The 57,671-nt window shown below is 39.4% G+C and carries 38 protein-coding genes (1 of these 38 only partly in view); 18 read left to right on the top strand and 20 right to left on the bottom strand.

Annotation, left to right across the window (positions count from 1 at the left end; all coding sequences use genetic code 11):
• The 3 genes in view from LV716_RS14055 to fucP (LV716_RS14045) are tightly spaced (at most 11 nt apart) and all read left to right on the top strand, a layout consistent with a single transcriptional unit that may run on beyond the window.
• A protein-coding gene (locus LV716_RS14055; protein WP_163418420.1) for an amidohydrolase crosses the window boundary here: on the top strand, positions 1 to 36 show its 3' portion. Its footprint begins 834 nt before the window's first position; the window shows 36 of its 870 coding nt (coding positions 835-870); the start codon falls outside the window, past its left edge; its stop codon occupies positions 34 to 36.
• On the top strand, positions 14 to 808 hold the full coding sequence (locus LV716_RS14050; RefSeq protein ID WP_163418419.1) for an SDR family oxidoreductase: 795 nt from the start codon (positions 14 to 16) through the stop codon (positions 806 to 808). The genes LV716_RS14055 and LV716_RS14050 overlap by 23 nt, the downstream gene beginning before the upstream one ends.
• An 11-nt stretch (positions 809 to 819) precedes the next feature.
• Positions 820 to 2,151, top strand: a complete 1,332-nt coding sequence (gene fucP / locus LV716_RS14045; RefSeq protein ID WP_163418418.1) for an L-fucose:H+ symporter permease — start codon at positions 820 to 822, stop codon at positions 2,149 to 2,151.
• Positions 2,152 to 2,156: 5 nt separating this feature from the next.
• Here the strand turns inward: fucP (LV716_RS14045) and LV716_RS14040 are convergent, their stop codons facing one another.
• The gene (locus tag LV716_RS14040) at positions 2,157 to 3,008 is read right to left on the bottom strand and encodes an AraC family transcriptional regulator (RefSeq protein WP_163418417.1); all 852 of its coding nucleotides are present in this window, start codon (positions 3,006 to 3,008) and stop codon (positions 2,157 to 2,159) included.
• A gap of 149 nt (positions 3,009 to 3,157) precedes the next feature.
• Between LV716_RS14040 and LV716_RS14035 the strand changes: the two genes are divergently transcribed.
• Genes LV716_RS14035 through LV716_RS14005 form a run of 7 tightly spaced genes read left to right on the top strand, consistent with a single transcriptional unit; the run spans position 3,158 to position 10,483 of the window.
• A complete protein-coding gene (locus tag LV716_RS14035) occupies positions 3,158 to 4,240 on the top strand; it encodes a mandelate racemase/muconate lactonizing enzyme family protein (RefSeq protein WP_205600130.1) in 1,083 nt (360 codons plus the stop codon).
• A gap of 7 nt (positions 4,241 to 4,247) precedes the next feature.
• Positions 4,248 to 5,009, top strand: coding sequence for an SDR family NAD(P)-dependent oxidoreductase (locus LV716_RS14030; protein WP_163418416.1), 762 nt, complete (start codon positions 4,248 to 4,250; stop codon positions 5,007 to 5,009).
• A 3-nt stretch (positions 5,010 to 5,012) separates the two neighbouring features.
• On the top strand, positions 5,013 to 5,948 hold the full coding sequence (locus tag LV716_RS14025; RefSeq protein ID WP_163418415.1) for an aldo/keto reductase: 936 nt from the start codon (positions 5,013 to 5,015) through the stop codon (positions 5,946 to 5,948).
• A gap of 4 nt (positions 5,949 to 5,952) precedes the next feature.
• Positions 5,953 to 6,972 carry a zinc-binding alcohol dehydrogenase family protein gene (locus tag LV716_RS14020; protein ID WP_163418414.1) on the top strand — a complete coding sequence of 340 codons (1,020 nt, stop codon included), beginning with the start codon at positions 5,953 to 5,955 and terminating at the stop codon, positions 6,970 to 6,972.
• Positions 6,973 to 6,993: 21 nt separating this feature from the next.
• Positions 6,994 to 8,250 carry an L-fucose:H+ symporter permease gene (fucP, locus tag LV716_RS14015; RefSeq protein ID WP_163418413.1) on the top strand — a complete coding sequence of 419 codons (1,257 nt, stop codon included), beginning with the start codon at positions 6,994 to 6,996 and terminating at the stop codon, positions 8,248 to 8,250.
• A 5-nt stretch (positions 8,251 to 8,255) separates the two neighbouring features.
• Positions 8,256 to 8,954, top strand: coding sequence for an L-rhamnose mutarotase (locus LV716_RS14010; RefSeq protein WP_163418412.1), 699 nt, complete (start codon positions 8,256 to 8,258; stop codon positions 8,952 to 8,954).
• 17 nt (positions 8,955 to 8,971) lie between these two features.
• Positions 8,972 to 10,483 (top strand): alpha-L-fucosidase, encoded by a 1,512-nt coding sequence (locus LV716_RS14005; protein WP_163418411.1) that lies wholly within the window; start codon positions 8,972 to 8,974, stop codon positions 10,481 to 10,483.
• Between the two features lie 47 nt (positions 10,484 to 10,530).
• On the opposite strand, the gene LV716_RS14000 is transcribed toward LV716_RS14005, so the two are convergent.
• The 14 genes from LV716_RS14000 to LV716_RS13935 all read right to left on the bottom strand — a co-directional run bounded on the left by LV716_RS14000 (position 10,531) and on the right by LV716_RS13935 (position 38,201).
• Positions 10,531 to 12,189, bottom strand: a complete 1,659-nt coding sequence (locus tag LV716_RS14000; protein WP_163418410.1) for a glycoside hydrolase family 43 protein — start codon at positions 12,187 to 12,189, stop codon at positions 10,531 to 10,533.
• On the bottom strand, positions 12,161 to 12,928 hold the full coding sequence (locus tag LV716_RS13995; RefSeq protein ID WP_163418409.1) for a family 16 glycosylhydrolase: 768 nt from the start codon (positions 12,926 to 12,928) through the stop codon (positions 12,161 to 12,163). Before LV716_RS13995 ends, LV716_RS14000 begins: the two co-directional genes overlap by 29 nt.
• Positions 12,925 to 14,049: a glycoside hydrolase family protein gene (locus tag LV716_RS13990; RefSeq protein ID WP_163418408.1), complete on the bottom strand. Its 1,125-nt coding sequence runs from the start codon at positions 14,047 to 14,049 to the stop codon at positions 12,925 to 12,927. Before LV716_RS13990 ends, LV716_RS13995 begins: the two co-directional genes overlap by 4 nt.
• Positions 14,050 to 14,065: 16 nt before the next feature.
• Entirely contained in the window at positions 14,066 to 15,169 is a 1,104-nt protein-coding gene (locus LV716_RS13985) for a glycoside hydrolase family protein (protein WP_163418407.1), read from the bottom strand.
• 16 nt (positions 15,170 to 15,185) lie between these two features.
• Positions 15,186 to 18,371 (bottom strand): glycoside hydrolase family 2 TIM barrel-domain containing protein, encoded by a 3,186-nt coding sequence (locus tag LV716_RS13980; RefSeq protein WP_163418406.1) that lies wholly within the window; start codon positions 18,369 to 18,371, stop codon positions 15,186 to 15,188.
• 56 nt (positions 18,372 to 18,427) lie between these two features.
• Positions 18,428 to 19,534: a glycoside hydrolase family protein gene (locus LV716_RS13975; protein ID WP_163418405.1), complete on the bottom strand. Its 1,107-nt coding sequence runs from the start codon at positions 19,532 to 19,534 to the stop codon at positions 18,428 to 18,430.
• Between the two features lie 8 nt (positions 19,535 to 19,542).
• The gene (locus tag LV716_RS13970; protein WP_163418404.1) at positions 19,543 to 21,924 is read right to left on the bottom strand and encodes an alpha-xylosidase; all 2,382 of its coding nucleotides are present in this window, start codon (positions 21,922 to 21,924) and stop codon (positions 19,543 to 19,545) included.
• Between the two features lie 105 nt (positions 21,925 to 22,029).
• Positions 22,030 to 23,211 (bottom strand): glycoside hydrolase family protein, encoded by a 1,182-nt coding sequence (locus LV716_RS13965; RefSeq protein WP_163418403.1) that lies wholly within the window; start codon positions 23,209 to 23,211, stop codon positions 22,030 to 22,032.
• A gap of 10 nt (positions 23,212 to 23,221) precedes the next feature.
• The gene (locus LV716_RS13960; protein ID WP_233759142.1) at positions 23,222 to 25,390 is read right to left on the bottom strand and encodes an FAD-dependent oxidoreductase; all 2,169 of its coding nucleotides are present in this window, start codon (positions 25,388 to 25,390) and stop codon (positions 23,222 to 23,224) included.
• A gap of 191 nt (positions 25,391 to 25,581) precedes the next feature.
• Entirely contained in the window at positions 25,582 to 27,249 is a 1,668-nt protein-coding gene (locus LV716_RS13955; RefSeq protein ID WP_163418401.1) for a sodium:solute symporter family protein, read from the bottom strand.
• Positions 27,250 to 27,335: 86 nt separating this feature from the next.
• On the bottom strand, positions 27,336 to 29,666 hold the full coding sequence (locus LV716_RS13950; RefSeq protein WP_163418400.1) for a discoidin domain-containing protein: 2,331 nt from the start codon (positions 29,664 to 29,666) through the stop codon (positions 27,336 to 27,338).
• Positions 29,667 to 29,775: 109 nt separating this feature from the next.
• Entirely contained in the window at positions 29,776 to 33,210 is a 3,435-nt protein-coding gene (locus tag LV716_RS13945) for a VCBS repeat-containing protein (protein WP_233759141.1), read from the bottom strand.
• Between the two features lie 71 nt (positions 33,211 to 33,281).
• Positions 33,282 to 35,108 carry a RagB/SusD family nutrient uptake outer membrane protein gene (locus LV716_RS13940; protein ID WP_163418398.1) on the bottom strand — a complete coding sequence of 609 codons (1,827 nt, stop codon included), beginning with the start codon at positions 35,106 to 35,108 and terminating at the stop codon, positions 33,282 to 33,284.
• Between the two features lie 18 nt (positions 35,109 to 35,126).
• Positions 35,127 to 38,201: a TonB-dependent receptor gene (locus LV716_RS13935; RefSeq protein WP_163418397.1), complete on the bottom strand. Its 3,075-nt coding sequence runs from the start codon at positions 38,199 to 38,201 to the stop codon at positions 35,127 to 35,129.
• A 404-nt stretch (positions 38,202 to 38,605) separates the two neighbouring features.
• Here LV716_RS13935 and LV716_RS13930 point away from each other — a divergent pair, with 404 nt between their 5' ends.
• The gene (locus tag LV716_RS13930; RefSeq protein ID WP_163418396.1) at positions 38,606 to 39,634 is read left to right on the top strand and encodes a LacI family DNA-binding transcriptional regulator; all 1,029 of its coding nucleotides are present in this window, start codon (positions 38,606 to 38,608) and stop codon (positions 39,632 to 39,634) included.
• Between the two features lie 108 nt (positions 39,635 to 39,742).
• Here LV716_RS13930 and LV716_RS13925 read toward each other — a convergent pair whose 3' ends face one another.
• From LV716_RS13925 to LV716_RS13915, 3 genes are all read right to left on the bottom strand, one after another.
• Entirely contained in the window at positions 39,743 to 41,005 is a 1,263-nt protein-coding gene (locus tag LV716_RS13925; RefSeq protein WP_163418395.1) for a multiheme c-type cytochrome, read from the bottom strand.
• Positions 41,006 to 41,310: 305 nt separating this feature from the next.
• On the bottom strand, positions 41,311 to 42,360 hold the full coding sequence (locus tag LV716_RS13920) for a UDP-glucose--hexose-1-phosphate uridylyltransferase (protein WP_163418394.1): 1,050 nt from the start codon (positions 42,358 to 42,360) through the stop codon (positions 41,311 to 41,313).
• Positions 42,357 to 42,974: a galactokinase family protein gene (locus tag LV716_RS13915; RefSeq protein WP_163418393.1), complete on the bottom strand. Its 618-nt coding sequence runs from the start codon at positions 42,972 to 42,974 to the stop codon at positions 42,357 to 42,359. The genes LV716_RS13920 and LV716_RS13915 overlap by 4 nt, the downstream gene beginning before the upstream one ends.
• Positions 42,975 to 43,785: 811 nt before the next feature.
• Between LV716_RS13915 and LV716_RS13910 the strand changes: the two genes are divergently transcribed.
• The 5 genes from LV716_RS13910 (at position 43,786) to LV716_RS13890 (ending at position 53,608) form a co-directional block, all read left to right on the top strand.
• A complete protein-coding gene (locus LV716_RS13910; protein WP_163418392.1) occupies positions 43,786 to 44,409 on the top strand; it encodes a Crp/Fnr family transcriptional regulator in 624 nt (207 codons plus the stop codon).
• 578 nt (positions 44,410 to 44,987) lie between these two features.
• Positions 44,988 to 50,060 carry a DUF4347 domain-containing protein gene (locus tag LV716_RS13905; RefSeq protein WP_163418391.1) on the top strand — a complete coding sequence of 1,691 codons (5,073 nt, stop codon included), beginning with the start codon at positions 44,988 to 44,990 and terminating at the stop codon, positions 50,058 to 50,060.
• A 23-nt stretch (positions 50,061 to 50,083) separates the two neighbouring features.
• Positions 50,084 to 50,971, top strand: a complete 888-nt coding sequence (locus LV716_RS13900) for a type IX secretion system membrane protein PorP/SprF (protein ID WP_163418390.1) — start codon at positions 50,084 to 50,086, stop codon at positions 50,969 to 50,971.
• Positions 50,972 to 51,278: 307 nt separating this feature from the next.
• Entirely contained in the window at positions 51,279 to 52,688 is a 1,410-nt protein-coding gene (locus tag LV716_RS13895; RefSeq protein ID WP_163418389.1) for a GyrI-like domain-containing protein, read from the top strand.
• Positions 52,689 to 52,789: 101 nt separating this feature from the next.
• Positions 52,790 to 53,608 (top strand): S9 family peptidase, encoded by an 819-nt coding sequence (locus tag LV716_RS13890; RefSeq protein ID WP_163418388.1) that lies wholly within the window; start codon positions 52,790 to 52,792, stop codon positions 53,606 to 53,608.
• A 1-nt stretch (position 53,609) separates the two neighbouring features.
• On the opposite strand, the gene LV716_RS13885 is transcribed toward LV716_RS13890, so the two are convergent.
• Both LV716_RS13885 and LV716_RS18570 read right to left on the bottom strand, forming a co-directional pair.
• Positions 53,610 to 53,834, bottom strand: a complete 225-nt coding sequence (locus LV716_RS13885) for a hypothetical protein (protein WP_163418387.1) — start codon at positions 53,832 to 53,834, stop codon at positions 53,610 to 53,612.
• Positions 53,835 to 54,513: 679 nt separating this feature from the next.
• A complete protein-coding gene (locus LV716_RS18570; protein WP_163418386.1) occupies positions 54,514 to 54,708 on the bottom strand; it encodes a tyrosine-type recombinase/integrase in 195 nt (64 codons plus the stop codon).
• A gap of 90 nt (positions 54,709 to 54,798) precedes the next feature.
• On the opposite strand from LV716_RS18570, the gene LV716_RS13875 reads away from it, so the two are divergent.
• Positions 54,799 to 56,043, top strand: a complete 1,245-nt coding sequence (locus LV716_RS13875) for a terpene synthase family protein (RefSeq protein WP_163418385.1) — start codon at positions 54,799 to 54,801, stop codon at positions 56,041 to 56,043.
• Between the two features lie 3 nt (positions 56,044 to 56,046).
• A complete protein-coding gene (locus LV716_RS13870; RefSeq protein WP_163418384.1) occupies positions 56,047 to 57,408 on the top strand; it encodes a cytochrome P450 in 1,362 nt (453 codons plus the stop codon).
• The last annotated feature ends 263 nt before the right edge of the window (positions 57,409 to 57,671 follow it).

The following is a 57,671-nucleotide window of genomic DNA, read 5'->3' as shown; positions in this document are numbered from 1 at the left end:
CAGAAAAAAACAAATGAATCTAGGATTGAAAAATAAGGTAGTGGTGATAACCGGCGCAGCTGGAATCGAAGGAAGCATCGGTAAAACCATTTTTGATCAATTAGTGGAAGAAAAGGCAATCCCGGTTAGTATTGATCGTAATGATAGAGGATATAGTTATGCAAAAGAAGCCAATAAAAAAGGAATTGACTCGATTTTTTGCAAAACCGATGTAACAAAGCCCGAAGAAATTAAAAATGCCATAGATACCATTGCCGCAAAGTATGGTAGAATTGATGTGGTCATTAACAATGTTGGGATAAATGATAGCGCAGGACTTGATGCTAGTTATGAAGATTTCATGTATTCGCTCAAGTTAAATATGGTGAGCTATTTTTTAGTAGTGAAACATACATTACCTTATTTAAAAGCTTCGGGAGGGAATATTTTGAATATCGGCTCCAAAGTGGCCTTAACAGGTCAAGGAGGCACTTCTGGATACGCCGCTTCTAAAGGTGGTGTACTTGGCCTTACCCGAGAATGGGCAGTTGACCTTGTGGAATATGGTATACGATCTAATGCCGTTATCATAGCGGAATGTTGGACACCCTCGTACAAAACATGGATCGATAGTATTGAAAATGGAGCGGAAAAACTCCAATCGATAACTCGAAATATACCTTTTGAAAATAGGATGACGACCACGGATGAGATTGCCAGCACTTGTTTGTTCATTATTTCAGAAAAATCATCGCATACCACCGGCCAATTCATATTTGTAGATGGAGGGTATGTGCATTTGGATAGAGCCTTATTGACAGAATTCTGAAACAAAAAAATATGAGTTCAGCAAAGAAAATACCCGTAGTATCCAAAGAGTTATTGGTTCCATTTATAGCAGCTACGTCAATTTTTGCTCTATGGGGGTTTGCCAACGATTTGACCAACCCTATGGTTGCCGCATTCAAAAAAGTAATGGTGCTTTCCAATAAAGAGGCCTATAATGTACAATTTGCCTTCTATTTTGGGTACGGGGTCATGGCCATACCTGCAGCCTTGTTTATTCGAAAGTTCAACTACAAATCAGGTTTATTGATAGGCTTGGCACTTTATGCCATTGGCGCCATACTTTTTTATCCTGCTGCAGAAAATGGTTCATACACCTATTTTTTAATTTCATTATTTGTTATTACCTGTGGTCTGGGTTTTTTAGAAACAACCTCTAACCCATTGATTCTTTCCATGGGAGACCCAAAAACAGCAACACGCAGGCTCAATCTTGCACAATCGTTCAATCCTATTGGATCTTTGACTGGTATGCTCGTAGCCAAATTTGTGGTATTGGACAGGCTATTTTCCACGGATTATGAAAATAGTGAGGTCCTTTTGGCATTGGGGGCAGAAAAAGCTACCGAAATAAAAAATCACGACCTTGATGTCATCAGCCTTCCCTATATCGCAGTAGGTCTATTTGTTGCCTTTATCTTTTTGATTATTCTTAAAACCAAGATTCCTTCAAAAGACATGGGAGCTCCATTGTCCATCAGCGAATCGGTACAGAAGATATTTAAGAGCAAGACCTACCTTTTTGGAGTCATTGCTCAAACATTTTATGTGGGTGCTCAAATCATGTGCTGGACAGCCATATTTCAGCTGGTCGAATACTTGAATACATCCAGTAATTTGGGAATTGAAGCCACATGGTGGAATATAGCCGCTATGATTTCTTTTGTAACCACTAGATTTATAGGAACTGCACTCATGAAAAATGTAAATCCGGCAAAAATGCTGGCCTTGTTTGGAACTATGGGGGCTTTAATGTGTCTAGGCGTTATGCTTTCCTCTGGATTGTCAAGTGTAATTTTCTTGGTCATGATATCCGTATTTATGTCCATTATGTTTCCGACCATATACGGCCTGGCCCTCAAGGATATGGGCGAAGAGGCAAAGTTAGCCTCATCTGGTTTGATCATGGCCATTGTGGGAGGCGCATTTTTACCTAAACTTCAGGCTTGGATCATGGATTTTGGAGATACTGTCAATGGTCAGGAAGTATTTGGTGATGTGGTTGCGCTTGGGATATCGGAAATTCATTTTTCTTTTATTCTCCCATTCCTATGTTTAATCGTAGTTGCCGTATATGGGCTATATGCCTCTAGAGTGAAAGTATAGTGGTATTATATATTCTGAAAGTTCTGGCGATATCGCTTTGGCGACATCTGCTTATGCATAGTAAATCGCCTATGAAAAAAGGAGAGGTTATTGTAACCGGATTCGTAGCCTATTTCAGATACGGACAAATCAGTCTCTATCAGTAGTTTACTCGCTAAGGTTATTTTATATTCATTGACATAGTTCGAAAAAGTCTTATCAAAGGTTCTTTTAAAAAATCTACAGAAGGCTTCCTTACTCATAGAAAGCTGTTTTGATAGTTCTGAAAGTAAATTTTGGCTATGAATGTTATCCTTGATGTAGTTATGGATAACATTGACTCGATGGCTCTCCTTGGAGGACAAGGCCTTACCAAAACCAGGTCCGGCCAATACCTGCGTCTTGGATGTTGTGGACAGGGTATTTAAAATATTCAATAAGGTAATCAATCTGTCGAAAGGTTGTTGTCGGATTAAGGAAACAAATGGCTTTTCAAGGGATATGGCCGTATCATAGTCAAATACAATCCCTCTAGAAGATTTTTGCAGCAATGTTTTTATCGAGGTAAACTCCGGTTTTTCCAACCAATCTTGAAGCAGACTCTCATTCCATTGCAGCACCACACATTTTACGCGTTCATTTTTGGCATTAATGGTTTTCCATGCATGGGGAAGGTTGGCACCTACCAATACCAAATCCCCTCGTTTAAAGGAGTCCATGGAATCCCCAACATAGCGTATGCCCGTACTCCTGACCATATAGGTAAGTTCGTACTGGGGATGATAGTGCCATTCTGCCTTAAACTCCTTCTCATCAAAAACCTTTACCTTAAAAGAACTATCGGGTGATGTACTAACTTCTCTAAGAAATGCTTTCATGCTGCTTTCAAATATGACAAATATTAATACAATTTCCCTCTAAGCTAAGGCAAAAAAATCAATATAGTACATAAAATATATTATATGCTGTACGGATTACTCAATAAAATCAAGAATATTTGTAATATCCTAAAAAAATGAGGTGAACTATGATGGATTTAGCCATTAGAGACATAAAATTATACAAAGCTTCTACTGAACTTAAGCGACCTATCTCGGATGCTACACATACCTTGACCGAGATTTCATTTGTTGTAATGCGTCTTCAGTTGGAAAATGGAATAGTGGGAGAATCGTATTTATTATCGTTCCAATATTCCCCAAATGCCATTATTGGGGCTTTAAAAGATGTTATTCCCGCAGTAAAGGGACATCAATGTTTTGAAACTGGAGCTGTCTATGCCAAATTAAATGGGCTATTTGAATATTTTGGGAATCAGGGCTTGCTCAGATGGTCTCAAGCCACTGTGAACATTGCCATGTGGGATGCTTGGGCAAAATCCCAAAACTCTCCCGTTCATAAGTTATTGGGGGTGACCAAGGAAAAAATAAACATCTATGGCAGTGGCGGATGGATTTCCTACACCATTGATGAACTCATCGCGGAAGTTACAGATTATGCGAGCCGTGGATTTAAGGCTGTGAAAATAAAAGTCGGTTCCCCTAAAATGAGTACGGATTTGGAACGCCTGAGAAAAGTGCGCGAGGCGGTGGGAGATGATGTGGATATCATGATGGATGCCAACCAAGGTATGGAGCTACCTGCGGCACTTAAATTATCCAATGGGGCAAAAGACTTAAATATCAATTGGTTTGAAGAGCCCGTGAACCATCAAAATTACCAAGCGTACGAAGCGCTGAAAAACCAAACGGGCATATCTTTGGCCATGGGCGAGCGAGAATTTGATACGGTCCCCCTCCGTGAATTGGCCTCAAGAAATGCATTGGATATTTGGCAGCCAGACATTTTAAGAATAGGTGGCGTAGAGGCCTGGCGAGAAAGTGCAGCTTTAGCCCATAGTTTCCATTTGCCCGTATTGCCACACTACTACAAAGATTATGATGTTCCTTTGTTATGTACCATTCCTAATGGTGCGGGAGCAGAATCCTTCGATTGGGTCGATCCATTGATCGATAACCCTATGGCAGTTAAAAACGGTTATGCCGAACCTCACGATTTACCTGGTTGGGGGTTCAATTTTTTGGACAATAAACTAACTGAAATCAAATAATATGAACATGGATTTATCCGCATTTTCCTTAGAAAGAAAACTGGCTTTGGTTACCGGTGGAGGTGTGGGGATAGGACTGGGTATTTCCAAAGCTTTTGTCAAAGCTGGAGCCTGTGTAGTAATTACCGGAAGGAGAGAGAAAGTGTTACAGGAAGCCGTCGCTGAGTTAGGAGAAAACGCAAGCTACCGCGTCAATGATATCACTAATAAAGCTGAAATACCCGCTTTGATATCTGATATAGAAACAACCGTTGGTCCCATAGAAATTTTGGTGAACAATGCAGGTATTCACCACAAGGCTATGGCCCAAGAAACTTCGGATGAAGATTTTGAACGCATCTTACAAACCAATGTGATGGGTGTTTTTGCCATGACGCGCGAATGTGCCCATTACATGCTGAAACGAAAAAAAGGATCCATTCTCATGATAGGATCTATGGCTGGATTGTTCGGTATAGACAAAGTAGTGGCCTATGGGACCTCCAAAACGGCATTGACTGGATTGGTCAACGCCTTAGTCACCGAATATTCCACTAGCAATGTTCGTGTGAATGCCATTGCACCCGGCTGGATAGAATCAAACATGTTCTTGAACGCCATTAACAAAGATGAACATCGAAAACAACAAATTGTCAATCGTATTGCCATGGATGGCTTTGGCCAAACCAATGATATTGGCAACGCTGCTGTCTTTTTATGTTCTAAGGCCGCACGTTATATCACAGGTGTAGTGTTGCCCGTAGATGGTGGCGCCACCATAAATTTTTGATTCATGAATAGACCTTCGTATATCGACAATCATGAAATTAGTAGCGCTTTTGGAGGAGAAAGCCGATTGGTGTATGGTACGTCAGGATTAGGCGGTGTTTGGGGAGAAGTACAGGCCCAAGAATCCGTGGATGCTTTGCTATATGCGTTTGAAAATGGAGTTCAGGTATTGGATACCGCACCTTCCTACGCCAATGCGGAAAAATATGTAGGTCAAGCATTGCTGCAATGGACGAGAAAAAAGCCCTTTGTCAGTACCAAAATAGGAAGACTGGAAGGAAACGATGCTTTTGAGGTAAAATTGGATTATTCCAAGGAAGGTATGCAACGAAGCATTGAAAATAGCCTTAAGACCTTAGGAGTGAACACTATAGATTTACTGTTCCTTCATGAACCACAACTGGTTCCCACAAATCAAATTGAAGAGGCCATTGCTACTCTACTTGAATTTAAGTCCCAGGGATTGGTAAAACAACTAGGTGTTGGGGGAAATCCAAACAAAACTTTTATGCCCTATGTGAAAAAGGAATATTTTGATGTAGTTTCCGGCTTTTTACGGATGGATGCCTGTAACCTTTCGGTTTTTGAAGGAGAAATCCAAAAGTACAAAGGTCAGGAAATCGCATACTATGCAGCCTCTGCACTGCATTTTTCTTTGCTGGGGAATCGTTATGAAAAATATCAGCAAAACGGGGCCGATGGCCAATGGATAACTAAATTCGACTTGACGAATGCCAAGAAAGTAAAAGCCATTGCTGACCGTAAAAAAATGCCTTTGGCCACTTTGGCCCAGCGTTATCTTTTTTCGATAAAAGAAGCAGACCGTGTAGTTATGGGAGCTAGAAATTTAGTCCAGATCAAATCAACCATCGAAGATTGGAAACTGGGAAAATTAGATCCGGAAACCTTTGAAGAAATCACTTCTGCAATACTAGACTAAACAAATGACAAAAGTAATTCGACTAAAAGAACCCGGTGTTTGGGAAACCTATTCTCAAGAAACTTCAGCTACTGATTTGCAAGTTGATGAAGCTTTGGTCAAGGTGAGTAAAATGGGAGTGTGTGGCACGGACCTACACGCGTTTAAAGGAAACCAGCCCTTTTTTCAATACCCAAGAATATTGGGGCATGAGTTGGCCGTAGAGGTATTGAAAACAGGTATCGAGGTCACTAATGTCAAAGTTGGAGATCGCTGCTCGGTAGAACCTTACTATAATGAAAAGGTGGGACAGGCTGCAAGAAGGGGAAAAACCAATTGTGGCGACTATTTAAGAGTGTATGGAGTGCATGTGGATGGTGGAATGCAACAACTCATGAAGCTTCCTTCCCGACTATTACATCCGTCAAAAACATTATCCAACGATCAACTTGCTCTCATTGAACCTTTGGCCATTGGTTGTCATGCTGTTGATAGAGCCGAAATTAAAGAAGATGATATTGTATTGGTCATTGGTGCCGGACCCATAGGGTTAGGAGCCGTGCTATTTGCTCAATTAACGGGTGCAAGGGTGCTGGTGATGGATATTGATGCACAAAAACTGAGCAAGGCCACGGAAATTACCAAGGTGAACGACACGGTATTGGTTTCCGATCATGTTGAGGAAAATCTCGAAAAACTATTGGATGGTGACTTGCCTACAATCATACTAGATGCAACGGGCAACCCAATATCCATGCACAATACATTCAAATACGTTGCTGCTGGAGGTACCATCGTTTTTATCGGATTGTTCCAAGGAGATGTTTGTTTTAACGACCCCTATTTCCATAAGAAAGAGTTGACCTTAAAAGCAAGCAGAGCAGCATTACATAACGATTTCAAAAGAATAATCGAATTAATGGAAGCTGGCAAAATTGATCCAACATCTTTTATTACCCACCGTATCCATTTTAATGATGTTCCCATGGAATTTGAAAAACTGTTTGCCCATAAAGATTTGGTTAAGGCCCTTATAGAATTTTAAAACCCTAAAATTGAGATTTTAATGGTAAAAAAAGGAAGTAATACCAATTTTTTAGTACCTCTGATTATCGTAATGGCATTGATGTTTTTTTGGAATTTGAGCAGAAACATCAATGATGTCTTGATTCCACATCTCAAGAGGGCATGCCAGCTTACGGACTTTCAATCATCATTGGTGCAATCCGCTTTTTTTGGAGCTTACTTTATTGTAGCGTTGCCCGCAGGTTGGTATATTCAAAAAAAAGGATACCGCCAAGGTATGATAACCGGATTGGCCATTGCCGCATTTGGCGCTTTTCTATTCTACCCTGCGGCGGAAACGCGTGTATATCCTTTTTTTCTTTTAGCATTGTTTGTGATGGCTGCAGGGTTTGCGGTTTTAGAAGTTACCGCTTCACCTTACATTACCAAATTGGGAGATTCCAAAGGAGCTTCGAGTCGTTTGAGTATGGCCGCGGCCATTGGGTCAGTGGGAGCTACCATTGCCCCTTCTTTGGCCGCCTTGTTGCTATTACATGAAGTGGATGTACCACAATCAACCATAGACGCTTTTTCCCCCACAGAGCTGGAAACATTTTTATCTGCTGAGGCCGATTTAGTGAAACCTCCTTACATAGTACTGGGGGTGATTCTAATCATTATCACCCTGATAGTGATGTTGACAAAATTACCGACCATAAAAGAGGAGCAGGGAGGGGATAAAAAACCTTTATTGGATATCTTAAAATTCAAACATACCCTTTACGGCGTTGGAGCGGAATTTTTTTATGTAGGAGCAGAAGTGGGTATCGTCAGTTTCATTATCAGATATGCCAAATGGTTCAATATTCCTGAACTCACCGAGCAAAAAGCAGCACAATATATTACAGCCTTTATGGGATTGGTGCTTATTGGTCGATTATTGGGAGTCTATATCTTAAAAAAGTTTAAACCTCAAAATGTGTTGGCACTCTGTAGTGTAGGTGCATTTGCTATGGTGGGCGTAGCCATTTTGACCGAAGGTTATTTCTCGTTGACCTGTTTGTCTATCGTGGGGTTTTTCACCTCTATTATCTACCCGATTATCTTCAGTCTGAGCACAAAAGATTTGAAAGAATATACCAAGACCGGTTCCTCAGTGTTTTTGTTGGGAATTGTGGGTGGGGCATTAGTACCGCCTTTAATGGGATATATCTCCGATACTATTGGAATTAAGTACGCATTTATTATCCCAATGATTTGTTATGTATATCTACTGTTTTTTGCAGTAAAAGGATATGTAATCAAAATAAAGGCCTAAAAAAGATGAGTACCAATCAATTTCGTCGTTTTACGTATTGCATTACAGCAAAAAAACAAGGCGTTTCTGAAATACTGGCACAAATAAAATTGGAAGCTATTCAAAAACAGCTGGTAACAGGGGGAATAACGGCTTTTGAGGGATATCAAAAAGAGGATATCTATTTTTTATTGATTGACGGGGCACTGGACATGAATAGTAGAGCTTTGGCCGATACTTTATCAAGCATGGTCCTCTTCTCTGATATTCAACGTGTTCTACAAGAAGATAATACTCCCTTTTCTTTTGAATCGTCAGTATTGGAACGTATCTATAAATTGGATCAAAAAGTTATTTTTCGTCCAGAAGATGGGCAGTTAAAAACCAGGGTAGGTGTTAAAAAGCGTTTTGTTTTGACACTTCTTTTACAAGATGATCCGGAATTGATTGCCGAATACAAAAAGGTACATGGCATTGGACAAGCATGGCCGGAAATTACTGCAAACATGAAATCGGTTGGAGTGATGGATATGGAGATTTACCTGCATAATAGCCAAGCCTTTTTAATTATGGACACTATTCCTAATTTTGATATGGACGTCATTGGACCGCAATGGCAGCAGCTTCCAAGGGAAACAGAATGGCAGGAATATGTAGCTAAGTTCCAACGAATTCATCCCCAAGATTCCATTCAGGAGAAATGGGGAAACATGCTACCTATCTAACACAGAAATTAGTTATTATGAAAAAAAATGTATTGGTACTCCTCATTATAGTTTTATATAGTGCCTGCAAAACCAAAACCAATACTAAAACCAAATTCAAGTTTGAAGAGAACTGGGAAAGCTTAAAACAATACGAGCTACCGCAGTGGATGAAAGAGGCCAAATTTGGTATTTTTATTCATTGGGGACCTAACTCAGTCGCTGAATTGTATACAGATTGGTATCCCAGATGGATGTATATGGATAAGGGCAGTATAAATCATACTACCGGAAAAAAAGTAGATGATAAACCCCATAAAGCATACTTACATCACAAGGAAAAATTTGGTGATCCAAGCGAGTTTGGCTACAAGGATATGATTCCACTATGGACCATGGAAAACTTTGACGCAAAAGCATGGGTGGATTTGTTCAAAAAGGCCGGGGCCCAGTACGTAGTGCCCGTGGCCGAACACCATGACGGTTATGCCCTCTACGAATCGAGCATCACGCCATACAATTCCGTAGCCATGGGTCCCAAAAGGGATGTTTATAAGGAACTTACGGACGAAATAAAAAAACAAGGACTCATAAGTGGTGCAAGTTCGCACTTAGCGTTTAATTGGAATTACTACAACCAACAAGACTATTTTGATACGGGGGATCCAAAATACGCTGCCTTATATGCCCCGCAGCATGAGGCTTTTGCCCCGGCAAGCGAGGAATGGCTGGCCAATACATGGTGGCCCAGAACCAAAGAGATTATCGATAAATATCAACCTGACATCCTTTGGTTCGATTTTTATCTTGACCGCCCCGAGTTTGCACCTTATCATAAAAAATTGGCCGCATACTATTACAATTCAGGTCTTGAACGGTCAAAGTCTGTAGTGCTACAGACCAAAAATTTAAACTATGAGTCGTACCCCAAGGGAACCCATATGTTGGACTTAGAACGTAATAAAATGGATTCCATTTATGGGGAGTACTGGCAAACGGATACGTCAATAGGAAAAAATTCTTGGTATTATAACAAAAACTGGATTCCGAAAACGGGAAGCGAGCTCATTGCGGATTTGGTGGATATTGTCAGTAAAAATGGATGCCTTCTGCTCAATATTGGACCAAGGAAAGATGGTATTATTCCTGAAAATCAACAAAAAACCTTATTGGATATCGGCAAATGGCTACAGATAAATGGCGAAGCAATCTATGGTGCCAAACCTTATACGGTTTTTGGTGAAGGACCTACGAAAACACATAGGGGTCATTTGGCCGAAAGTAAGGATAAAGGCTTTACATCTGAAGATATTCGGTTTACAGTAAATAATGGGTTTTTATATGCCCATGCATTGGTTCCAAAAAAAGGGAGTATTGACATCAACTATCTTAAAAAAGATACTATTTCTATTGATACCTTGAAGCTTTTAGGCTACGATGGAGATATTTCATTTGAACAGACCCAAGACAAACTGACCATTAAATTACCAGAAGAAATAGCTTTAGAGCATACTTTGATCTTTAAAATAACGGCCAGGGCAGATTTATAGGAGGCTAAAAACTTAATTGAAGCATCTTAAAATTGGAGGATTCAATTCTAGTCATTCCCACTTATACAAAACCAGTCGTAAATCGCCTCCGTTTTGCTTTCCTGTCCTGAGGAGGTGGCATACATGCCCACATATACGCCATTAAACTTTTTGGCCACATTATCGGTAACTATGGTATAATCTTGAATAGGACCCAAGGGTACCAAATCGTCTTTATGTGTTCCATATAAAAATTGAACCTTTAGGCCTTCAACTTTTGCACTTAAAACAACCTCCTTCTTTTTAAAAGGAACTTTTGTAATAATTTCTGGCAGTACTTCTCCTTTATTATCTTTTTGAAACACCTTTATCAGGATAATTTCGTTATCACGTTTTACCAATTGATAATTATTACCATGACGTCGATAGATTGCCAATCCCGCTTGTTCATTCTTTTTTCTGGTTGAAAATTTCAATTTCGTAGTCACTTGATAATTGAAATGACGTGTACGAACACCCATGAATGATGGATTTACAAGCTCAGTTAACATTTCAGGACACAGACGGACATGCATTTGTCCGTTTTTTTGGTCATGCCATTTATACCGTGGCGTACGTAAGAAATTCCATTCCAAATCAAGGTCTTCACTTTCAAAATCAAAACATTCTTTCTTTTCAGGAACAGGGGTCCAATCTAATTTTGGTCTTTCTTGTTCTTTCTGTAAAAGCCCTACACCAGGATTATAGATTGGGGTTATCCCGGATTGCTGCTTCGCTATTTCAACTTTTGCCAAAAAAGTTTCCCGTGCCAAGGTCACATAACCATCTATATATCGCTTTGCCAAAAGTACACTCCACCATTCCCCATTCTGGGTTTGTACCAGATCTGCATGTCCTGTCTGACCAATGGGATGTGATTTTCCCAAATGCCGATGTGTCATTACGGGGTTGGCATGGTTGGGAACATAAGGCCCCCAAAGATTTTTACTATTAAAAACGGTAACAGCATGGTACTCACCTGTCCCCCCTTCGCCTATAAGTAACAAGTATTCATCATTAATTTTGAACAAGTGTGGTCCTTCGGCCCATCTCGCATTTGAAGCGTGACCATAAGTAAGTTGCTTTTTTTCTCCAATGAGAACACCTTTATCCGGATCTATTTCCTGCATCCAAATGCCATTTTTTCCCTGCCATTCACCTTGGGTACCATCAACTACAGCGGCACCAGTATAATAGCATTTTCCATCGTCATCCCAAAAAAGCGAGGGATCTATACCGGGAGCATCTGCTATCCATTTGGGGTCGCTCCATGGCCCTTTAGGATCTTTTGCACTGATAATAAAGTTGCCTTTTTGACCCACCATAGTTGTAATTATGTAGAAAGTGCCCTTATGGTGACGAATTGTAGGAGCAAATATCCCTGCGGAATTATCCAAACCGTCTATATACACAATTTGATCGGCACGATGCAGTCCATGTCCAATTTTTTCCCAATTCACAAGGTCTTTACTCTTATGGACGGGAAGTCCAGGAAACCATTCAAAACTTGAATTTACTAGGTAATAGGTGTCCCCAACACGACAAATTGAAGGATCGGGATAAAAACCAGGTAGTATGGGATTATTGAAATTCTCTGGCGCTGTCTGAGCTATAGATGTACCATAGCACAGCATCATAAACACAATGACTATAATCGGTTTATTTGACTTTCTTATAATATCGTACATAATCTACTTTCATACTAGTGCCATCAACCGCATCTGTTAGTGTGCCATACCACTCTACTAATGCCAGACTTAGGAATATTGGGGTTTTACCGAAGCAAAAATCATTTTTCAATCGCCTGATTTCTTTTCCATCTAGATAATACACCATTCCATTTTCATCCCACGTTAAGCCAAAAACGTGGAAGTCTTTGGAAAAATCGATGTCTTCGTACGTAAAGGCTTCAGGGTTTCTAATACTTATTTTCTTCCCACTCTTTGTTATAACATGGTCTGTATGGTTATGAACATTCGTATTTACCTCATTGGGATAATGACCTTCATTGATATCAATCTCAAAACGTTTCCCTTTTTTAGGATCTTTACCTTTGGTCATCAACCAAAAGGAGTTATTGGTGGTTTCTGCAGCGGCATATTTGTAACGACATTCAAAATATCCATATTTAAACTTCTTTTTTGTCCAAATACTTCCCGATGTCCATTCTTGACCGCCTCTATTTTCCTTTTTATTTTTCAGATACAGTAAGCCATCCTTCACCTCAACATTCTCGCGCCATCTACTACACAAAATATGACCGCTGGGACCGTTTTGCGATTCCCACCTCTTATCTAGTTTTTTATCTTCATAGTTGAAATCGTCATCCCAAACCAGCTTATAATCTTGTTTAATTTCCTCAGGCAATTGTCCATAGGAAATACCACATAGAAGGCATAGCAATAGTGCTCTTATTCTTGTTTTCATTTTATAGGGATTTGAACGTTCCATGAATGGATAATACCTTTTGCGTCAATAGTGTCTGCAGCGCAGACCAAAGCCATAGGCGCTCCATTTTCAAGATACAATTGCGGCCGTTCCAAATGCTTCAATTTAAGAATGCCCTCTCCTTCCCTATCAATCTGTAATTTTGAAAGCAAAGGGTTTGAAGATAGTTTCCAATCAAATCCATCATTCGATTCGAATAGCACCAAAGCTTGTCCTGCATCCGTAAAGGCACCATGCATGTCTTTTACAATAGCACGGTATTTACCCTTTTCGTACCAGATAAAGGGATCTTCAGCAGGAAAATCATGGCCCTCGGCCGTAAAGACCGGAAAATCATATTTCTTAAAAGGGCCCGTAGGGCTATCAGAAGTTGCAACACAGTGTACCACAGGTCCACCAGCAATACCTTCCTTCTTTTTACCCACTGCTTTATATACCATGAGATAACCCCCATCTGGACGTTTGACAATAGAAGGATTATTGGTTACAAGGGCATCCAGTGCGTTATCATTAGGGCTCACATCAACTAAAGGAGTATCAAAGCGTTCCCAAGGTCCATTGGGATTATCGGCTATAGCCACCCCAATGCGTTGATTATTTCTATGGCTCCAATTGAATTTGAGCTTTCCAGGCTCACATACATTTACTCCATCTCCTGTATTGCCCATGTAATACAGATAATATTTGCCATCAAATTTATGTATGGTAGGGTTATGGGTGCACAATCCATCCCAAAATTTGGCTCCTCGAAGGGGTAACGTAACATCTTTATGTTCCCATGGACCAAAAGGAGAGTCTGAAGTGGCATGGGCTATTTCTGAATGGGTTACCCAGGCCCAGCCCAAATCTTTTTTCCATCGCGAATAAAACATATGATATACACCATCATCAGCTTTTGTTACGGAGCCACCCCAAATACTTAAGGAATCGCCCCCACTAAACATGGATTGTGGAGCTACCTTTCCTAATTCCAGTTTATATTCCGAAGTAATTTGTTTCAAACTGTCCGAAACGGTTTCTTTTGAAGACTCAGGTGTGTTTTTTTTTGAATTGCAGGACACCAAAGCTGCAAACATTACCAAGAAAATCAAGTTTTTCATTCGTATCAATTTAAGTTTATTCGTCACCATAAGTTTTAAATGGCATTACCACGGAAAATGAGTCTTCACTATCCTTGGGCAATACTGCAATAATCAATGCCTTTGGGATTCCGCCTTCAAAATACAGTTTGGGCATATCTGCCGTGCGTTCACAAAGGGTTTCGCTGTTATCCGTCCAAAACAATTTTCCTGCCTTCAATACCAAGGGTTGTTCCGCCAATGACCAATCTAAGCCTTCTTCGTCTGAAGTATACAAAACCATTGTTCCTTTGCTGTATGAGGTAAGCGAACCATCATGATCTTTCCCGATACAGTAATAGTGACCATCTTGAAACCACTCTACATGATCATCCAGTGCAAATTTTGAAGTTTTGGCTTCAATAAATGGTTTGCCAGTATCTTTAAATGGTCCCAGTGGAGCATTGGATAAGGCCGTAACATGTACCACCTTGCCACCATACATACCTTCTTTTTCCTTTACATACTTATAAACCATCAAAAATTTACCATCTGGCCGTATGGAGACTACAGGCGTCGAAACCAATCTACGTGTGGCATCAATATCGATTAAAGGCTTGTCAAAACGTTCCCATTCGTCATTTAAATCATCTGTCACGGCAACTCCTATTCGCTGATGATTACGATTCACCCACCATTGATCGTCTTTCATGGAAGGCATCCCAGGTGTGGTACCCCAATACCCACTTCCATGGTTCCCCATGTAATAGAGATAATAACGACCTTCATACACTACAACATGGGGGTTATGCGTGCAATCACCGTCCCAGTATTCTTTACCTCTTGGGGGCAATACTAAATTCTGAAACTTGTAAGGCCCTGTTAAACTATCAGAAATAGCGTGTGCAATCTCAGAATGGGTTGCCCAACCATGATGGCCACGTGATTTTGGCCAACGTGAGTAAATAGCATGATATTTCCCGTCTTTTCCCTTAAGGATATTGGTTCCCCAAACATTATAGCCCTCTTCGGAAATAATGTTGGCCTTATCCAGCTTTTCTGGAAGCAACTCTGTAAAGTCCAAATTACTTTGGGATATACAGCTGTGATACCCAATCAGTATTGATAGAATAAAAATAGATGTGTATTTTCCTTTCGGCATTACTCTTTTCTAAAATTTACAGCACTGTTTTTTTCTGTTCCGCCTTCTCTATTTCGGACCAATTGCTTTCACCATTTGCAGTTTCACGTTTGATTCGGAAGAAAACAGGCGCCTCTCCTTCTAAGTCTATAGATAGCATTCCACGTACATTGGAGACAAACGTCTTGTTCAAATTAGCTTTGGATGTACCATATTCAACCGTATAATTGCCATCATCAAAATCACTGGTATACCCAATGACCAACTTATTATCGGTAATAAAGGAATCCCAAATGGTTGGAGGCAACTCTTTGCTACTCGTGATTACCTCTTTTGTTGTGGATGGATTGCTTACCCCTTTATCGTTGACCGCATAGAGTTTAAAACTGTAGCTTTTGTCCTCGCTTAGGCCATCAATATCTATAAAATGATTGATGGTTGAATTGGAATTTGTTACTACGTTGTCACCATTGGAATAGGCAACATAATATTCCGTAGCGTTGGGCACGTTATCAAATAATACCCTGACTGCATACTTCCCCGGAATAATTTCCTTGATTTCTGGTGTAATTGCTTTTTGGAAGGAAAGGGTTTTGTTGAATCTTGAATGGTAGGTCGGTGTTACCAGATTAAGGGTCAAGTCCAATACTTGTTCTGGCAGACCATCCCAAGTAATTTGTCCTTTCCATTCCCCGTCTTCGGGTTTTAAGATGGGTAATCTCAATTTTTTATCGAAGACCATCTCACCATCAGTGTTTTTAAATTGATACGCCAACGTATATCCTTTCATCGTGTGGCTGGGATAATCCTCTCTGCCTTTAATAGGGATACGAACATCGGCAGTCTTTTTTTCGAAGTCGATATGGGAAACCTCAATATCTTTTATTGGTGCATGTTCTCTCCTTAGACGATTGAACAATCTCCTTTTCTTTCTCCAAGAAGTAATGACTCCCCATACCCTATTTTCTTCTGCCGTGGTTCCAGCGTAAGCACTTCGGTAATCATTGAATGTCCAGAGCGATGTACCCACCACAAAATCATTTTTCCCTCTATAATATTCCATCCATTCTGAGATGATATCTTGATCGACATCCAATCCTGTAGAAGGAAGGGGGCCAAAACCAAATTCTGATATAAATATGGGCTTATTGGGCCATTTTGACCTAAGTGTATCCAATACATCTTGGGGTTCTCCTTGCCAAGGATACATATTGTGCATAATCAAATCTGAAAAGGTATTCGGATCCGTATCAGGGGTATATTCTGATTGCTGACCAGAATTGCTAACGCAGGTAACCAGTCTATAAGGATCCAGTTCCTTTTTTACATATTCAATGGCGGCCCTGCCATATTCATAATGGTTATTCAATTCATTACCTACGCTCCAACCTATGATACTTGGGTGGTTGATGTCACGTTCAATCATTTTTTTCAACCAATACTTTGGCAAGAAATAATCGTTCTTCATCACATCCAGTCCATGCTCACCCTTTAACATAACATAGGGTTCATCTAGCATCAATACTTCTTCATCTTCACTTTTGGGGTCAATGACACCTTCTCCACCCGGTTGAGATTCGGACAGCGGATAATACTTTAACCGGAACTCATCATTGGCCAAGTCCCTTACATTGACTTCTTCAAACAACATTATCCCTTTTCTGTCACATAATTCAAAAAGTTTTTTGTTCTGATTCCCGTGCATGATACGCATAAAATTAGCTCCGGCTTCCTTCATAAGGTCAACATCTTCCTCAAGCACTTCCAAAGGTTCTGAAGAGCCCCAAAAACGGCTTTCGCTTACCCTGTTGTAGCCTGCCAAACGCACTGGTTCTCCATTTAAAAGCATTTTGGAATCAGTAAGTTCTATTTTACGTATACCAAAATCATCTGTCCTTTGGTCCAAGAGCACCCCACCTTCGGAAACAGTGGTCACTACACTGTAAAGTTTAGGATGGTCAAAATGCCAAAGCTGCACTTTATCTGCATCCAAGGTGGTTTCCAAATCAATATCTCTTGAAGTATGCGGGTCAATTTCAAGACTGCCATCCAAGGTTCCTATTTCTATAGAATGCATGAGTTGAGCATGGACATTTACTGTTCGCTTTGCATTGGAATTATTTTCAACACGTACCTTCAATTTTACTTGGGCCATGCCCGATGATAGGTCGGGATCGGCATGAATATATTGATAATCCAATCGTATATCCTTGTTTTTGGTCAAGGTTACATCCCTAATAATGCCCCCCCAGTTCCAGGTAGCGCTAACAATGGCACTGTTATCCGCCTGGACGGCAATAACATTTGTCCCATTAAAATTCAATGCTTCGGTCACATCAAATTCAAAAGGTGTAAATCCCCCTCGATTTTTACCAATAAATTTTCCATTGATATAGACCTTTGAAAGATGGTATACCCCCTCAAATTTTAAATAATAGCGATCATCGGTCCCCTTTTCCCAATTTTCAGGAAGTTCTATGGCTTTTCGATACCATCCAATCCCGGTATAATTTGAAAAATCGTTGATCATTCCCCAATGTCCAGGCACTTTTAGGTCGTACCAGTTTGAATCATCAAAATCGCTCAAGAAAACACGTTTAGGCTCTTCCTGCGCTTTTATATACTTCTCTTCCGAAATTTCCCGGAACATAACGGCATCCGCAGCAACTTCTCCACTGACAATAGCCGTCAATTCTACATAGTCTTCATCTGAATTACCAAATTCATAAATGCCGAGACTATTCCATTCGTTACAAAAGACCCTTTGATTGAAATACTTTGTAGTAATGCCCGTGACGTGTTTTATATTGTATTGTGCCGTCATATTTGAAGCAAAGGGATATCTTGAAAACACTTCGTAAAACCCTGATTTTTTAAACTTTGGATAAAACCTAACATAGGAAGTATCAGCCTTATTGCCACCCCCTAGATCGGTATTGGTGAAGTTGTGCATTACATAGTCTTTACCATAAAAATAAGTATCCCGTTCACCTTCTGTGACAATTCTCCAATCACCGAGAATTTTTATGTTGGCATCTGTATTATCTATTACTAAATCGCTATCCGTCTCCCTAATATTCATGTAATTGGATCCTTCACCATAAATGGTGTTGAATTTCCAATCACCATTTAAGGAAAGTGTATCGTTGCCAGAAAGCTTCTCATTTGAATTACAGCTGAAAAGCAATACAGAAATTAGAATTAAAAAAGGACTCTTCTTCATCTTGTCTTTATAATTGAGTTAAACCCCGGTAGGATCACTACACTTCTAGAATTCCATTATTTATTTAGTATCTTCTCTCCGATAATCAGAGGTATTTGCACATTTCTTAGGTCTTCATGGCCTTCTGCAGTTGTCGTTTTAACAGCACATAGTACTAGTTTAGGCTCCCCGTTTTCCATATACACTTGAGGACGCTCGAGCAATTCAACCTCTTCAATTTCTCCATCTTCCCACTTAATTTGCCTTTTAGAGGCCAGGGGGTTAGCTGACAGTTGCCAGTCAATTCCATTTTCTGATTCAAAACATGCCAGTGTGTTCCATATACCAGTAAAATCTCCGCGTACATCTTTAACAATGGCCCTGTATTTACCTTTGTAATAATAAATTGACGGATCCTCTGCGGGAAAGTCACTTCCCTCAACAGTGAATATTGGATCAGGGTGTTTCTTGAATGGTCCCGTCGGGGAGTCTGATGTAGCCACGCAATGTACAACAGGTCCTCCGAAGACACCCGGTCTCTTTTTACCTACTGCTTTGTAGACCATCAAAAATTTCCCATCTGAGCCTTGGGTTACCGAAGGGTTGGTTACACATAACGCATCTATGGATGTAGAATCTTTGCCCACATCTACCAATGGTACATCCATTCGCTCCCATGGACCATTTGGATCCTTAGCAACCGCTACACCAATACGTTGATTGTTACGATGCACCCAATTCAATTTTCCTTTTGTTGGCGTGGAATAATTGATTCCATCTCCCGTATTTCCCATATAGTAGAGATAATACGTATCGCCAAACTTATGGATTGTGGGGTTGTGCGTACAAAGACCATCCCAATATTCAGCTCCTCTCGGTGGAAGTGCTACATCTTTATGTTCAAAAGGACCAAAAGGAGACTCAGAAACGGCATGTGCAATCTCTGAATGCGTTGTCCATGCACTGCCCAAAGATTTAAGCCATCGGGAATAGAACATATGATACAATCCGTCATTTCCTTTAGTAAGCGTAGCTCCCCAAATACTATATGTGCTGTCTTTGAATACAGCGGTACTGGGTGCAGCACCAAATTCGAGAGCAAACTCTTTAGCTGGTTCTTTTTCTTTTTTTGGTTGGCAAGAGGATAATACTACTGTAAGGATACAAATAATAGCTAGTCTCATTTGATTGATTATTGTATGATTTTAAATTTGGTATTTACTCCGTTTTTATTCAAGGTCCAAGAATTTTCACTTTTTGTAGCGGAAATTTCAATCAGTTTGTCATCCTCTGGCAAGCAGATATCTCCATTGGAGTTAGCGCCTCCTGTACTGTACACTTTCAGGTCAATTTTGGACCAGTCCATAAATTTGGTCGATTGCGCAAGCTTGATATGTGGAATAATCGTATTATCCCGAACCAACATAACGACAGGTATTTCTCCTGCTGTAATCGTGTGCCATCCTTTATCATAAACTTTTCCAGTTTGATAGTCTATCCACTTTCCTTCAGGCAGGTATATGCTTCGTTCTTTGATCTCTTCGAATAAAGGAGCAACCAAGATGTCTTCACCGAACAGGTATTCGTCATCCACCAACCAAGTTCCCGGGTCATCTGGAAATTCAACAAAAAGTGCACGCATCATGGGCAATCCGGTTTCGGTACATTTTTTAGCCTGTGCATAGATGTATGGCATCAACTGGTAGCGCATATTCGCGGCGTTCCTAAATTGTGAGAGAAACGGCTCTCCATACTCCCAAGGCTCAGTTGGTGGAAAACCATGGGAACGCGTATGGGATGTAAGCATCCCGAAAGGAGTCCATCTCCTATATAAATCTTCAGGACAAGGGTGAACAAAACCTCCAATATCGTGACTCCAGAATGAAAAACCGCTAAGCCCTATGGATAGTCCTCCCCTTAATGTAGCGGCCATGGCCGTATTTGTATTGGCAGGATCTCCACCCCAGTGTACCGGATAACGTTGACTCCCCGCCCAAGCACTACGTGCCCACATAATCTGCTCTCCTTTTATTTCTTGAGTGATTTCTGCTACGGCTTTGTTGTATCGTAATGGGTATAAATTATGCTCATAAAACCCAGTTTTGCCCGAAGCATAAATCCCAGTATAGGGAGCTGCTTCACCAAAATCAACTTTAATCGCACCTACTCCAAGTTCAAGTAATCTTCCTATTTTACCTTGGTACCATTCCACAGTTTTGGGATTGGAAAAATCCAGCACGGCATCATTGTAAGGCACATTTCCTTTTCCATTTTTTACATGAAGGCCATTACCTACAATTTCATCGAACAGTTTATTGTGAGGCACAAAATACGGAAGCTGCCATAGGCATGTTTTGAATCCATCTTTATCGAAATCAGCGATCATGCCCTCCGAATCATCGAAACGATTCTCTGAAAATTTATAATCACATCGCCAATCTTCTTCGAACCAATTCGTGTCGAAATGAATCACATCGCTTGGTATCTTATGCTTACGCAGATTTTTTGCAACGGCACGACCTTCCTCTTCACTGGCGTAAGAAATACGGCTCATCCAAAACCCAAAGGACCACAGTGGTGGCATTTGGGCCTTTCCAGTGAGATCAGTGTACTCATTAAGTACTTCTTTAGGATCTCCGATGAAAATGAACAAATCCAAAGTCTCATCACCGACCATCAACGCATTGACACCGCTAAAATATCTGCCAAAATCACAAGTAATGGGCGAAGACGTATGCATGAACATGCCATACCCCCGACTACTCATAAAAAAAGGAATAGGTTTGTAGTTCGATTCATTCTGAACACCATTGGCATCATCAGAAAACAATACTACTTTGCTTCCTCTTTTATTGAATTCGGTATAGGATTCCCCACATCCATAAATCTTCTCGTTGGGCGAAAGTGAAAAAGCAGCATTAAAGCTTCGCGAATAGTCCGTTGCTCGTTGTACAAAGGAAAAAGGCATTACGGGCGTGTAGGTATTCTCTGCATGGTCCACATGATGACTGGTTGAAGTAAGTAATTTTCCTTTATTATCATAGAGTGACACCTTCCATGGGTATACAGAAATAACCAGTTTCGCATGCTTGCTCGCATAGGTGTGCTCACCAGATTTATATGTGTATTTCCATGGTTTTGCCTTAGGCACGGTACCATTGACCAACATCAATGAAGATTCGTCCGGAGTTGCATCAACTCCACTGTATACTTTCAATCGTACCGCTCTATCCGACACGAATTCAAGGGCAAATGCCTTGTTGGGCGATGCTGGGTACTCTGCATCAGGAAATTCATTGGGCGTAACAGGCTTCAAAACGCCCAGCATATTGTTGAACGCTATTCTTGTTTTGTACTCATGGCGTTTGTAGTTGATTTCCCCAATACCCGTTTTAGGGTCAAAAGAGGCCAAACTATCTGCAAAATAGTAGGTATTCTGAAAATCAAAAAAGTCGGAACTGATATCAACAGGTTCGTTTACCAATTTGTATCCCGGAATTTGAGCATTGACACTTAATATTGAAATAATGGCAATAATAACTGTCGCACTAATTTGTTTTATGTAGATTCTCATTAATTAGTAGTTTGATTTTTTATTTATCCTTAATACATTTTTATTTTTCCGAAATAGATTTCTACAATTCTGTACATCGTTTGAAATTGTACACTATTAGACTTTTTATTTTGAACTGTTCAATGGAATCCTCAAGTTGCAGGCATGTCCCCTGTGCACTCCATCAACCGTGATACCTAATGCGCCAAAAAGGAACGTTGGGGTACCATCTTCGACCAATAACTGTGGTCGTTCAATTTTATACTCGGTTCTGGTACCATCAGCCTTGAGTATTTTTCCAGGCACTACCAAAGGATATTTTGATTGTACCCAATCGTATCCATTATCCGATTCCATCAATGCAATAGCCCCGGTATCCCCTGTAAATAGACCTTTTATATCGGTCACAAGAGCATAGTATTTTCCGTCCTGACTCCATACGTAGGGGTCTTCGGCAAACATGTGACCATCTTCTGATTCTTTCAGTTCAAAAATGGGTTCTTCATGCTTGGTAAATGGTCCAAGTGGACTATCGGCGAAAGCAGCAAGAAAACGTACACGACCACCTTTGGAAGCATGCCAAGTATCATTGTTTTCCATGTCCACTGGTTTCCAATCGTCGGTCTTTGCAACCACTTTGTACACAGCGAATATTTTCCCATCTGGACCTATGTTCACTGCAGGATTGTTCACTGCAAGTGCATCAAGAGCTTTTGGATCTTTATCAATGTCAATAACAGGTTCATCAAATCTGTTCCATGGACCTTCCGGTTTATCTGACCATGCTACCCCAATTCTTTGATTATTCCTATATATCCACCAGTCTTTGTTCTTCATGGAAGTGGGTTGTACCGCTTCCACCGAAGAAGTCGTGCCCATGTAGTATAGGTAGTACTGTCCATCAACTTTAATGATATTGGGGTTGTGTGTCGTAGTTCCGTCCCAAAACGCTTTCCCTCTTGCAGGTAATGCCACATTCACATCTACGTAAGGTCCTTCAGCTTTATCAGCTACCGCATAAGCAATCTCTGAATCAGTAACCCAACCCATATGCCCCAACTCATATTTCCATCTGGAATAATACATATGGTATTTACCATCGTATCCCTTGACTACCGAGGCTCCCCAAATATGATAATCCTGACTAATCTTTATATGATTGTCTGAAACTGGTTGCACCATGGCCCCTAGGTTGAGCTCATTTTCTTTCTGACCACAAGCTACAAGTAGACAAACAAGAAAAATACCTTTTAGGCCAAATAGGTTACGGTTTACCACGATACGCTTTTTGTAATCACTACTAATCATGTACACTGTTCTAAGAAGGGTATACGGCAACCTTAAACAATGCAACGGGTATGTGTTTTTCACTTTTCTTAAACACTACAGAAATCGCATCTGTCTGGATAGGATTGTCCAGTTCGATGGTATTGATGGCTTGGTAATTATTATTTTTTGAAAAAATCACATTTCCCTCGGCATCATGTATTTCATAATCAGATTGCATAAATGTGGTGACAGACTTTGGATGCGTCATTAAAATGGATTCGAGCGCATTGTCATAGTCCGAATCGAAAAAGAGTTTAATTCGCCCTATGGTCTGTTTTTTGTCCCATTGCAAACTGAGTTTTGGGTTTTTATCATCAATGTCAGACAGCCATACGTTTGTATTTCCGCATGAGGTTGGCCTCAACTGCTGATTCTTTAGATTTTCCGTAAAAAAGCCTTGTATTGGAGGGGTAATGTCCAGAGCCAAGTTTTTTCCTTTTGGAAATCTTTGCGGGGTCCAGAATTCAAAGGTATCAACCCCGATACCTTCAGGCGGTTCTTGTATTCCATAGTTTGATACGGCCGGATTCACCTTATGCTGCACGGTCATAACTCCCGAAAATCTTTCATCTGACAACGCTATTTCCACTACTTCATTCTTCATGAAACATAGGTAGACATAGCCGTCAGAATCCAATTCCTTTTCGCTTGTGAACGTGATTTCCTGTTCGCTTTCATGCAACTGAAAGCTTTTGGATTCCAATTCCACATCAGGAGTATAGTGCTTTTTAGATGAACTATGCTTTAATGTTATGGTTACTGTTGTATTTTCTTTTGCTCGTAATTTACCTGTGAAGCTATATTTCGTGTTTGATTTCAATGGTAACAACTGTGCAGTACTTACCGTGAGTGCTTGCCATTCTTTCGAACTGTTCATTGTACTCAAACTTAGTTCCGAGGAAGCCACCAATGAGGCAGACTGGGCTAAATCTTGTGAATCTTCGGTTTCCAATCTAGGAATACTTTGGCCATCCCGATTCAACTCCATTTGTAGCATGCCGATCTTCTCTTCTTCGGACAACACTCTAGGCAACCAATTATTTTTGATACAAATTGCAGCCGCTTTACCGACTGCCTGTGCACCATGGGCACAGGTGAGCATTACTCTTGATGAACCGAATGCTACGTGTGACGCACTGATAATTCTTCCTGCAAAGAAAAGGTTCTCAATGTCTTTGCTGTAATAGCATCGATAGGGAATGGAATACACTCCTTTACTATGCCATTGGGTACAGGAATTATGCTCACTGTATACACCATCAGCAGGGTGAAGGTCCATGGCCCAGCCCCCAAAAGCCACGCTATCATAATAATCCCGTTGCTCAATAATATCTTTTTGGGTCAGCACAAAGTCTCCCTCGAACCTTCTACTTTCTCTTTTTCCTGGAATAGTTCCTACCCATTCCAATGTGAGGTTTTCCGCTTCGGGATACTTACCGCTATTCTTTACATAGTCCCAAATACCGTAGACAACCTTCCAGAGCTCAAATTTTATTTCTTCTGACTGATGCACTGTATCCAATCGTCCACCATATTCTACCCACCAAAGTTTACAACCATGCTCGTTAAGTTGATAGTTTTTTATACGTGGTAATTCTCCAGCATTGTCTATCGCAAATGAAGGCGGTACGTATTCAACAGGTTTACCTACATCTTTGGAATAAAAATAGAGTGAGTGCCCTAATAGATTTCCATAGTCCTCAATGTTTGGGGCAAATTGCTCATCAAATTCTTCCGCAGTTTCAGCACCCATACGAAATGAAGCTCCTGCCTTAAAGGCCACGATTCCATCACCCGAAGCATCACAGAAAAGCGGTGCTTTCAATATATATGTTGTGGAGTTTTGGCTACAAAATGCTTTAACCTGTCCGATATTTTTATCATCCGATTTCGTTACATCGTAAACAGCTGTATTCAGCAACAACTGTATGTTGGACTCTTCATAAACTTTTTCAAGCAAAATCGTATCAAAAACAAGTGGGTTTCCTTCTTTGTTACGATAGAGGTTATCCAATAAAACTTCATTGATAAATCCTCCTTCACGGGACCATCTATTGTTGTTGCCCATGTGGGATGTTGCTCCCAATGCCCAAAGCCTTACCTCACTTGAGGAGTTTCCCCCCAAAACAGGCCTATCCTGGACCAAAACAACTTTCAAGTTATCTCTGGCAGCAACTACCGCAGCACACACACCTGACAAGCCCCTCCAACAACAACAAAATCGGCCTCAATTATATTCTGCTTATTATCTCTCGATTTCTCAAATTCTTTTTTGATCATTCTATTATCTACTACTTAATGCTCAGTTGTTCTATAATATTTCCATCTCATACCCTTTTTATAGGATAATCATTGATTATGTTTTAAAAGTGTCTTTATTTTCATTTTTGGATGGATAAAAGCCGATACTATCAGTATTATCAAACCTACAGTCAAAACGATTCCCCGAGATTCTTTTGCTATGCTTCCAAGTACCATCACCAAGATTCCTACCATGGCCAAAGTGACACCCAAAACCTTCAATCCAAAAGTATTCTGTTCACTCTCTTCAATATCCACCACTTGGGTAACTCCAATCATCGTTTTAAACTCATGGTATTGTTCGCTTTCTTTGTCTTTATACCATGCAAATAGCTCATATACAGCCAAAAACAATAGTGGTTGAATGGCCCCGAACAACATCTCATTAGCCCTTGATAACGGTGCACCGAACAGAGGTTCTGCAAGAAATTTCAAGCCTATATTGATAATCAGACTTATAATCGTTATCCATAAGATGGAATTGCCTGTATGCCGTTTTGAAAAACAGGCCCATATCGGTGGTCCGTACAAGGCACATCCAGTTAAAGCACCAATACTCAATACGACATTCACAATACCACCTGCTGCGGGAACCAATAGGGCCACTATTATGGTTCCGATACCGAACAAAACAGTGGATAGCTTAGCCACAAACATGGTTGATTTAAGAGATGCTTTGGGCCGTATGACCCTGAAAATGTCATTGGTGATTACTGAGGCCGCTAAATTCAGAGTTGTATTGACAGAGCTTGCGGTGGCAAAGACCATTCCACCTAGCATCAATCCCAACATACCCATTGGAAGCACTTGTTTACACATTAAAAGGTAAGCGCCTTCGTTTTCAAGCCCACTCAGTTGCGGGTTCAACACTTTATAGACCATTGGGGGCAACATCCAAATAAATGGGCACAGCAGATATAGCCATCCAAAGGTGAGTCCCACTTTTTTGGCACTTTTCGTATCTTTTACGCTAGTATATCGTTGTACGTAAGCCCAATTCCCTCCTATAAAAATGGTACTATAGACCACAAAACCAACAATGAACCACCACGAATACTCTCCACTCGTCCAATCAAAGAAATTTTCAGGGGCTTTCTCTACAAATTGACTGATTCCTCCAACTTCTTGAAAGGACAAATAGACTACAATAATCACAGCAGCGGTCAAAATGACAAACTGTAACACATCCGTAATCATAACTGCCCACAACCCACCCACTACAGTGTACAAGAGAATCAGTAGTCCTAAAACGATAACGCAAGCATCAATTGGAAAACCTGTGGATACATTGATGATCTTTGCAACAGGATAAAGGAAGGAACCTGCATATCCCAAGGACAAAAAGAGGATGATATAAGTATAAAATTTCTGGCTTTTTTCACCCAAACGTTTCCTCACAAATTCGGCAGTGGTAAGGCTATTTGTTTTTCGCCAAGCAGGTGCTATGAAATAGGCTACCAAAAATCCTCCAATACACATCGCCATTTGGGTAGTAATAGCAACCCATCCCAACTCATAGGCAATGGAACCCCAAACCACAAAAGTACCTGCTGAGAAAAAACTCATAAACAGTGACAGCCCACTAATAGGCCATGGAACAGCTCCACCTGCCGCAAAATAGGATTTCATATCTGTACCGCTCTTACGAAAAGCCAAACCGGCCCCTACAATGAGAAGCGAAAACACAATGATGGTGATATAGTCTATTTGGCTCATTATTTCGTCTTTATACTTTTATTTCGGTAAGTTTTCAATTTTATCTTAAATCGTATTATCAGTTTGTTGTTCGCTTTTTTTCAAAATCATTCTATAGTGAGCGTTGCCACTTTCTCGAAATAGCCATATCCATAGCTTACGGTAACCTCATCTCCTTTTTTTAAAGGGAGAAATACATTATTCTTAGTTGCACCTCCTGTTTCAATAGGAATAGTTCCACTTAAATAGGTAGCATATTTACCTTCACTGACCAATTCTACTTCTGTATTATCGCCATTGGGCAAACTCATATTAATCCTAGCTTTAGCCAACTCACCTTGATTAAAGTTAATAGGAGCTTTCAGTTTAATTTTTAGGGTCTTCTTATCTATTTGCCGTACTTCAATCTTGATGTCGCTATTAGCCAAATAGGCCATACTCATGTTGAATGCTGTATTGAATTGTACCCAGCCTTCTGTCCATCCGTAGTTTCCAATTGCCGGGTAATTGGGGTAGTGGTTCGTTTTGGGGGAACCATCAAAAACAAAACGAACTGGGGACAAACGCCCAATACCACCTTCATGGTAAGAGTACCACCCCAAATCCACTCCTTCTATTTCATTAGGACCATCATAGGAAAAGTGCCTTCCCGTTGGATTTCTTCCAAAAGCATTGTCAAAATGGGACCAAACCAATTGCATCAGTCTTTTGTTCAAATCCCCATCCTTAATGATACTGGCCGCGGCCAGCGCACAGGCAGGAAACCCCAGAACATTTCCTGTTTCGTTCCATCCTATGGGAATCCATTCTTCGTTGTCCGTATATTTTCTGAAATCCCACATATTGTTGGATCGACGTACTACAATTTGAGCCCAATCCATAACTTTTTCATATAACCCTGAAGGAGCCTTTTTCGGGTATTGATTCAAGAAATAGGCAAATGCCCGCATGGTCATATGCTCGGACATGCGTTGCCCTTTGGTGGTTATGGGATCTTCCCAATTTAAATGGGCAATCATCCATTCCATTTGACGATATGCTGCATTGAAGTAACTATCGGCATCGCCATCTCCTTGCCTTTTGGCCACTTCATACATCATTAAGTTGGGAATTACCGAATGTCCTGGTGGCAGTTCTCCTTTGGTAGTTCCCAATTTTGTTTTCAGGGCAAACAGATTATGCCCTTCACTTTTATCATATTTTGTTGTAGACCCTGGCCTTACGGCTTCCTTGCTCCATTTTCGTTTCAAGTATTTGTAAACAATCTCGAAATTCTGCTGGGGCAACCATTCTTTTAGGTAAGGGAATGCATATAAGAAATGGGCCAGTTCGGCTTTTTGGTGTTCGTGTTCCAATTCTTGGGAAATCTTCACATCTACATCCCAATGAATCAGTTTTACAATATCAGGCGCCGTTTCTTTGTATGGCTTAAGCTCTCCCCATTTGCCTTCATAGTCTTTTGGAAATTTTGTATTAGGGACATAACTTATTTTACTGTCCATTTGCTTGTACGCTTCGGGATTGGACAGGTATTGCGCTATCAGTGTTTGCAGTGCCCAATTGAAAAAGTCACCATCACGCCATGCCCATGATAAATTCATAATTTCATCGGTTGTGCCTGTATAGTGCCTTGCACCCGCCATGAAATCCATCATGTTTTGATAGGAAACCCTTTCCAACCAAAAGGGTCCAATTCTAAAAGGATGGGACCTACTCGTATCTACAGCAACCTGATATTCAACATCGGATAGCGGGTTGAATTCAGAAAAATCACCTATACCGCCTTTGATTTTTCCTTGATATTCTTTTTTGCCCGTCTTGTGATTGATGACTGAAAAAAGCGCTCCGTCTTTCAATTCAGGTGCTGTAAACCTTTTGGGTTTTCCTAAATTATAACCACTCTGGTTTACCAGAATCTTACGAACAGGGGTAGCATCTTTGGAGACATAATCCTGACCATAGATTTCGAATTCGCTAACCGTCACTTTATATGCTCCGGTAACAGACAATCGCAATCTATCTGTAAGCAGCGGTTTTTTGAAATCAAAAACCACTTCTTTTTCGGTATTATTTTCTTTGATGGCTTCATCTTCCCAAAAACCGTTGAGATAGGTTTGAAGTGCAAATGACGGAATGGCGTTTCCTTTACCATCTACTAGGCTGATTTTTGCCCTAACTATTTCCGTAGCTCCAGGAAGAACAACCAATAACCATTGCCCATCTTCCCCAATTTTGCCAACCCACTTTGTTGTAGCATCTCCATCGATTGTCAGACTAGGTTCATTCTCTCCATCAAATCCGCTAGATGTAGCCGTAGCTGTAGATGAGAGGTTATTCTGTGCACTAAGCGATAGACCGCAAAGAAAAATCAATACAAAAAGTAAAGCACTGGCGGTGCTGTTCCTAGTATTTACAGTAGCGTTTTTTAATTGCGACATCATTAGTTGGTTTGCTTTTAGTCTGTTTTGGCTAATCTCCAAAACTTTAATTCATCTCTATTGGAGCAGTTGTTTTTCTGTGTTTTTAGGTTATGATCTCTTAGGTGAATTATATATCTGCTTTGCTTTGTTTGTTTTTCTGATTTTGATTTGATTTGATGAATTGTACGCTGTCATTTTTAAGGGCAACAATCAAAACATCTTTATGCGTTGCCATATTTATTTTTTTAGCTTTGGCCACGTCGCCTTTTATGAAAAGACCACTTTCATAAGGCATCAGCGGATTAAAATTGCCCTTGCCATCTCCTTCAAGATAAAGTCCATATCCCGCATCTTGTCGTGGAGTTTCCACTTCAAAGCCATAGATGTTACCCATTAGCAATACATCCATGAACCCGTCATTATTAAAATCTTCGTTGATAATAGACGTAACAGCAGTAATCTGTGCCTCACCAGGTAATTCCCTGACCTTGAATTGACCGTCACCTAAATTTTCAAAATAGGATGTCGTAAATGTGTTAGCCTCATATTTTAGGGCATCTGAAATATTCTCCTCTCCGTAAACGTCTATTAATTCTGCAGAGGCAAACGAATGATAATTCTCAAATTTTTTCTTGATAAAGGGCATTTGCTGTGAACTGCATTCCCTACCCCTTAGTGGATATTGCTTACCTTCTTGGTAATAGCCCAAAACGATATCAGTGGTTCCAGTTTGGTCAAAGTCTTTGGCATAAATTGAAAAAGGTTCTTCAACCGAGGTCTGATATTTACTGTTCAGTCCTAAATTACCCGCTATGAAATCAACATCGCCATCATTGTCAAAATCATGAGCCTTGACACTGAACCACCATCCGTTCGTATTTTCCAATCCGGATGATTCTGTAATATTTTGAAAAGTCCCTTTATCATTCTTTAAAAACGTTATGGGCATCCACTCGCCTACCACAGTTAAATCTTCCATCCCATCACCATCTACATCTGCCCATGTAGCATCGGTAACCATACCCAAGGATTTCAAAGCCTCACCAGCCACAGATGTCAAATGGAGCCTTCCCTGATCGGAATCGTTACGGAGCAAGAAACTGGTACCAGGATGTGGATAGTTGCCAGGATATTGCCTTCCTCCAACAAAAAGGTCTAAATCACCATCAAAATCATAGTCAAATGGTTTTACAATGGAACCGCTTGCAGGGACAACATCAAAAGTGCCCATTTTTGTGAAAGCACCTTTGTTGTTTATATAAATTCTGTCTGCATAGTATTTGGAACCGAATTCGTGCTCATTGCCTCCACTGACCACATATAAATCTTGATCACCATCACCATCGATATCAAAAAAGATGGCATCAACGTCTTCACATTCTGCATCTCTACTAAAAGTAGATATATTGGATTTGGAAAATCCACCATCATTTTGCTGCAAGTACAAAGCCCCTGAAATACCTTTGGCTCCTCCTATGTAAATATCTTCGAGTCCATCGTTATCAATATCACCTACTGCCAAGGCAGGGCCCTCTTCTGACATTTTATGTGGCAACAGGATTTCTTTTTCAAAATCATCAAATTGGTTTTCCACCACGCGATGATCAAGGGAAATTTGGTTGGTTATGTTGTCAAAAATTTTATTCGTTTCTGATTGATGTGCTATTTGGTCTGCTTTTTCTGCTTCCGAATGGTTTAAGTTTATGGTTGTATTGGCATTAATGTTTTTTAGGGTTTGTTTTGTGTCATCGGGCCACACAATGGTCAATTGCTCTATTTTGTCTTCTGAGCCAACACCAAAATGAATTGTTTTATCGACAGATGACTGAAAACCTCTGGAGAGGTATTGTTCTATAGTCTGTATTCCATCTTTTGTGGTAATTGTCACCCTAGCTCCAATACCGTCTGTATTTTTTGAAGAACCTTTTAAATTTATTTTTAAGTAGTTTCCCATGCCTAGCTCTGAAGCATTGTTTTTATAGATAAAGGCCTTATCATCCATATTATTTGTGATGATATCAAGATCTCCATCATTGTCTAAATCTGCGTATGCTGCTCCGTTCGTAGCTGTTAATTTTTCTTCGACCCAAATTTTATTCTTTTTCTTAAAAGCCAATCCTCCATCATTTTCAAAGAAGTAGTTGTCTTTTTTTCTGGAGGGCATTCTACGAAGAAGATCTTCGTCTCTTTGTCTTTCCAGTAAGATTTTAGCCTTTTCCGGTGCTTCTTTTATTTTTTCATCATACTCACTTTCCTTTCGCTGTCTGTAATGGATAAAATCAACATTTCTAAAATCCCTTTTTATTCCATTTGAAATAAAAAGGTCTTTGTCCCCATCGTTATCCATATCAAAAAATAGTGGTCCCCAACTCCAATCTGTACTGGAAACACCACTAAAAGAAGCTATATCAGAAAAAAGCGGCGCATTGGTTTCTACACTATTTCCATTATTTAATTGTAAAGTATTGTACATGTATTGGTAATGGAACCCATCTTCGACCAAATTGTTGAATCGTTCTGTATTCATACCACTCATACTGGCCTTAATGCCATAATTATCCTCTGATACCATATCTACGGACATGAAGTCCAACCAACCATCATTATTGAAATCTGCAATATCATTTCCCATAGAAAAATTAGAAATATGCCCTGTAGAACTATTCCCAACATCTTTGAAACTCCCGTCTTGTTGGTTAATGTAAATTCTGTCTTTAGATTCATAGTCATGCCCTACAATTACATCAGGCCAAGAGTCGTTATTCAAATCTCCTATGGAGATACCCAATCCAAATCCGATACCATCATTTATAAGTCCGGCTTTATCAGAAACATCATAAAATAGATTATCGTCGTTTCTAAACAACCTGTCACTGGTTAAAGGCGATTTTATTTTTTTTAGATTGTCCATATCATACAGGACTTTGGTATCTGGATTATGATTTATGAGAAACAGGTCTAAATCTCCATCTTTGTCATAATCAAAAAATGCCGCTTGTGTGGAATAATGGTTAAGGTCTAATTGATATAAACTGGCCTGCTCTTTAAAAACAGGAATACCGTCTTTGTTGTTTCCTTGATTGACAAAAAGCTCATTGTTTCTTACGTCAGCATTTATAAATGGGCCAGATCTACATACATAAATATCAAGAAGCCCATCATTGTTTATGTCCACTACAGTTGATGCCGTACTAAAACCGGGTTCTCCCTCTACTTTAGCAGTCTTCGCTATGTTTTTAAACTTTAGATGACTTTCATTTAAAAATAATTTATTGCTTCCCTGACTTGACACAAAATATAAATCCGTTAGACCATCATTGTTGAAATCGGCAGCAGATACACCAGAACCGTTATACATGTATTCATAGTTTAAGCCATTCATTTCAAGACTTTCGAGTACTCTATTATTGAAATCAAGTTGCGTTATTGAATCTGGGACAATTTCGAAGAGTGTAAAATTGGAGTTTCCATCAGTTGCCCTTGCTTTATCATTATCGGAGCAACCATAAACCAGCATAACAATGGCACAAATTTGTAAACCTAATTTCACTTTCAAATACATGTAAACCAACTTACATTAAATAGGGGTAGTTGACCCTACCCCCATTTAAAAATTGAATAAAAAAAACTAACTCAATAACCGGGATTTTGCTGTACTTCAACTCCAGCGCCGGCCGCGGCATCAATTTCTGACTGAGGTATGGGCCATAAATAATCTCTTGCTGGCTGAAAAAGCCTTGCCTCTACATCCCTATAACTAAAATTCCCCAGCTCTCCTCTTGGTTCTATAGGAGCACCAGGATATGTGACGTGTCCATCATCATCTATGACGGGAACCAATCCTAAATCTCCACCAATCACACTGAATCCATTGGCTGGGCCACCTACAGCTGCTCCATTCATTACTTTTTCAGCAGTACGCCATCTTCTAATATCAAATAAACGGAGACCCTCATTGGCCAACTCCACCTTACGTTCACGTCTGACTATCCTTCTAAGTTCTGCTTGATCCATAGTCGTAACTTCAGGATAAGTGATGCCCGAACCATTATATCCGCGCTCCCTTACCGCATTGATAGCATTCAATGTCGCCTGGTCAATGTTTCCAGATTCTATTTTAGCTTCGGCAAAGTTTAACAATACCTCTGCATAACGTATTAGGGTTAATGGTTGCTCGGACTGGGTAGCAGGGAACGCACGTTCTCCAGCCAAGGCCGGCTCATCTGAGAATTTTTTCCATATATAACCTGTGAACGAGGTAAACTGGTTAGACCCTCCACTATCAAATTCCCTGAAGGTACCTGAAACTGGATCAAGAACATTATCGACAATGCTAACACCTGAAGGATTAGCTGAGTTGGCGTTAAAAACACGTTCTACTCTCTGACCATTTTCTATTCTCCAACAAGCTAGACTATCACTATGCTGATAATATTCATGGTTGGTCCATACATCACCAGGGGTCACAATAGTTGCTTTCATCCTTGGGTCTCTATTTTCAAAAGGGTTTACTGCATCAAAAGCTGGATCTTCGTCTATTGGCAATCCATTTATGGTCTCATAGGTATCCAACGTTGGTTGAAGTGGTACCAATCGGGCCCATCCACCAAAACGCGAGCCTTGTTCTACTGACAAGCGATGTATTTTTGCTCCTTCCGCAAAATTGACACTTAGCAAAATCTCCTCTGCATCAATATTTTCTGGAAGAAACAATGATTCATAATCAGGGTATAACGATACACCCGCATTTTGAACTTCTTCCGCTTTACTTATGGCAAGGCTGTAGTCGCCATTATATAGTGCAATTCTAGAAGCTAAGGCATTGGTTGCATTTGCAGAAGTCCTACCTCTTTCAGCTGCGTTAGTTGGCAGTATGCCTGCTGCAATATCTAAATCTCCCAATATTTGGGCAACCACCTCTGCTTTAGGTGTTCTAGACAAAACCAAATTTTCATCATTCAAAGATGTTACAATGTCTAGTCTCAACGGTACATCTCCGTACAATTCAACTAAGTAACTGTAAAAATAGGCTCTTAAAAATAGAGCCTCAGCACGAATTTCATTAAATCTGTCTGGGTCACTAACTTCTTCGGCCCTAGACATGTTGGCCAATAATGTGTTGGCTCGTTGCACCCCTATATAAAAGTTTTCCCAATACGCTTCGGTTATATCACTTGTTGATGATAAACTACCTTGGGTCACATCTCCAGTACCCACAACACCGCCCCTACTAAAGCCTAAATCGGTTACATGGTCCAAAAGTTGAGGAAAAGGAACACCTCTTACATATGCCAAGCTTTCATATATACCACCCAAAGCAATTTCCAATTCTGCTTCGGTAGAGAAAAAATTCGTATCGGCTGGGGCGCTCGGATCTTCTAAATCCAATACATTGTCTGCACAACTGGATATTCCGGTCATGACAAGACACAAAACAAGAATTAATTTTAGTTTTTTCATTTCTACAATTTTTTTTAATTAAAATCTAACATTTAAGCCTGCAGTATATACCTTAGCTATAGGGAAAAAATTCCCCGTGTTAAAGTTTGGCACTAAAGGATCTATACCCTCAGGCAACTTATCAAAGGTAAATAGGTTTTGGCCCGAAACGAACAATCTAACGGATGTGCCGTTAAGATCAGGCAATTCATACCCGAGAGTGATATTTCTAACTCGCACATAAGAAGCATCATGCACCCAAGTTTCAGTTACCCTAAAATTATGATGTGAACTTAATGCTGTTGGTCTTGGCAATGAAGCATCCGTATTTGTGGGAGTCCAGTAATCCAATTGCCATCTTTGAATTTTACCGGCGTTGAAGAAGGACCATCCTATATCATCACGTAAAAACACATCTCTACCACCAGCGCCTATTACTGAAACTGATACATCGAAACTTTTATACTTTGCAAAGACATCAACACCCCAATTACTTGTATCAATACTATTACCGATTATTGTACGGTCATCATTATTAATAATCCCATCTGGAACACCATCTGGACCGGAAATATCTGCAAATCTTATGTCTCCTGCTTGAAAGTCGCCAAAACTCGGGACCGGTAATCCAGCGTTTAGGTTACCATCAGCATCAAAATCGCTCTCTTGATACAATCCTTCCTCTCTAAACCCAAATATTGCACCTATACTTTCTCCAACCCTGGTGATTGTATCTGCTGGCGGCAACTCATCCAGTCCCCCCAAATCTGTGACCTCATTCTCAAAAAAGAAGTAATTGGCATTGATTCCGTAGGTAAAGTTATCCCCGATAGCACCTTGCCATCCTATGGAAAAGTCCCATCCTTTGTTTTGAACCTCCCCGGCATTTTGTGGGGGTACGGATGCAAAACCTGTTGAAGGTTGTAAAGTCACTCCAAGTAGGATATCCTTTGTTGTTCTGACATAGTATTCACCGGTAAAGGTCAATCTATTATCAAAAAAAGCAGCATCGACCCCTACATTAAATGTTTCTGATACTTCCCATTCCAGTTCAGAGTTTGCCAAGTTAGGTTGCGCCCCTCCGACGGTGGCGGCCCCACCAAGAACTGGGTTTGCATTCCCTACACCAAACTGCGATTGAAAAATAAAGTTGATAGGAACGGAAAGTGGATTGCCAAAATAGTCTTGGATATTGACCCCATTTTCTGTAAGATTGGCAAAGATAAATTGATTCCCCAATTGCCCCCACGAACTTCTAAATTTCAGGTTTGAAACAAAAGAGTCTTCTGGAAAAAAATCTTCCTCTGTTACACGCCAACCTAAGGATACAGAAGGGAAAGTTGCAGATCTGAATCCTGGGGCAAATCTTGAAGAGGCATCCCTTCTTACATTGGCTTCAAGCAAATACTTCCCCTTATAGGCATAATTCACCCTCCCAAATACCGATTCCAAACCACTGACCGTAGCTCTTCCAAAGTTAGTCGCAGTATCGGCATCTCCGTTATTCAACGTACGAAAATCTGGTATAACAAACCCACCTCTAGCAGCTCCAAATGTTTCGGATTGGTCTTTTATAAATTCATACCCCACAAGACCAGACACACTGTGGTCTCCAAAATCTTTGCTATAATTTACGATAAAATTAAAGTTATCAATAAAACGTTCTTGTTTCTCTTGGGCCACTGAAGATAAACCAAGTTGTACAGGGTCTGCATTTGAACTACTTTGCCATACCCATGGTCGGTTAAAATCATTACGACTGATACCCGTATACTGTGGAGCATATGTAGCGGTTAGCGACAATTCTTCAATAGGTCTATACGTAGCTTTAAGAACTCCTCTAAAATAATTTACTATTCTTTCGTCTTCTGAGCCCGTATTCACAAGTGCAACCGGATTTCCTCCACTAAAACCTTCTCCCCAAGTCCCATTATCATTTATAGCGATAAACGTAGGACTCAAACGATTAGCTTGACGGATAACATCTTGCAATGATGCGGGCTGGGTATTAACGTCTCGCCTAAAATTAATATCAAAAGCAACATCAAATTTTTCACTAAATTTTAAATCCGTATTAAACCTCCCTGTAAACCTCTCAAAGTCGAAATTTGGAATATTTCCTTCTTGATTCGTGTAGGAGATAGAAGCTGCAAGCCTTGCTTTTTCAGACCCTCCCCTAACACTAAAGTTATGATACTGCTGCAAACCCTGCTCAGAAAACAATAGGTCAAGCCAATCTGTATCTGGCAAAGCTTCTGTTCCTAAACCCACACCTTCTCTGTAAGCATCGAGAGTTTCCTGAGGAACACCAGCTGGGTCGGCATCGTTAAATGCTTGGAGATATTCCGATGCATTGGCAAAATTCAAGTTTTGGGTTTGCCCCTGCACACCTACATACGTATTGTACGTTGCTTGCAAAACACCATCCCTACCCCTATTTGTAGTAATCAGTATTACACCATTCGCAGCCCTAGACCCATAAATAGCTGAAGCCGAAGCATCTTTTAAAACCGAAATGGATTTAATATCAGAAGGATCTAGACCATTAATATCATCTGGAATTCCATCAACCAAAACCAATGGATTGTTGTTATCCCCCGAACCTATTGTACCAAGCCCCCTTATACGTAGGGTAGCCCCGTCATTACCAGGTTGCCCACTGCCCTGCACCGCGGTTAATCCTGGCACCAGTCCGGCTAAGGCCTGTGAAGTTTGTATGACAGGTTGCCTAGTAATTTCCTCAGCCTTTACCGTCTCTACCGACCCAGTGAGATTCACTGCCTTTTGGGTGCCATACCCAACCACAACCACCTCATCTAGTTGGGCAGAATCTTCCTCTAAGGTAATGTTTATGGTAGAACTGCTCCCGACTGTAATGCTTTGCGAAGCAAAGCCAATGTAAGAAAATGACAATACACTTCCTTCAGCGACTTTAATCGTATAATTCCCGTCAAAATCAGTTTGAGTACCATTTGTTGTTCCTTGGACAACAATAGTGGCACCAGGAAGAGGCATACCGTCCGTGTCCTTCACTGTACCTGTTATTTGCTTTTCCTGTGACCACAGCATCCCGCTAATGGATAGAAAAAACATAACAAAGAGTAGCTTTTTCATAAAATTAAATGTTTAGTTAATTAGTAAGTGGAAAGATATACACAACTATTATATTATTCCGGAAAACGTGATTAAAGTTTCTGAAAACGTTACCGGAAACGTTTTAAATTTACGGAATCGTTTCCGGAAATTTATTATATCTGTGTTTAAACAGTCTTTTTTTAGGAAGTATCCAAATTTTGGCTCTACTTTTTTTGATATGATTATCTCTACAATCTATACCTAACCAAAATGCTCAACATATTTGGATTCAGTAATATAATGTTTATCTAAAATTGAAAATTGCTAAACATTTTAAGGGTTTATTTAAAATTTACCAAGGTTTTTGTAAGTTTATCCTTCTAGTTTATAAAATTTCCGGAAATTTATATAAGCTATATATTTAATTTTCTTAAAAAAATGTTATGAAACGTATAACTATAAAGGATGTTGCTAAAAGGCTCAATGTTTCCATCTCTTCTGTTTCAAGAGCGTTTAACGATAAATATGATATTAAGAAAGAAACTAGGGAACTTATTTTAACTACCGCAAAGGAAATGGGCTATTCTCCAAACCCTATTGCCAAAAAATTGAGCCAGAACAAAACATTTAATATCGGCGTTGTTGTACCTGAGTTCATAAGTGAGTTTTTCTCGGAAATTATAATGGCAGTGCAAGAAGTGTTTATAAATGAAGGCTATCAAGTATTGGTAATGCAATCTGAAGAAAGTCCGATACAGGAATTAAAAAATGTTAAAACTTTGATTAACAATATGATTGATGGGCTAATAATTGCCCCAGCGACAGAAAGTAATAATATGGAATACTATTTGGAACAAAAACAAAATGGATACCCAATAGTTTTTTTGGGAAGGGTGGAGGAATCATTGCAAGCAGACAAAGTGCTTTTTAATAACCAAAAATGGAGTTTTTTTGCTACGGAACATTTAATATCACAAGGTTATAAAAAAATATACCATCTAGCTGGACACAAGAACTTATGCGTTTCAAACGAAAGGATCAAAGGATTTTTAAAAGCTATCAGAAAACACAAATTTCCAAAAGGGAATTACAAGATTATAGAAACAGGATTATTGGCTAAAGAAGGTATAGAAATCATTGAAGACCTTATTTACAAGCATGATTTGCCTGACGCTTTTTATTGTGAAAACGATTTAGTGGCCATTGGTGCAATGAAAAAATTGAAGGATAATGGATATCGTGTTCCTGAGGATATAGCTATCATGGGGTTTACGGAGACTCGAATGGCAGAATTGGTCACTCCTCCCCTAAGCAGTGTGAAACAGCCTACTTTCGAAATGGGCAGGCGAGCCGCAGAACTTCTATTAGAACTAATGAAACATAAATCACAGAAAACCAAGACCATTGTTCTAAATGGGGAATTAAAAATTAGAAGGTCGTCCACTAGAAATGTTGCCAATCTGATCAATTGATTGCGCTGTAGACACTTTGAAGGCTAAAAAACACAAAGTCATAAATCAGCTCAAATTTAATTATCAAAAAAGATTCAACACCTGTTGTTTCATTACCCATTGAATGTTCTAACGATTTTTGGACTCTGTTGTAAGTTTTTTTATATATTCCATTAAATCTTCCGATGCTTTTTCGTAAACGGCAATTCGATGCGTTCTGACCAATAGCGAATCTATATTGGTCAAATCTTGCGATTGAATTGTTAAAACTGAAGAAGGGAGTTTTGGCATATGGCAGTCTATGCAATTATTAGTGGACACAGATTCTTTTACGTAAGACGATTTGTGAATTTGTTCTGGTTCCTGGTGACATTCCATACATCTCTGAGAATACAATTTTAGATTTTGTCGTTCTTTCCGATGGGGATTATGACATGACGAACAGTCCATCGTTTCGGACTCAATGAAGCACTTGCTAGAAGTTAATAGGCCGTATTGGTTGCCATGAACATCTAAACTATTGATTTCTTCCGGCAAGTAATTGGCTTTTGTGAATTCATCCAAAACATCACCAGTTTTAAAAGAAAAAGGTCTCTTGATTGGTTCCCTAAGCCCTGAATGACACTTAGCACAAGCATCTAACCTTTGCTGCCGACTCAATTTTGTAATATCCAGTATAAATTCTGGGTTTTTTTCATTAGGATTTTGTTGATGGAAGTCCACATGTTTGGACGAAGGTCCATGGCAACTTTCGCATTGTATTCCCAGAATGACTTGTTTTTTATCATAGGCGGGACTGAAAAAATCATCCGGTTGAATATTTTTAGCAAAAGTGGTGTGGCAAGTAAGACATGTTGGAATTATGGATCTGTTCATCTGAACCTTATTGTCCACATAGCCTGGACTATTTACCCAGCTTTTTTCTACTTGGGAGTAAGATACCGGTAGTTGTGATAATGTATTTTGATGCCAGTATAAATAGGATTGCCCTTTAACTCCTGAACCAACTATAATATGAAAAGGAACTTTGTTGAGGTAAGTGCCATTTATGTACACAGCTTGATAAAGCTGTCCATTTTCTTCAACCATCTTGTAAACAATTCCTTTTTTTAACTCAAGGTGGTTATTATTATCTTCAAAACTGCCCAGTATGGATGACTTATCAGCTTTCTTTGAGGTTAAGTAATGGGCGGTCTCTAAATGATCTGAATACATTTGTTCATGACAAGATTGACAAGTTATTGAACCTACAAATTGGTTTCCGTCGTAATCGGACACGATTTCGAGTTTCAACTCCTTGGCTTCATAAGAATTACATTTATAAGAAATAATGATGCAAAATATGCATAAAACGATTCCAATAGCCGTGTTCTGAAGAGGTTTTGTATTCATACACTATCGTAAGTTAATTTATTTCATGTTATTTTAAGCGTATTCACCCTAATCAATATCTACTACCATTCTTATTTCTTCTAAAATGGAGACTTTTCCATTCAGCAAAAGGATTTTCTAGTTTAACGGATTGAAAGAACAAAGTAGGAAGGCTAAAATTGTGTAGCGTAAGGTATAAATACTTATCAAACATGAGATTAGCTTTTTGAACTACCACCGTTATAGTAAATTGAAAATCGGAAAACCTTTTACCACAAATTTAGCCTACCAAGTAAATCGATTTACGAACTCAGTTCATAACTTCATTATACCTCATTATTACTGGAATAATGAGTCAATGGCAGTTCCCTAAGCTTCTGTGCCGCCTGTTCCGCAGTAATGTCACGTTGTGGATTAGCAAACATTTCATATCCGACCATAAACTTTTTAACCGAGGCCGATCGTAACAACGGGGGATAAAATGACATATGGAAGTGCCACTCTTCATGAATAGTTTTATCTGTTGGTGCTTGGTGTATTCCCATCGAATATGGGAACGATGTTTCGAACAGATTGTCATAAGCGGTAGTGACATCTTTCATGATATGGGCAAAATTGGTCTTTTGATCAGCATTTAGCTGCCCAATATGTTGCAAGTGTTTTTTTGGAGCTATCATAACTTCATATGGCCAAACAGCCCAGAAAGGCACAATAGCAATAAAATGTTCATTCTCAAAAAGTATGCGTTCCTTTTCTCGGGTTTCTTGCTCCAAATAATCTCCTAAAAGGCTTCTATTGTGTTTTTCCCAGTACTGCTTTTGATAGGATGTCTTTTTTGCCACTTCTTGTGGAATAGAGCTTTGCGCCCAAATTTGCCCATGCGGGTGGGGATTGCTACAGCCCATGATGGCTCCTTTGTTCTCAAAAATCTGTACATGGTTAATATCGTCCATTTCACCCAAAGCACTATATTCCGCTTGCCAAAGCGAAATCACTTCTTCAATGGCTCCAACTTCCATAAGCGGCAGGGTCAGCGAATGATCGGGGGAAAAACAGACCACTTTACAGATTCCACTTTCACCCTTAGCCCTCAACAGTCCATTTTCAACTAATTCTGATGGTGAATCCTGAAGTAAGGCCGAAAAATCGTTGACAAAACTATAGGTCGATTCATAATTGGGATTGGTTATGCCATTGGCTCTGGTGTTTCCCGGACAGAGGTAGCAGTTTGGATCGTAGCTGAGCTTTTTCTCATCGCTTGTTTTTTCCTGTTTACCTTGCCAGGGCCTTTTGGTGCGATGGGGCGATACAAGGACCCATTCCCCTGTTAAGATATTATACCTTCTGTGCGGGTGTTCGTTTAGATCAAATTTCATATGTATTGACTGGTTACATGGGTTCCTTGGCTGGGAATGGTCTCAAAATAGGAGAGTTCAATGCCAAATTTATTTTTATATGCTTTTGAGGCTCTTTCAATGAATGCATCAATTGCGTCTTTATGAATTAAATTCAAGGTGCATCCGCCAAAGCCACCACCTATCATACGACTTCCTAAAATATCAGGCTCATCTTTTGAAAATTCCCATTCACTAAGTCTCAAGTCAAATAATTCATTAAGACCAAATGCAAGTCCACACTCCAAAGCAGCCGAACAACTTACCCCAGAACCTGCAGGTACATTGGATTCCATTTCACTATCAAACCTCTTCAAGCTTTTCCCCAACAATTGTATTTCGTGTAAAACGTCAAGTGCATAATTATGCCATCCCTTCGTTCCTAAGTTTAAGTTGTACAAATCAGCCACCAAAATATTATCGAATCCTTTACTTTTTATTGTACACCTGCTTTTATCACCATTGATTTTGAAATCCATTCGTATTGATTTATCAATTGCAGCTGGCAATACAAAACCATTATTATAATCAATATGTTCTCCTATCAAGTTTATTCTTCCTGGTGAGCAAATTGAAACATAGGAGGTTTTCTCCATTACTGGGTATTTTTAGTTTTGAGACGTAACTGTGCGAAGAACAAAAATGTACTCATTCAAATAGCAATGCTTTGTGCTTTTTTTGTAAGATAGGTAACCAAATTTGGAAGTTTATAAGCCCCTTTTTAATTTACAAATCAAATGTACATTTTTTTGATTGGATTTAAATTAGTAAAAAGGAAGAAGCTTCTCATAAAACAAAAAACCTTGATAATTCAAAAATCACCAAGGTTTCTATTGTTAAAAAAAGTTGAAGTCGGGACGAAAGAATCTTTTAATCCACCATAGAAATCTGTATATCATAATTTTACATTTATCATCTAGCTTGATTCTCCAAGCTCTAAACTAAGCTCAAATCAGTACATTCTATTGTAAAATTTATGGATGTATTTGTATACTAAGACCAAACAATTTTGAGCTTTTAGAACACAAATCTGAAACATATATTTCCAAATCCCTATATCTGTCTGTAAGCTTAAAGTCCTTTGTGTCTCGGCTAATAGCACATCTCAATCTCTTCTTAAATCAGCATGAGTCCGTTATAATAATCAAGGATTAATCGAAAATTAATGGAGGAAACAATGCAATCACATGGTTTTTCGTCAATCCGGACCAAATGTTGGTATTGCGATATCTCAGGAGGTTCCAATTTTTAGGTGGGATTACCCTTAGCCTTTTGTTTTATCAGCACTATCTTTTCGTTTTTTTATTCCTGTATTTATTAAATTCGTTATGGACTAAACAGGACAGTATATTTCGTTCATATACCATTAACAAGGATGTTAGTTCATAACCAGCTTTGCTTTTTTAAATGAGGCCGAACAAGAAGATTCATCAAAACTTTTTTGCATTACTTTATCTCAATTCCATAGTTCCTTTAAGCAAAGAGCTAAAGGTCTTTTTGGCAGAACATGTAAGAAGTGTCCAATATCAAAAAGGTGATATTGTTTACCAAAAAGGAGAGCTATGTACCAAATTACATTTAATTAAAAAAGGATTGGTTCGAGGGTATTTTATAAGTGGCAAAAAAGATATTACGACTTGGATAAGTACGGATAATGAGATTTTTACATCCATAACAGGTTTTTTTATAGCTAAGCCCGCCAAGGAGAGCATTCAATGCCTTGAGGATACCGATTGCTTATATTTAGAATATAAAGATTTGGAATATGGGTTACAGACATTTCCTGAGATCAGTGAACTATACCGTAGGTTATTGATAGATTATTACATTCATGCTGAGAATAGAGCGTATATGGCCAGAATACCGAGTGCTCTTGAACGGTGGAATTATTTTGTGGAAACCAATAAACCAGAATTATTGAACAGAATTCCAAATAAATACCTTGCTTCATTACTTGTTATGCGACCAGAGACGCTTTCAAGAATTATTAAAGAGCATACTGGACTGATAGTAAAAGGAGAAAGGGAATAGTCTAGATGTCACCTTCACAAACTTTTTGGTAGAACTACACAGAACCCTCCAATTTCAAAACCTTAAAACCTCTTAAGGCTCCTTTTTTAATTGAAATTGACAGTAACACTATTACATAAAATTCAGGGAACCAATCTATTTTGAGAACTTGATCACACCAAAAATATACTACCTCATTTGAATCTATCCCTATTATTTGGTTACCAGAAAAGTCAATTTTTATGCTTTTCGTGTTAATGAAAACCAATCTAGAAATCCAATAATTGATATTTATCAAGCGAATTGAAAAAAAATTGAACGAAAGAAAAAAAAGTCCGTTATCAATCTTACATAAAAAACAAGAATAATACTACAATATTAAATTGATAACAAATGATTCAAATCTACGTTCAAAAATCCATTATTTGCTTTACTGCACTTCAATATGTAATCAATAACTCCTTGTGTAGAGCTTTCAATCTCTAAGATTTAACAGATTCCAAAAATTCAAAAGACATGGTTTTAAGGAAAACGATGTTGTCGGAATCTCTAGGCTAATAAAAATCAGTTGTACCAATAATTAATTATCAAACTTTAACATGAAAAAACCTTTACACCTAAACGGCTTCAAAAAGAATAGGATGGCTATGCTCGTCGTCGTATTCTTTATGTTTCTTTTTTCTGTTCAATCAAATGATTTGGCTTTCATCGATCAGGGTATTGAAGAACAGGAACAACTTGGGAATGTCAATGAAACATCTACTGAATTAGTAATATTAGGGGATTCTTTTAAAAAGAAAAAACTTCCTGATTTTTATTCAGACAAGCACATAATGTCTATTGATAAAAAATCATTTGAAGGATATAGATCCCAAATTGAACATTTGATTTTCATAGATACTTCCTTACCTGATTATGAAATCTTAGAAGCTAATGTTGATTTAAAGAATTCAGCAATCGTTTTTTTGAATCCGAACAATAATGAAGGGATTCTGAAAATGACGCAGGAAATTCAAAAGTATAATGGCTTGGAATCCATACATATTGTGGGCCATGCCAAACCAGCAGAGCTTATTCTTGGATCTGACAGCTTTTGGATGGATGACTTGAATATGATTAAATCAGAACTAGATTCTTGGAAAAGCCATGTCTCTACTAATGCCGATCTGTTTTTATATGGTTGTTCCTTAGCGGAAACAGTAAAAGGAAAACAGATGGTTGATTTGATGGCTTCGCTCACTGGTATGGATGTCACGGCGTCAACAGACCTAACAGGGCACGCTTCCAAAAATGCGGATTGGGAACTGGAATACAAAACGGGAACCATAGAATCTCAAATTGCATTTTCGGAACACGTAAGAGGTTATGCACATACCTTACAATCGTTGAATTTTGAAGACTTAAGAACTTTTGAAGAAGTGAATGAGGGGTCAGGAGGTGACGGTCATTGGACTTATCCTGAGAATACTGGACGTACCGCTTATCAGTCCAGAAATACTAGTAATCCGGTCTACCTTTTAAGTCCAGATTCCGGATATATAGACGAGGTATTTAAAGGGACAATTACAGTCGATGCAGGTGCTGGTGATGATGATGATATTGGATTTGCTTTTGGCTTTAATGGTGTAAACGATACCTATATATGGTCTTGGGATATGGGAGGAATCAGTATGGGTGTTCGCAGTGGAGGCGCTCATTTGTTATTCAAAAAAACAGCTGCCATGTCCTGGAGCTCAGTCAGTGGTACATTAATTGGTCAAGGACCCAATAATGATCCTTGGCAGCATGGGGTGACCTATCAAATAGAAATCTTATATACAGCAAATAGAATACGTGTACGGGTTAATGGTATAGAGAAATTTGATGTATCGGCAGCGGAGGCCGGGGTTGCTCAATTTCCAGCCGGAAGATTTGGTTTTTATAACTATTCGCAGGGAAATGTAACCTTTGGTAACATACAAAAGGCCTCGGCTACGGACGATCCAATACCACCTTCTGCTCAAGATGATTCTTATGGAATGGAACCAAATACCACTTTAAATGTTGACTTTTTGGATGGAATCCTTAAAAACGATTATGACGCCAACCTAGATGAATTTACCATTGTTCAGGTTTCCAATGTAAGTCATGGTAGCTTATCCTTGAACACCAATGACGGTAGTTTTACCTATACGCCTACAGCTGGCTATGAAGGTGCAGATCAGTTTACATACAAATTGGTCCAGGACAGTGATGGGGCTGAGTCTGCCGTGCGTACCGTTACTTTCGGCATCATAGCCAGCAACCAAGCACCTACTGACATTCAGCTGTCCAATACTTCGATAAGTGAGGGAGCAGTAGACAATACAAATATTGGCACGCTAACCACTACAGATGGTAATAACCCCAATGACCAGCACGACTACTCACTTTCTAACAATGGTGGAGGTCGGTTTACGGTAAATGGAAATAGCTTGATTGTGGCCAATTCCTCGCTTTTAACTCCTGGTGATTATGTTGTGACAGTCCGTTCTACCGATTTAATGGGAGAATTTCATGAAAAGAATTTTACCATAAGTGTAATCAGTAATGCTAAACCCACCAGTGCCAATGGACAAATTCAGTTGGATAGTGGTTCCAATTACCTATTTGGTAGTAATGACTTTTCATTCACGGATACGGATGGTGATACATTTGGTGGTATCAGGATAGAAACCATAGAAACAGCTGGTGATTTAGAGTATGATGGGTCAGATGTGTTTGATGGCACGGTAGTTAATGATATTACACTTTTAAACTTTAAAGCACCTTCAAATGCATCTGGAAACCCCTATTCGACCTTTACATTTAAAGTTTTTGATTCCCGTGGCGGCATCAGTACTGATGCATATACAATGAGTATTCGGGTAAGTGATGACACTGATCCAATTGCTATAGCTCAAAACGTCACTGTTCAGTTAGATGCTTCTGGAAATGGCTCTACAACAGCAGCACTTGTGGATAATGGTTCAAATGATGCTTCTGGTATAGCATCTTTATCCCTAAGTCAAACAGATTTTAATTGTTCAAATATTGCCAACAATCCGAACATAGTTACGCTTACGGTTACTGATAACAATGGAAATGTATCGACCACAACCGCAGAGGTAACTGTTACCGATGAGCTCAACCCAACGGTCATCGCACGCGACATCACGGTACAGTTGGACGAGACGGGCAATGCCTCCATAACCGCTTCCCAAATAGACAACGGTTCCACCGATAACTGTGGCATCGCCTCTTATGGATTGGACACGACCACCTTCACATGTGCGGACGTGGGAAGCAACACGGTCACGTTGACCGTAACCGACGTCAACGGGAACAGTGGTACCGCCACCGCCACCGTCACCGTTGAGGACAACGTCGACCCAACGGTCGTCGTACGTGACATCACGGTACAGTTGGACGCGACGGGCAATGCCTCCATAACCGCTTCCCAAATAGACAACGGTTCCACCGATAACTGTGGCATCGCCTCTTATGGACTGGACACGACCACCTTCACATGTGCCGATGTGGGAAGCAACACGGTCACGTTGACCGTAACCGACGTCAACGGGAACAGTGGTACCGCCACGGCCAACGTCTCCGTTGAGGACAATGTCGACCCAACGGTCGTCGCACGCGACATCACGGTACAATTGGACACAACGGGCAATGCATCGATCACCGCAGCGGAAATAGACAACGGTTCCAACGATAACTGTGGTATCGCCTCCTATGGACTGGACACCAACGCCTTCACATGTGCCGATGTGGGAAGCAACACGGTCACGTTGACCGTAACCGACGTGAACGGGAACAGTGGTACCGCCACCGCCACCGTCACCGTTGAGGACAACGTCGATCCAACGGTAGTGGCACGTGACATTACGGTACAATTGGATGCCACGGGCAATGCATCGATCACCGCTTCCCAAATAGACAACGGTTCCACCGATAACTGTGGCATCGCCTCTTACGGATTGGACACGAACGCATTCACCTGTGCCGATGTGGGAAGCAACACGGTCACGTTGACCGTAACCGACGTGAACGGGAACAGTGGTACGGCCACCGCCACCGTCACCGTTGAGGATAACGTCGATCCAACGGTAGTGGCACGTGACATTACGGTACAATTGGATGTCACGGGCAATGCCTCCATAACCGCTTCCCAAATAGACAACGGTTCCACCGATAACTGTGGTATCGCCTCCTATGGATTGGATACCACGGCATTCACCTGTGCCGATGTGGGAAGCAACACGGTCACGTTGACCGTAACCGACGTCAACGGGAACAGTGGTACGGCCACCGCCACCGTCACCGTTGAGGACAACGTCGACCCAACGGTAGTGGCACGTGACATTACGGTACAATTGGATGCCACGGGCAATGCCTCCATAACCGCTTCCCAAATAGACAACGGTTCCACCGATAACTGTGGAATCGCCTCTTATGGACTGGACACGAACGCATTCACATGTGCCGATGTGGGAAGCAACACGGTCACGTTGACCGTAACCGACGTCAACGGGAACAGTGGTACCGCCACGGCCAACGTCTCCGTTGAGGACAACGTCGATCCAACGGTAGTGGCACGTGACATTACGGTACAATTGGATGCCACGGGCAATGCATCGATCACCGCTTCCCAAATAGACAACGGTTCCACCGATAACTGTGGAATCGCCTCCTATGGACTGGACACCAACGCCTTCACATGTGCCGATGTGGGAAGCAACACGGTCACGTTGACCGTAACCGACGTGAACGGGAACAGTGGTACGGCCACCGCCACCGTCACCGTTGAGGATAACGTCGATCCAACGGTAGTGGCACGTGACATTACGGTACAATTGGATGTCACGGGCAATGCCTCCATAACCGCTTCCCAAATAGACAACGGTTCCACCGATAACTGTGGTATCGCCTCTTATGGACTGGACACGAACGCATTCACATGTGCCGATGTGGGAAGCAACACGGTCACGTTGACCGTAACCGACGTCAACGGGAACAGTGGTACCGCCACCGCCATCATAACTGTGGAAGATATGATATCACCGACTGTAGTAACCCAAAACCTTACTTTACCATTAGATGCCAATGGCTTTCTTAGCATTACAGCAGAGGATTTTATAGATGAAAGTTCGGACAATTGCGGTATTTCTGAGATCAATGCTGATCGCACTGATTTCAACTGTAGTGTTTTGGGTGATTATACCATTACCTTAACAATAATGGATTCTAATGGTAATGTTACGATAGAGACAGCCATACTTACACTAACAGGAGAAGACAATGATGGCGATTTGATAGCAGATCCTTGTGACACGGACGACGACAACGATGGTCTTCCCGATAGTGAGGATAGCTTCCCGTTCAGTTCCGAACCGAAGATTGTGCCAGCGGAGGCCTTTACGCCAAATGGCGATGGAATTAACGAGTCCTGGGTGATTCCTGGAATTGACAACTATCCCAATAACACCGTCAAAGTGTTCAATCGATGGGGACATGTTGTCTTCTCAACAAAAAGCTACCGAAACAACTGGGAAGGGTTCTATAAGAACAACAACGAGAAGCTTCCAGCAGGTTCTTACATGTATATGATTGATCTTGGGGATGGATCAGCTCCGATTCAAGGTTGGATCTATATCAACTATTAAAAAGACAAAAAACAAAAACAACAATGAAACATTTAATATTGGTTTTAGGTCTGGCCATAACTTTGGGAACAAAGTCCATCTTTGCCCAACAAGACCCACAATACACATTTTACAGGTATAGTATGAACTTGATAAATCCAGCTTTTGCCGGAAGCAGTGAAGGTGCCGAGCTTACCCTAGGCCTTCGAAGTCAATGGGCAGGGGTACAAGGAGCCCCTGAAAGCCAGAGCGCACTCTTTTCTATGCCGGTCGGTGCAAATGTTGGTTTGGGCGTATCCATCTTGAACGATCAGACTTTTATTGAAAATCAGACTTGGGTTGCAATAGACTTTTCATATCGGGTGAAACTGAATGAAGATTATATGCTTTATTTCGGATTAAAGGCAAGCGGCAATTCATACAGTGCCAACACCACAGGTTTGATTACATATGGAGTGGGGCAAGATGGTACCCTTATGGATTTTGAAAACAGGTTTACGCCAAATATAGGGGCAGGTGTCTATTTGAAGAACGAAGACTTTTTCCTTTCTCTTTCCGCTCCGAAATTGATGACCCCAGATCGTCTGGAAGAACGCAACGGTAACGCTTTTTCTAGCACGGACCGTAGGCATGTCTATCTATCGGGCGGGTATGATTTTAAACTGGGAAAGAACATGAACCTACTGGCCAGTAGTATGTTGCGATATGTGGATGCATCTCCCATATCCGTGGATCTGACCTCGATATTGGATTTTGGACAACGGTTCAAAGTGGGTGCCTCGTACAGATTGGATGAGGCTTTGAGTGGAATGTTCATGTTCGATATCAGTTCGGGGCTACAGATAGGTTATGCCTATGAAGCAGCAATGGAAAATGATATTAACAACATTGATAATAGCTCTCATGAGTTGTTTATGCGACTGACCATGTAGCATAAGAATCAAAACAAAAGTGTGGGGTATGATTCAAATATCTCACACTTTTTCTTTAGACCTCATGTCCTTTACTAATTGAACAAAGACTTATAAAAAAGGAGTTTTCGATTGGCTTTATGCAGTCTGGTCAACTTCTGAATGTTGGTGTTTTGCTGTCTAAAAAGTGTGATGGCGTGGGCTCGGTAAGTGAATTAAAAAACTAAGGGAAGCTTAAAATGGAAAGGAGTGGAGCTATGTTTTACTAAAATATTCCGTTTATCATATTTAGTATTTTAGTACCCATATCAAGATTATGTTATTCTAAATGAAATCAAATAATACAAGACAAGAATATATAAAGCGTGTGAACTATGTCTTGGATTTCATTGAAAAAAATCTTGAGGCAAGTTTATCTTTGGAGACACTATCAAAGAGAGGTCATTACTCAACTTTCCATTTTCATAGAGTTTTCTCGATTATAGTTGGGGAAACATTAAACGAATACCTTAATAGAAAAAGGATAGAGCGTATTGCATCTATTTTGCTTCTGAATACAAACACTCCTATAAAAGAACTTGCTTACAATTATGGGTTTAATAGTCAAAGTTCATTTTCCAGAGCATTCAAAAAATATTATGGAGTTAGCCCTACAAGATTTAAATCTGATGGAATAACAACACTTCGCAAGATTGGTATAGAACCTTTTAGTACGGAAAGATACATTCGTAGCATTGATGATATCAAAAAATGGATTGATATGAATGCACAAATAGGAGTAAAAGAGCTAAGGGAGACAAAACTTGCTGGCATAATGCATATTGGTGAGTTTGAAGAAATTGGCAATATGTATCAAAGATTAATGGAATGGGGACACAAAAGAGGGCTATTGTCTACCTCTGATTTTAAAACGATAACCATTTACCATGACAATCCTAATGTTACACAAATTTCAAAAGTGAGGTATAGTGCTTGTGTATCGGTTAATAAGAATATTGATGCTGATGGGGAAATTAGACCCTATAAAATCCCAAAAGGGTATTATGCAGTTGGCAATTTTGAAATTGAAGCGAACGATTTTCCAAAAGCATGGAAGAGTATGTCCGTTTGGGTCATAGAAAACAATTATAAGTTCAGAGATGGAGATTATTTTGAAATATATCTTAATGACCATAAAACCCATCCTGAACAAAAATTTATAATTGATATTTATATTCCACTTGAAAAAACACAGAACATTAAACTTGGAAGAGCTCACACCTTAAACTTTTCGCAAAACAAAACACAAAGCGAACAATGTGGGAAAGAATTAGATTATCATTACCTGATAAACTACATGAAAGAATTGAGAGCTTTTTTTCTGAAGGAATATGACACTTGTTTTAGACTTGGAAACATCTATCAAGGTAACCCAAATTTTTCTTATTTCTCTTTAGCAACAACGGCATTAAAAAACCAAAAACTTAAATTTGTTATTATACTGAATCACAAAGAGCTATATTTTTCAATTTGCCTATCTGGTCAAAACAAAATTATTCGAAAAAAGTATTGGGAAATTTTTAAAGATAGTGATTGGAAAAAATATCATTTGGCAGAATCAATTGATAACAGTTTATCAATTATAGAGCAAATTATTGTTAAAGAGCCAAATTTTAATAATAAGAGAAGTTTGACCAAAAAGATTGAAAAGGAATCAATGAAGTTTATGGAAGAGCTTAAAACTATACTTCAACAATAAAAAAGGACCACACAACAAGATGTGAAATACAAAACCGCCCGGTGGTATAGTTACGACATCTTATAGGGAACGTTGTATTACATGTAATTTAAATTAATAAAATGATATATAAAAAAAGTATTGGACTATTTTTTTTTATGATTTCTACTTTTTTGAATTGTCAACAATCCAAGAATAAAAATCATGATATCGTAAACTCTAGCGATCCTAAATCCACCGAATTATTTCATATTACCCATATAAGTTCAGGAGAATTGAATAATCCAAAATTAGTACTGGTCCTTCATGGAGACGCACCATTTAATAACCCTTCTTATCAATATATTATCGCTAAAAAAATTGCGGACGAGAATAAAAATATTGTCGCTGTTGGAATACTTAGGCCCGGATACAAGGACAACGAAGGAAATAGTTCACAAGGAGAACGGGGGGAAGCAGCAGGTGATAACTATACAAGAGAAGTTCTTGAATCCATAAACAACCTCACTACCAAGTTGAAAGATAAGTACAATCCTTCGAAAATAGTTTTAGTAGGACATTCAGGAGGTGCTGCCATATCTGCGAACTTAATTTCCGAGTATCCAATCACATATTCCAACGCATTACTTATTTCCTGTCCTTGTAATCTTCATAAATGGAGGAAACATATGAAGAGGTTACAGCCTGAAACCCAAATTTGGGATAAAGAGGTAAAGAGTCTTTCCCCAATTGAAGGTGTGAAAAAAATTCATTTTTCAACTCAAATAACGTTAATACATGGAGATAATGACAAAAGTGTTCCGATTAATATTGCTTCAGAATATGCTCGTGAATTAGAGGAGAATCAGAAGAAATTCAATTTTATTGTTTTGGAAGGTCTGGGACATGAAGTAGCCCTAAATGATGAAGTATTTGAAATCATATCAAAATTTGTTAAGTAAATTACGGAGGTACAACAAAGAACTGAATTGCCAAAAGTCTATAGTAGTTCTTTAAAGTGCCTTGCCTAAGGACTCCCACCATATTTTCATTATGGTAAATCACCAAATCCATCAAGGTTTTATGTTTTTCGTCCTGTCCGACGAACCTAGCTTTTATTGAATTCGTCGTAACCAATTCAAAATCAGAAGTTAGCTGCTTGTAATATAGTAATAGTTTGGACTTCACTTGGTCCAAATAAGCGTTTAATTCCTTGCCTTCTGGTGTTATGGAGGTGGTTTTCTTGGATTTGGTGTCCCAATAGATAACTTTTGTTGTGATATTAAAGCTAACTAAATGGAATCAGAAAAAACGAATTTCACTGAAAATCATTTAGTTAGCATTTTTATGGTTTCGCTTGAAACCCATTTTGTCGGGATGACAGGACTAACCGAAATTCCATATTACACTGTTATTCAGTATTTTACTTCATTTTTTCAAAACATGCACACCTAATTGTACACTAAAACCAAAAAAAGAACTTTGAAGATATAATTTGATCTTCTTTGATGTCATAAAGGTACAGTTTATGTAAATATTAATGAACTTCATTCAACATAAGAACATTATAGTACAGATTGATATATATGTAGTTTTGATTCAACATGTAAGCGCTAATTTAAAATCAAGACACTTACGTTTTAAAATCAATACAATCTTTGATTGCTTAATAAGCTAAAAAATTCAGCAACAATAAACTACAAATTTATTTCGTGAAAACTTTTGTGAAAAAGTCGTGAAATCAATAATTATTATGTCAAATTAAGTTTGATAATTTTCACGACTCTAATTAATCGCAATTCGAATTTCAAGTGTTATCGTTTATTTGAACTTAAAAGGTAACAACTCCCAATTATTTTTCCTCATGTTACTTCCACAAATTGTTGAACCTGCTCCCCGCTATCTGGGTGTAGGTGACTTTATCTTTCGAATCTTGGTGGCCAAGGTATTCCTGGATGGTCCTAAGATCGGTCCCGGTGTCCGCCAGATAGTACCCGCAACCATGCCTCTGCATATGAGGCGCAACCTTCATCCCTGTTTTTTTAGATATAGTGGTTAACATATAATTAACTGCCTTTCCATGTTAAATGGGAAATTGTCCATGGTTTAGCATATCCAGGATATGTAATTTGAAAGATAAACCTCACCTATTATGGAAGTAAATACAAATCTTGGATGTCAAGAAGCATTATCTGATCGTTTTCATGAAGTGTTCGGTCCTCATATAACATATGATGATGACCAATGGAAAGAAGTCCTTAAAGCTATGTACTTATGTGACGATTGGTTATCAAAATGGATTGATATTGGTAAGAAGTCCGAGCTTTCCCCAAAATCAAATTGCGGGTACCAAAAACAAAGAACAGAATATGTTCATAATCTGTTGAAACAATATGACCTAGGTATGTTTTCCCAAAAAGCTACCGATCTTGGTCTATTGTACTGTTTCTATACTTATCCCCATGGTATTAAACCCCAAGATGCCAGTAATCGGAAACGTATTGGCAAGTTTTCAAAGGCACATACATATTTGGTGTTGGCAACAGCATCGATATGGCTCCTTGATATGTTATTTGATGATGTACGTGAACTGTACGTTAATGGGAAATCAATTCTTGGAATTGTGGATCAAGTTTTAGTTCATTTTGATGGAATTGAATATAAAAATGTACACGAGGTCAGAACACCTCAGGATGTTTCCAATATTACGGAAAACAAACAGATCCAAAAAGTGTTCTATGAATTTTGCATTCTATTTGATCTTTGTTATATAGAAGGATATAAGGTACTTACATCCGAAACCCTTAAAATTGTATTTGATGAATATCGACGACAGATCGTATACTTCCATGGTGAAATAGAAAAGTATACACATTCAAATGATTCACCTGTTCTTGAGGAATATATGAAGACCCGTGTTCTTTCATCAGGGTTTCAATGGGTCATTGTAAATCATATGCATATTCTTGGTCAAGAACGTAGTATTAATGACCACTCACGGATAACTGATTTTCTAAGATCGGAGAAGATAAAATCTTCAGTGCGGTCTGCTGCAGAATATTGTTGTTTGATAAATGATATATTTTCCATTCTTAGCGATTCAGAACATCTAGTTGCTAATCCGGTCGTATTTCTAGGTAAGCAAGAATATCCGGATAAGTCCAAGGAAGAACAATTGTATGCCGGAATTGATATGTCCATTGATATTGCACGGGCTTCTTTCTCGAAGCTTATAAAGTTGCTAGAAAATATGTCCATCTCTTCGGAATTGGACAAAAAAATATATGATCTCTATATTGAGGTTCTATTCTTTGTATGCTTTAGCTCTACAACATTCCATATTCTATCTCCCCGCTATAATCTGGAGCTTTGTAAGAAATACTTCATAAAAGAATAACATGTGAAAAATTTAATAATTTATAATGATATGACACCCAAACAGATTCCCAAAGTCAAGCCCGATAGCTGGTTATTTGGTAACATGAAATCTTTCTCCAAAGATCCAGATAGGTTTTTGAAAAAATGTGCAGAAACCTATGGTGATATTTTTCAGTTCAGAATAGCGCATAAAAGATTTATAGCAATCAATCATCCAGACCATATACAACATGTATTACAAACAAACCATCGTAATTATAAACAGTTTTCTCTTGTCAAACTGATCATAAAAGTAATAGGTGATGGTCTTTTTGCTTTAGAAGGCGAACAATGGAAGAAAGAGCGCCGTTTGATGCAACCCTATTTTCATAAAGAAATGGTTCGCTCCTATTTTACAATAATTAATAATCATGCAAAAAAGATGTTCAAGGATTGGCCATCAAAGCCCGAGCTATGGCTTCGTTCCGAGATGGGCGATCTTGTGCTGGATGTCACCTCGAAATGTTTTATGGGAGAGAATGTAGAAGGTGGTGCCAAAATCATTAAAGAAAATCTTTTTAATGGCATGGTTACAATAATGGGGCGTGTCAAATCCCCTATACAGCCACCTTTATGGTTTCCAACGGCAAAAAATCGAAAATTCAATAAATCAGTTACGAAACTCAAAAAATTTCTAATTGAGGTCATAAGAAGCAAAGAAAAGGAAGAAAACCTTACGGGAAATGATCTGATGACCATGTTCATCCTCCTCGAAAGAAGTGGAGAGATCCCCAAAAAACAGATTTATAATGAGTTCGTGACCCTTATGTCAGCGGGATATGAAACTACTGCAACAGCCCTGTTTTCATTGATAGTAAATGTATATAAAGATGACGTTATCAGAAAAAAAGTGGTCGAAGAATATGATCGTGTCACCAAAGGCGGCCCTATTAAAGTTGAACACGTCGATCAGCTTCAATATGTCAATAACGTAATCAATGAAAGCTTACGGTTATGGTCTCCTGCCTTTATGCAAGGGAGGGAAGCGATTAAAAATGAGAAAATGAACGGTTATCCCATTAAGAAAGGAGATACAATTCTAATGGTTTCACAATTGATTCATCGTCACAAAAAATTTTGGAAAAATCCGAATGTTTTTGACCCAGATCGTTTTGATCAAGAACTTCCCCATAAATATGCTTATATACCATTTGGAAGAGGTCCCAGAATGTGTATTGGAATGAATCTCGCACTTATGGAGATGCAAGTTATTTTGTATCATATGCTAAAATCGAACTTTGAAATAGAAGTTCCTTCCAATACAGAAATCGAATACGAAGTAACCCTTGCCTATAGGCCAAAAACTGATATCCGTATTATAAAACCCATAACAAAGCAATATTAGTACTCAATGGAGAATACTTTTTAACTCTCCTCATATTCCGAAAAAAATTAACCTACTTTAAAAAGATGCCTATTTAACCTAATGATTACAATTTTTAATAGAGCTTTGATTCTCTGATATTGGGTTAGTGACCACATAGCTGCATATTTGGCCAACTTGTTTTGCAGGCCCTATAAACAAAGAGATTCTGAAAACAACGAAAAATGTTAAAAAGAGAAATCTGTGGATTTTTAAATGCCTATTTACAGGGCCTCCCAAGGACT

Source organism: Flagellimonas sp. HMM57 (genome assembly GCF_021390175.1).
Lineage (GTDB): Bacteria > Bacteroidota > Bacteroidia > Flavobacteriales > Flavobacteriaceae > Flagellimonas.
This window is presented reverse-complemented; position numbering and strand designations above follow the sequence as displayed.

Coding starts and splice junctions, on each gene's coding strand:
- LV716_RS14035 (WP_205600130.1), top strand. CDS start 3,158: ATGATGGATTTAGCCATTAGAGACATAAAATTATACAAAGCTTCTACT.
- LV716_RS14030 (WP_163418416.1), top strand. CDS start 4,248: ATGGATTTATCCGCATTTTCCTTAGAAAGAAAACTGGCTTTGGTTACC.
- LV716_RS13985 (WP_163418407.1), bottom strand. CDS start 15,169: ATGCCGAAAGGAAAATACACATCTATTTTTATTCTATCAATACTGATT.
- LV716_RS14010 (WP_163418412.1), top strand. CDS start 8,256: ATGAGTACCAATCAATTTCGTCGTTTTACGTATTGCATTACAGCAAAA.
- LV716_RS13950 (WP_163418400.1), bottom strand. CDS start 29,666: ATGTCGCAATTAAAAAACGCTACTGTAAATACTAGGAACAGCACCGCC.
- LV716_RS13895 (WP_163418389.1), top strand. CDS start 51,279: ATGAAATCAAATAATACAAGACAAGAATATATAAAGCGTGTGAACTAT.
- LV716_RS13970 (WP_163418404.1), bottom strand. CDS start 21,924: ATGAGAATCTACATAAAACAAATTAGTGCGACAGTTATTATTGCCATT.
- LV716_RS14005 (WP_163418411.1), top strand. CDS start 8,972: ATGAAAAAAAATGTATTGGTACTCCTCATTATAGTTTTATATAGTGCC.
- LV716_RS13935 (WP_163418397.1), bottom strand. CDS start 38,201: ATGAAAAAGCTACTCTTTGTTATGTTTTTTCTATCCATTAGCGGGATG.
- LV716_RS14040 (WP_163418417.1), bottom strand. CDS start 3,008: ATGAAAGCATTTCTTAGAGAAGTTAGTACATCACCCGATAGTTCTTTT.
- LV716_RS13925 (WP_163418395.1), bottom strand. CDS start 41,005: ATGAATACAAAACCTCTTCAGAACACGGCTATTGGAATCGTTTTATGC.
- LV716_RS13900 (WP_163418390.1), top strand. CDS start 50,084: ATGAAACATTTAATATTGGTTTTAGGTCTGGCCATAACTTTGGGAACA.
- LV716_RS13980 (WP_163418406.1), bottom strand. CDS start 18,371: ATGAAGAAGAGTCCTTTTTTAATTCTAATTTCTGTATTGCTTTTCAGC.
- LV716_RS13890 (WP_163418388.1), top strand. CDS start 52,790: ATGATATATAAAAAAAGTATTGGACTATTTTTTTTTATGATTTCTACT.
- LV716_RS13875 (WP_163418385.1), top strand. CDS start 54,799: ATGGAAGTAAATACAAATCTTGGATGTCAAGAAGCATTATCTGATCGT.
- LV716_RS13965 (WP_163418403.1), bottom strand. CDS start 23,211: ATGATTAGTAGTGATTACAAAAAGCGTATCGTGGTAAACCGTAACCTA.
- LV716_RS13990 (WP_163418408.1), bottom strand. CDS start 14,049: ATGAAAAACTTGATTTTCTTGGTAATGTTTGCAGCTTTGGTGTCCTGC.
- LV716_RS13930 (WP_163418396.1), top strand. CDS start 38,606: ATGAAACGTATAACTATAAAGGATGTTGCTAAAAGGCTCAATGTTTCC.
- LV716_RS13920 (WP_163418394.1), bottom strand. CDS start 42,360: ATGAAATTTGATCTAAACGAACACCCGCACAGAAGGTATAATATCTTA.
- LV716_RS18570 (WP_163418386.1), bottom strand. CDS start 54,708: ATGTTAACCACTATATCTAAAAAAACAGGGATGAAGGTTGCGCCTCAT.
- LV716_RS13905 (WP_163418391.1), top strand. CDS start 44,988: ATGAAAAAACCTTTACACCTAAACGGCTTCAAAAAGAATAGGATGGCT.
- LV716_RS14000 (WP_163418410.1), bottom strand. CDS start 12,189: ATGTACGATATTATAAGAAAGTCAAATAAACCGATTATAGTCATTGTG.
- LV716_RS13915 (WP_163418393.1), bottom strand. CDS start 42,974: ATGGAGAAAACCTCCTATGTTTCAATTTGCTCACCAGGAAGAATAAAC.
- fucP (WP_163418413.1), top strand. CDS start 6,994: ATGGTAAAAAAAGGAAGTAATACCAATTTTTTAGTACCTCTGATTATC.
- LV716_RS14025 (WP_163418415.1), top strand. CDS start 5,013: ATGAATAGACCTTCGTATATCGACAATCATGAAATTAGTAGCGCTTTT.
- LV716_RS14050 (WP_163418419.1), top strand. CDS start 14: ATGAATCTAGGATTGAAAAATAAGGTAGTGGTGATAACCGGCGCAGCT.
- LV716_RS13995 (WP_163418409.1), bottom strand. CDS start 12,928: ATGAAAACAAGAATAAGAGCACTATTGCTATGCCTTCTATGTGGTATT.
- LV716_RS14020 (WP_163418414.1), top strand. CDS start 5,953: ATGACAAAAGTAATTCGACTAAAAGAACCCGGTGTTTGGGAAACCTAT.
- LV716_RS13955 (WP_163418401.1), bottom strand. CDS start 27,249: ATGAGCCAAATAGACTATATCACCATCATTGTGTTTTCGCTTCTCATT.
- LV716_RS13940 (WP_163418398.1), bottom strand. CDS start 35,108: ATGAAAAAACTAAAATTAATTCTTGTTTTGTGTCTTGTCATGACCGGA.
- LV716_RS13945 (WP_233759141.1), bottom strand. CDS start 33,210: ATGTATTTGAAAGTGAAATTAGGTTTACAAATTTGTGCCATTGTTATG.
- LV716_RS13910 (WP_163418392.1), top strand. CDS start 43,786: ATGAGGCCGAACAAGAAGATTCATCAAAACTTTTTTGCATTACTTTAT.
- LV716_RS13975 (WP_163418405.1), bottom strand. CDS start 19,534: ATGAGACTAGCTATTATTTGTATCCTTACAGTAGTATTATCCTCTTGC.
- fucP (WP_163418418.1), top strand. CDS start 820: ATGAGTTCAGCAAAGAAAATACCCGTAGTATCCAAAGAGTTATTGGTT.